Annotated in this window: 53 protein-coding genes, 2 tRNA genes and 3 pseudogenes (1 of these 58 only partly in view); 27 read left to right on the top strand and 31 right to left on the bottom strand. The window is 43.0% G+C overall.

Features of this window, described 5'->3' with window-relative positions; genetic code table 11:
• Positions 1-62 precede the first annotated feature (62 nt).
• Positions 63-1067 (bottom strand): phage shock protein operon transcriptional activator, encoded by a 1005-nt coding sequence (gene pspF / locus EKN56_RS08310; RefSeq protein ID WP_130591347.1) that lies wholly within the window; start codon positions 1065-1067, stop codon positions 63-65.
• 198 nt (positions 1068-1265) lie between these two features.
• On the opposite strand from pspF, the gene pspA reads away from it, so the two are divergent.
• From pspA to EKN56_RS08280, 6 genes are all read left to right on the top strand, one after another.
• Positions 1266-1937, top strand: a complete 672-nt coding sequence (gene pspA, locus EKN56_RS08305) for a phage shock protein PspA (RefSeq protein ID WP_130591346.1) — start codon at positions 1266-1268, stop codon at positions 1935-1937.
• A gap of 81 nt (positions 1938-2018) precedes the next feature.
• The gene (pspB, locus tag EKN56_RS08300; RefSeq protein WP_130591345.1) at positions 2019-2252 is read left to right on the top strand and encodes an envelope stress response membrane protein PspB; all 234 of its coding nucleotides are present in this window, start codon (positions 2019-2021) and stop codon (positions 2250-2252) included.
• Positions 2252-2596, top strand: a complete 345-nt coding sequence (pspC, locus tag EKN56_RS08295) for an envelope stress response membrane protein PspC (RefSeq protein WP_130591344.1) — start codon at positions 2252-2254, stop codon at positions 2594-2596. The genes pspB and pspC overlap by 1 nt, the downstream gene beginning before the upstream one ends.
• Positions 2597-2738: 142 nt before the next feature.
• Positions 2739-2969, top strand: a complete 231-nt coding sequence (locus tag EKN56_RS08290) for a phage shock protein D (protein ID WP_130591343.1) — start codon at positions 2739-2741, stop codon at positions 2967-2969.
• Positions 2950-4347: a YcjX family GTP-binding protein gene (locus tag EKN56_RS08285; protein ID WP_130591342.1), complete on the top strand. Its 1398-nt coding sequence runs from the start codon at positions 2950-2952 to the stop codon at positions 4345-4347. The genes EKN56_RS08290 and EKN56_RS08285 overlap by 20 nt, the downstream gene beginning before the upstream one ends.
• Positions 4344-5402 (top strand): YcjF family protein, encoded by a 1059-nt coding sequence (locus EKN56_RS08280; protein WP_130591341.1) that lies wholly within the window; start codon positions 4344-4346, stop codon positions 5400-5402. The genes EKN56_RS08285 and EKN56_RS08280 overlap by 4 nt, the downstream gene beginning before the upstream one ends.
• Before the next feature lie 89 nt (positions 5403-5491).
• On the opposite strand, the gene EKN56_RS08275 is transcribed toward EKN56_RS08280, so the two are convergent.
• Positions 5492-6760, bottom strand: a complete 1269-nt coding sequence (locus tag EKN56_RS08275; protein WP_130591340.1) for an O-acetylhomoserine aminocarboxypropyltransferase/cysteine synthase family protein — start codon at positions 6758-6760, stop codon at positions 5492-5494.
• Between the two features lie 301 nt (positions 6761-7061).
• Here EKN56_RS08275 and tyrR point away from each other — a divergent pair, with 301 nt between their 5' ends.
• Positions 7062-8642, top strand: a complete 1581-nt coding sequence (gene tyrR / locus EKN56_RS08270) for a transcriptional regulator TyrR (RefSeq protein ID WP_130591339.1) — start codon at positions 7062-7064, stop codon at positions 8640-8642.
• Between the two features lie 71 nt (positions 8643-8713).
• On the opposite strand, the gene tpx is transcribed toward tyrR, so the two are convergent.
• Positions 8714-9217: a thiol peroxidase gene (gene tpx, locus EKN56_RS08265; protein ID WP_130591338.1), complete on the bottom strand. Its 504-nt coding sequence runs from the start codon at positions 9215-9217 to the stop codon at positions 8714-8716.
• A 399-nt stretch (positions 9218-9616) separates the two neighbouring features.
• On the opposite strand from tpx, the pseudogene EKN56_RS08260 reads away from it, so the two are divergent.
• Positions 9617-10492 (top strand): annotated as a pseudogene (locus EKN56_RS08260) (L,D-transpeptidase family protein); the annotation flags it as partial.
• A gap of 412 nt (positions 10493-10904) precedes the next feature.
• Here EKN56_RS08260 and EKN56_RS08255 read toward each other — a convergent pair.
• The 5 genes from EKN56_RS08255 to EKN56_RS08235 form a co-directional block, all read right to left on the bottom strand.
• Complete coding sequence (locus EKN56_RS08255) at positions 10905-11117, bottom strand: LPP leucine zipper domain-containing protein (protein WP_130591336.1); 213 nt, start codon at positions 11115-11117, stop codon at positions 10905-10907.
• A 370-nt stretch (positions 11118-11487) separates the two neighbouring features.
• Positions 11488-12900 carry a pyruvate kinase PykF gene (gene pykF / locus EKN56_RS08250; RefSeq protein ID WP_130591335.1) on the bottom strand — a complete coding sequence of 471 codons (1413 nt, stop codon included), beginning with the start codon at positions 12898-12900 and terminating at the stop codon, positions 11488-11490.
• A gap of 333 nt (positions 12901-13233) precedes the next feature.
• Positions 13234-13310: transfer RNA gene (locus EKN56_RS08245), tRNA-Val, on the bottom strand.
• A 33-nt stretch (positions 13311-13343) separates the two neighbouring features.
• Positions 13344-13420: transfer RNA gene (locus EKN56_RS08240), tRNA-Val, on the bottom strand.
• Positions 13421-13587: 167 nt separating this feature from the next.
• The gene (locus EKN56_RS08235) at positions 13588-14961 is read right to left on the bottom strand and encodes an MATE family efflux transporter (RefSeq protein WP_130591334.1); all 1374 of its coding nucleotides are present in this window, start codon (positions 14959-14961) and stop codon (positions 13588-13590) included.
• 257 nt (positions 14962-15218) lie between these two features.
• Between EKN56_RS08235 and EKN56_RS08230 the strand changes: the two genes are divergently transcribed.
• On the top strand, positions 15219-15827 hold the full coding sequence (locus EKN56_RS08230) for a riboflavin synthase subunit alpha (RefSeq protein ID WP_130591333.1): 609 nt from the start codon (positions 15219-15221) through the stop codon (positions 15825-15827).
• A gap of 65 nt (positions 15828-15892) precedes the next feature.
• Here EKN56_RS08230 and aegA read toward each other — a convergent pair whose 3' ends face one another.
• Both aegA and EKN56_RS08220 read right to left on the bottom strand, forming a co-directional pair.
• Positions 15893-17896 (bottom strand): formate-dependent uric acid utilization protein AegA, encoded by a 2004-nt coding sequence (gene aegA, locus EKN56_RS08225; RefSeq protein ID WP_130591332.1) that lies wholly within the window; start codon positions 17894-17896, stop codon positions 15893-15895.
• A 313-nt stretch (positions 17897-18209) separates the two neighbouring features.
• Positions 18210-19751, bottom strand: coding sequence for a YdgA family protein (locus EKN56_RS08220; protein ID WP_130591331.1), 1542 nt, complete (start codon positions 19749-19751; stop codon positions 18210-18212).
• Positions 19752-20014: 263 nt separating this feature from the next.
• Between EKN56_RS08220 and fumC the strand changes: the two genes are divergently transcribed.
• From fumC to EKN56_RS08200, 4 genes are all read left to right on the top strand, one after another.
• Positions 20015-21412: a class II fumarate hydratase gene (gene fumC, locus EKN56_RS08215; RefSeq protein WP_130591330.1), complete on the top strand. Its 1398-nt coding sequence runs from the start codon at positions 20015-20017 to the stop codon at positions 21410-21412.
• A gap of 351 nt (positions 21413-21763) precedes the next feature.
• On the top strand, positions 21764-22900 hold the full coding sequence (locus tag EKN56_RS08210; protein ID WP_130591329.1) for a sugar diacid recognition domain-containing protein: 1137 nt from the start codon (positions 21764-21766) through the stop codon (positions 22898-22900).
• A gap of 122 nt (positions 22901-23022) precedes the next feature.
• Entirely contained in the window at positions 23023-24288 is a 1266-nt protein-coding gene (locus tag EKN56_RS08205; protein WP_130591328.1) for a GntP family permease, read from the top strand.
• Between the two features lie 7 nt (positions 24289-24295).
• Positions 24296-25444 carry a glycerate kinase gene (locus EKN56_RS08200; protein WP_130591327.1) on the top strand — a complete coding sequence of 383 codons (1149 nt, stop codon included), beginning with the start codon at positions 24296-24298 and terminating at the stop codon, positions 25442-25444.
• 54 nt (positions 25445-25498) lie between these two features.
• Here EKN56_RS08200 and EKN56_RS21470 read toward each other — a convergent pair whose 3' ends face one another.
• Both EKN56_RS21470 and EKN56_RS08190 read right to left on the bottom strand, forming a co-directional pair.
• Positions 25499-25615: a DUF2770 family protein gene (locus tag EKN56_RS21470; RefSeq protein ID WP_130593643.1), complete on the bottom strand. Its 117-nt coding sequence runs from the start codon at positions 25613-25615 to the stop codon at positions 25499-25501.
• 31 nt (positions 25616-25646) lie between these two features.
• The gene (locus EKN56_RS08190) at positions 25647-26867 is read right to left on the bottom strand and encodes an MFS transporter (RefSeq protein WP_130593642.1); all 1221 of its coding nucleotides are present in this window, start codon (positions 26865-26867) and stop codon (positions 25647-25649) included.
• A 446-nt stretch (positions 26868-27313) separates the two neighbouring features.
• Here EKN56_RS08190 and mlc point away from each other — a divergent pair, with 446 nt between their 5' ends.
• From mlc to EKN56_RS08175, 3 genes are all read left to right on the top strand, one after another.
• Positions 27314-28531, top strand: a complete 1218-nt coding sequence (gene mlc / locus EKN56_RS08185; RefSeq protein ID WP_130591326.1) for a sugar metabolism global transcriptional regulator Mlc — start codon at positions 27314-27316, stop codon at positions 28529-28531.
• Between the two features lie 260 nt (positions 28532-28791).
• The gene (bioD, locus tag EKN56_RS08180; RefSeq protein WP_130591325.1) at positions 28792-29463 is read left to right on the top strand and encodes a dethiobiotin synthase; all 672 of its coding nucleotides are present in this window, start codon (positions 28792-28794) and stop codon (positions 29461-29463) included.
• Positions 29464-29589: 126 nt separating this feature from the next.
• Complete coding sequence (locus EKN56_RS08175; protein WP_130591324.1) at positions 29590-30336, top strand: SDR family oxidoreductase; 747 nt, start codon at positions 29590-29592, stop codon at positions 30334-30336.
• A gap of 67 nt (positions 30337-30403) precedes the next feature.
• Here the strand turns inward: EKN56_RS08175 and osmV are convergent, their stop codons facing one another.
• The 8 genes from osmV to EKN56_RS08135 all read right to left on the bottom strand — a co-directional run bounded on the left by osmV (position 30404) and on the right by EKN56_RS08135 (position 37519).
• On the bottom strand, positions 30404-31543 hold the full coding sequence (gene osmV, locus EKN56_RS08170; protein ID WP_130591323.1) for an osmoprotectant ABC transporter ATP-binding protein OsmV: 1140 nt from the start codon (positions 31541-31543) through the stop codon (positions 30404-30406).
• Positions 31543-32190 carry an osmoprotectant ABC transporter permease OsmW gene (gene osmW, locus EKN56_RS08165; RefSeq protein ID WP_130593641.1) on the bottom strand — a complete coding sequence of 216 codons (648 nt, stop codon included), beginning with the start codon at positions 32188-32190 and terminating at the stop codon, positions 31543-31545. The genes osmV and osmW overlap by 1 nt, the downstream gene beginning before the upstream one ends.
• A 10-nt stretch (positions 32191-32200) precedes the next feature.
• Positions 32201-33130, bottom strand: a complete 930-nt coding sequence (locus tag EKN56_RS08160) for a glycine betaine ABC transporter substrate-binding protein (protein ID WP_130591322.1) — start codon at positions 33128-33130, stop codon at positions 32201-32203.
• Positions 33131-33163: 33 nt separating this feature from the next.
• Positions 33164-33880, bottom strand: coding sequence for an ABC transporter permease (locus tag EKN56_RS08155; RefSeq protein ID WP_130591321.1), 717 nt, complete (start codon positions 33878-33880; stop codon positions 33164-33166).
• Between the two features lie 428 nt (positions 33881-34308).
• The gene (locus EKN56_RS08150; protein ID WP_130591320.1) at positions 34309-34650 is read right to left on the bottom strand and encodes a DUF1161 domain-containing protein; all 342 of its coding nucleotides are present in this window, start codon (positions 34648-34650) and stop codon (positions 34309-34311) included.
• 180 nt (positions 34651-34830) lie between these two features.
• Entirely contained in the window at positions 34831-35196 is a 366-nt protein-coding gene (locus EKN56_RS08145) for a hypothetical protein (protein ID WP_130591319.1), read from the bottom strand.
• Between the two features lie 177 nt (positions 35197-35373).
• Positions 35374-36765, bottom strand: a complete 1392-nt coding sequence (locus tag EKN56_RS08140; protein WP_130591318.1) for an L-cystine transporter — start codon at positions 36763-36765, stop codon at positions 35374-35376.
• Positions 36766-36964: 199 nt separating this feature from the next.
• On the bottom strand, positions 36965-37519 hold the full coding sequence (locus EKN56_RS08135; RefSeq protein ID WP_130591317.1) for a hypothetical protein: 555 nt from the start codon (positions 37517-37519) through the stop codon (positions 36965-36967).
• 186 nt (positions 37520-37705) lie between these two features.
• Between EKN56_RS08135 and EKN56_RS08130 the strand changes: the two genes are divergently transcribed.
• Together EKN56_RS08130 and EKN56_RS08125 are read left to right on the top strand one after the other, a co-directional pair.
• The gene (locus EKN56_RS08130) at positions 37706-38947 is read left to right on the top strand and encodes a vWA domain-containing protein (protein ID WP_130591316.1); all 1242 of its coding nucleotides are present in this window, start codon (positions 37706-37708) and stop codon (positions 38945-38947) included.
• A 115-nt stretch (positions 38948-39062) separates the two neighbouring features.
• Positions 39063-39674, top strand: a complete 612-nt coding sequence (locus EKN56_RS08125) for a class I SAM-dependent DNA methyltransferase (RefSeq protein WP_130591315.1) — start codon at positions 39063-39065, stop codon at positions 39672-39674.
• Positions 39675-39872: 198 nt separating this feature from the next.
• On the opposite strand, the gene EKN56_RS08120 is transcribed toward EKN56_RS08125, so the two are convergent.
• The 3 genes from EKN56_RS08120 to EKN56_RS21465 all read right to left on the bottom strand — a co-directional run bounded on the left by EKN56_RS08120 (position 39873) and on the right by EKN56_RS21465 (position 42101).
• Positions 39873-40250 (bottom strand): DUF4288 domain-containing protein, encoded by a 378-nt coding sequence (locus EKN56_RS08120; protein WP_130591314.1) that lies wholly within the window; start codon positions 40248-40250, stop codon positions 39873-39875.
• A 274-nt stretch (positions 40251-40524) separates the two neighbouring features.
• Positions 40525-41439 (bottom strand): WGR domain-containing protein, encoded by a 915-nt coding sequence (locus tag EKN56_RS08115; protein WP_130591313.1) that lies wholly within the window; start codon positions 41437-41439, stop codon positions 40525-40527.
• A 452-nt stretch (positions 41440-41891) separates the two neighbouring features.
• Complete coding sequence (locus tag EKN56_RS21465; RefSeq protein WP_130591312.1) at positions 41892-42101, bottom strand: GDCCVxC domain-containing (seleno)protein; 210 nt, start codon at positions 42099-42101, stop codon at positions 41892-41894.
• Between the two features lie 134 nt (positions 42102-42235).
• On the opposite strand from EKN56_RS21465, the gene merR reads away from it, so the two are divergent.
• Together merR and EKN56_RS08100 are read left to right on the top strand one after the other, a co-directional pair.
• Entirely contained in the window at positions 42236-42649 is a 414-nt protein-coding gene (merR, locus tag EKN56_RS08105) for an Hg(II)-responsive transcriptional regulator (RefSeq protein WP_456085574.1), read from the top strand.
• 37 nt (positions 42650-42686) lie between these two features.
• A complete protein-coding gene (locus EKN56_RS08100) occupies positions 42687-43811 on the top strand; it encodes a DNA alkylation repair protein (protein WP_130591310.1) in 1125 nt (374 codons plus the stop codon).
• Positions 43812-43820: 9 nt separating this feature from the next.
• On the opposite strand, the gene EKN56_RS08095 is transcribed toward EKN56_RS08100, so the two are convergent.
• The gene (locus EKN56_RS08095; RefSeq protein ID WP_130591309.1) at positions 43821-44396 is read right to left on the bottom strand and encodes a serine acetyltransferase; all 576 of its coding nucleotides are present in this window, start codon (positions 44394-44396) and stop codon (positions 43821-43823) included.
• A 113-nt stretch (positions 44397-44509) separates the two neighbouring features.
• Complete coding sequence (locus tag EKN56_RS08090) at positions 44510-44950, bottom strand: DUF1090 domain-containing protein (RefSeq protein ID WP_130591308.1); 441 nt, start codon at positions 44948-44950, stop codon at positions 44510-44512.
• A 377-nt stretch (positions 44951-45327) separates the two neighbouring features.
• Between EKN56_RS08090 and EKN56_RS08085 the strand changes: the two genes are divergently transcribed.
• From EKN56_RS08085 to EKN56_RS08065, 6 genes and pseudogenes are all read left to right on the top strand, one after another.
• Entirely contained in the window at positions 45328-45792 is a 465-nt protein-coding gene (locus EKN56_RS08085; protein WP_130591307.1) for a MarR family winged helix-turn-helix transcriptional regulator, read from the top strand.
• 31 nt (positions 45793-45823) lie between these two features.
• Positions 45824-47200: a c-type cytochrome gene (locus tag EKN56_RS08080; RefSeq protein ID WP_130591306.1), complete on the top strand. Its 1377-nt coding sequence runs from the start codon at positions 45824-45826 to the stop codon at positions 47198-47200.
• A pseudogene (locus EKN56_RS08075) lies at positions 47197-47648 on the top strand ((2Fe-2S)-binding protein). The gene EKN56_RS08080 and the pseudogene EKN56_RS08075 overlap by 4 nt, the downstream one beginning before the upstream one ends.
• Positions 47649-47650: 2 nt before the next feature.
• Entirely contained in the window at positions 47651-48208 is a 558-nt protein-coding gene (locus tag EKN56_RS21170) for a molybdopterin-dependent oxidoreductase (protein WP_246020009.1), read from the top strand.
• Positions 48209-48321: 113 nt separating this feature from the next.
• The gene (locus tag EKN56_RS08070; protein ID WP_246020007.1) at positions 48322-49884 is read left to right on the top strand and encodes a xanthine dehydrogenase family protein molybdopterin-binding subunit; all 1563 of its coding nucleotides are present in this window, start codon (positions 48322-48324) and stop codon (positions 49882-49884) included.
• Positions 49885-50439: a nucleotidyltransferase family protein gene (locus EKN56_RS08065; protein ID WP_130591305.1), complete on the top strand. Its 555-nt coding sequence runs from the start codon at positions 49885-49887 to the stop codon at positions 50437-50439.
• Here the strand turns inward: EKN56_RS08065 and EKN56_RS08060 are convergent.
• From EKN56_RS08060 to EKN56_RS08045, 4 genes are all read right to left on the bottom strand, one after another.
• Complete coding sequence (locus EKN56_RS08060; protein ID WP_130591304.1) at positions 50411-51412, bottom strand: XdhC family protein; 1002 nt, start codon at positions 51410-51412, stop codon at positions 50411-50413. The two genes, EKN56_RS08065 and EKN56_RS08060, sit on opposite strands and share 29 nt — an antisense overlap.
• Positions 51413-51715: 303 nt before the next feature.
• Positions 51716-52336, bottom strand: coding sequence for a cytochrome P450 (locus tag EKN56_RS08055; RefSeq protein WP_168189629.1), 621 nt, complete (start codon positions 52334-52336; stop codon positions 51716-51718).
• Between the two features lie 5 nt (positions 52337-52341).
• The gene (locus EKN56_RS08050; protein ID WP_130591302.1) at positions 52342-53028 is read right to left on the bottom strand and encodes a hypothetical protein; all 687 of its coding nucleotides are present in this window, start codon (positions 53026-53028) and stop codon (positions 52342-52344) included.
• A gap of 78 nt (positions 53029-53106) precedes the next feature.
• Complete coding sequence (locus tag EKN56_RS08045; RefSeq protein ID WP_130591301.1) at positions 53107-54576, bottom strand: tryptophanase; 1470 nt, start codon at positions 54574-54576, stop codon at positions 53107-53109.
• 696 nt (positions 54577-55272) lie between these two features.
• On the opposite strand from EKN56_RS08045, the gene EKN56_RS08040 reads away from it, so the two are divergent.
• Positions 55273-56067, top strand: a complete 795-nt coding sequence (locus tag EKN56_RS08040) for a class I SAM-dependent methyltransferase (protein WP_168189628.1) — start codon at positions 55273-55275, stop codon at positions 56065-56067.
• Positions 56068-56165: 98 nt separating this feature from the next.
• On the opposite strand, the pseudogene EKN56_RS08035 reads toward EKN56_RS08040, so the two are convergent.
• Both EKN56_RS08035 and EKN56_RS08030 read right to left on the bottom strand, forming a co-directional pair.
• Positions 56166-56872: pseudogene (locus EKN56_RS08035) on the bottom strand (methyltransferase).
• A 758-nt stretch (positions 56873-57630) separates the two neighbouring features.
• Positions 57631-57671, bottom strand: the end of a protein-coding gene (locus tag EKN56_RS08030) for an MmcQ/YjbR family DNA-binding protein (RefSeq protein WP_142665318.1). 145 nt of this gene lie beyond the right edge of the window; the window shows 41 of its 186 coding nt (coding positions 146-186); its start codon lies off the right edge, out of view; the stop codon is at positions 57631-57633.

The raw sequence follows: 57671 nt of genomic DNA, 5'->3' as shown, positions 1-57671 counted from the left end.
CGATGTTTCGTTAAAACCGTATAGCAATTGTGCGAAAGCCGTCTGAAAACCGAGCGTTATTGCTATTTGGTCTGCTCATTTTTGCGCAGCATCCCTCTTAATTGATGATAACTAAGACCCAATAGTTTAGCTGCCTGACGTTGGTTATATTGCGATTGTTCCAGTGCTTTGCTTATCATTGACTGTTCCTGTTGAGATAACCACTGTTTCAGATCGAGCGGTAATGCCGGCAGTCCTGTAACTTGTTCATCGGTGTTGGTGGCTGATAATTTCTCTGAATCAATACGGGAGGTGAGACGCACAAAGGGGTCGATAATAATATTATCCAGCGGCGTTTCATTTTCCCCATGGCGATAAACCGAACGTTCCACCACATTCTTTAACTCACGAATATTTCCTGGCCAGCTGTAGTTGATTAATGTTTCGACGGCTTGAGGTGTAAAGCCGGGGAAGAAGGGATATTCCAGTTCTCTGCACATTTGGATGGCAAAATTGTCCGCCAGCAACATGATGTCCTGACGACGTTCCCGCAATGGCGGCAGGTTGATAACATCAAATGCCAAACGATCGAGCAGGTCGGCACGAAATTTACCGGCTTTCGCCATGGCAGGTAGATCTTCATTGGTGGCACAAACCAGACGCACATCAACCTGTAAGGGTTGAGTACCGCCAACCCGCTCTAACTGACCATACTCAATAACCCGCAAAAGTTTTTCCTGAACCAACATCGGCGCATTGGCCAGCTCATCCAAAAATAGCGTTCCGCCATCGGCACGTTCGAAACGTCCTAGATGCCTGCGTTGTGCACCGGTAAATGCGCCAGCTTCATGACCAAAGAGTTCTGAATCCAGAAGAGTGTCACTCAGCGCGGCGCAGTTAAGAGAGATGAAAGGGCCTTGCCAACGTTTGGAAAGATAATGCAGACGATGGGCGATCAACTCTTTCCCCGTACCGCGTTCGCCAATAATTAATACCGGCTTGGTTAGTGGGGCTACCTGAGATGCCTGTTCCAGCACTTCAATAAAGCTATTTGCTTCACCAATAATGTTATCAATAACGTCGGTCATGGTTAATTTCGCTAATAATTGGTTTTTTTCATCAAACCATTTTTCATGTGCAAATAGCAAGAAAAATAAATTTACTTTAAAATCAGTTAATTAAATTTTTCTAAAAGTTGGCACGCTTCTTGATATATCTATAGTAACTAACCTGAATGGCAATATATGCCAGTTAATTGATTAACCACTGTAGAAGAGGACATAACCATGGGTATTTTTTCTCGTTTCGCTGATATCGTAAACGCTAACATCAGCAGTTTATTAGAGAAGGCTGAAGATCCACAAAAAATGGTTCGCCTGATGATTCAGGAAATGGAAGACACACTGGTAGAGATTCGTTCAACATCAGCTCGTGCACTGGCAGAGAAAAAGCAGTTATCTCGCCGTATTGAACAAGGGGAAGCTCAGCAAGCTGAATGGCAGGAAAAAGCTGAACTGGCCTTACGTAAAGATAAAGAAGATCTGGCTCGTGCTGCACTGATTGAAAAGCAAAAAGTTGCTGATTTGGTCTCTGTGCTGCAGTCAGAGCTGGTCATCGTCAATGAAACGCTTGACCGTATGCGTAATGAAATTGGTGAACTGGAAGCGAAGCTGAGTGAAACCCGCGCTCGCCAGCAGGCACTAACCTTACGCCATCAGGCAGCCAGTTCTTCACGCGATGTTCGCCGTCAACTGGACAGTGGTAAGATTGACGCAGCAATGGCACGTTTTGAACAGTTCGAGCGTCGCATTGACCATATGGAAGCAGAAGGGCAAAGCGTTGGTTTCGGTAAGTCGAAGAGCCTGAGTCAGGAATTCACTGAGCTGAAAGTTAACGAGCAAATTGATAATGAATTAGCGGCCCTGAAAGCTAAAATGAATATGAATAAAGACGCCTAATCATAACAGGCTGATGAGGTCGCTTATTCAGAAGGTATGAATAAGCGACAATCTAAGAATTTTAGATAAGAAGGAATATCAATGAGTTGGCTACTGGGTTTACTTGCCATACCGCTGACAATATTTATCTTGTTTGTTGTCCCTATCTGGCTCTGGCTGCACTACCGTGGAAAACAGAGCGATGGTGGTCAGTTGAATCAGCAAGATATGCAACGGTTAGCAAAACTTACTGATGAAGCGCAAAGAATGCGTGACCGCATTCAGACTCTGGAAGCTATATTGGATGAAGAACATCCAAACTGGAGACAACGTTAATGAACAATAAACTGTATCGTATTCCTGATGAAGGCATGATTAGCGGCGTATGTGCGGGAATTGCGCGTTATCTGGGCATTCCGGTACTGGTGGTTAGAATTTTAGCCCTGTTAGCATTAGTGTTTGGTTTCTTCTTTGTTACCGTAGTGGTCTATTTCACCATGGTGTTTTTTCTGGAAAGTGCACCGGTCGAAGAAGCAAATTTACATAGCCGAATCCCTGCCCGTCAGCGGATGAAGCAAGTTGAACAAGAACTGGCAGCCAGTGAACAACGTCTGCGCGATCTGGAGCGTTATTTGACCTCTGAGACTTTTCAGGTGGAAAGTCGCTTTCGTCGCCTGTAATACCAGCGGCATAAATAACGGCACTCTAAGTTACCGCCATTATCTTCATACAATGCGAGCAACCCTCGGTTCAGGGAAGCTCGCATCGACATGTCATCATCTTTCGGTGAGATAGCATAACCCCAGAGATTCAGGAGCAATCATGCAAAAGTCAGCTAAACTGCAGGCTCTTATTCAACCGCTTATCACAATAATATTGTTCTTTGGGCGCTCTTATGCTCCGGCGTTAGTGCTATCATTCCTGTTAAAAAGCAAGTTATGGCGACCGGTTCGACTGCTACTGGTCATGTTTGGTGAGCCACTGTTAAGAAAAGTGTTTGGTTCCATTGCCTGGCGCTTTAAAAAGGGTTCGGATGAAACGACTGCAAAATGAAATAAATTCGTTGGTTAACCGCGGGCTGGACCGCCACTTGAGACTGGCGGTCACAGGGCTGAGCCGTAGCGGAAAAACCGCATTCATTACCGCGTTTGTTAACCAACTTTTGAATGTGAATAATGGTGCTCGTTTGCCTTTGTTTTCTGCGGTGCGGGAAGAGCGACTGTTGGGAGTGAAACGAATTCCACAGAAAGACTTTGGAATTCCACGTTTTACCTATGATGAAGGATTGGCATCGCTGTATGGTTCGCCAGCCAGTTGGCCAACGCCAACCCGTGGGGTTAGTGAAATTCAGTTAGCGCTCCGTTTTCGTTCCAATGATTCGCTGATACGCCACTTTACCAGCCATTCCACACTCTATCTGGAGATAGTCGATTATCCGGGTGAATGGCTATTGGATTTACCCATGCTGGAACAAAACTATCTGGAATGGTCTCATCAAATGAACAGCATTCGGCAGGGAGAACGTGCCGAATGGGCTAAACCCTGGCTTGAACTCTGTGCTAAATGCGATCCGTTAGGACCGGTTGATGAGAATTTATTGGCGGATATAGCTCAAGCCTATTGTGACTATTTACTGCGTTGTAAGCAGGAAGGGCTGCATTTTATTCAACCGGGTAGATTTGTGTTACCGGGTGATTTAGCCGGCGCGCCAGCATTACAGTTTTTCCCGTGGCCGGAAATTAATGCACAAAATGAATCCCGTCTGGCACAGGCCGATAAGCGAACCAACTGGGGAATGCTGAAAGCCCGTTATGATTATTATTGCCAGCATGTAGTAAAAGGTTTCTATCGGGATCACTTCATGAAGTTTGATCGTCAGATCGTATTAGTAGACTGTCTGCAACCGTTAAATAATGGCCCACAAGCGTTTAATGATATGCGTCTGGCTTTGACGCAGTTAATGCAGAGTTTCCATTATGGTCAGCGTTCTTTGCTCAGGCGCCTGTTTTCTCCCTGCATTGATAAGTTAATGTTTGCTGCCAGTAAGGCGGACCATATCACACCGGATCAGCACGCTAATTTGGTTTCTCTGTTGCAGCAACTGGTACAGGAAGCATGGCAGAACGCTGCATTTGAAGGCATCAGTATGGATTGTGTAGGCCTGGCATCGGTACAGGCAACGGAGAGCGGCATGATTGAACATCAGGGCAATCGCCTGCCGGCTTTGAAGGGATATCGTCTGGAAGATGGGCAACCGTTAACTGTCTATCCCGGAGAAGTACCGGCCCGCTTACCAGAGCCATCTTTCTGGCAACAGCAAGGTTTTCATTTTGACCAATTCAGACCTAAGCCAATGAGTGTTGATACACCATTACCCCATATTCGTTTAGATGCGGTTATGGAGTTTTTGTTAGGAGACAAGCTTAAATGAACCAGCCAATAAAAGGGCGTATCACCTTTGATGAGCCATTGTTGGATGAAAAAGAGCCTGTGTTACGCAGCAACCTGCAGTTTAACCAACAAGAAGCAGAAAATTTCTTTCCTACGGCGCCAGAACTGGAGGAAGAACAGGAAGAGGGTGAAGCCGAAGGCATCATTATGAATGCCCTTAAGCCAAAAACCAGCCTGTGGCGCAAAATGGTCACTTTCGGGCTGGGAGTGTTTGGCATAAGTGTGGTAGCTCAGGGTATCTATCGTATTTCTGATGCGATTCAGAATCACGAATGGATTACTTTAGGTGCTTATAGCGCAGGCGCAATTATCGTTGTAGCGGGTGTTGGTTCGGTAATAACCGAATGGCGTCGTTTATACCGACTAAGAGAGCGTGCGGAAGAACGCGATATCGCCAGAGAATTGTTACACAGTCACGCCTTGGGTAAAGGTCGTGAGTTCTGTGAAAAACTGGCCGATCAGGCGGGCATTGATAAAAGCCATCCGGCATTACAACGCTGGCAGGCCTCTCTGCATGAAACGCAAAACGATCGGGAAGTGGTTTCTCTGTATGCCAAACTAGTTCAACCCGTGCTGGATCAGCAGGCTCGTCGCGAAATCAGCGGTTCTGCTGCGGAATCGGCCTTGATGATTGCCGTCAGCCCGCTGGCCATTGTCGATATGGCTTTTATTGCCTGGCGTAATATTCGACTGATTAATCGTATCGCCAGTATTTATGGCATTCAGCTAGGTTACTTTAGTCGTATCCGATTGTTTAAACTGGTTATGCTCAATATTGCCTTTGCCGGGGCCACTGAATTAATTCGCGAGGTTGGAATGGACTGGATTTCTCAGGATATTACCGCCAGATTATCAACCCGTGCGGCACAGGGAATTGGCGCTGGTTTACTGACCGCCCGTCTTGGTATTAAAGCCATGGAGCTATGTCGTCCATTACCCTGGATGGATGACGACAAGCCACGCTTAGGGGATTTCCGTACCCAACTGATAGCCCAGATAAAAAGCAAACTGCCGAAAGGTGGAAGTAGTAAATAACAACAGAGTGTCCTGGAATAGTTAAGATAAGAAAGGCGGCGTCCATTTATTATGGCGCCGCCTTTTTCATTATTCTGTTTATATTAATTTCAGGCGTTCAGGGCCTGTTCCAGATCGGCCAGAATATCTTCAATGGCTTCTATACCAATGGATAAACGGATCATCTCTGGCTTAACACCGGCTTTCGCTTGTTCTTCTTCAGACATTTGTCGATGCGTCGTTGACGCCGGATGACAGGCTAAAGATTTGGCATCACCAATATTCACTAAACGTTTAAATATTTGCAGCGCATCGTAGAATTTCACTCCGGCAGAATAGCCATCTTTTAAACCGAAAGAGAGAATGGCAGAAGGTGTGCCATTCATATACTTTTGCGCTAATGGATAATGAGGATGATCTGGCAGACCGGCGTAACTGACCCAGGCAACCTTATGATGCTGTTTTAAATAGTCTGCGACTTTTCGGGCGTTTTCTACATGGCGTTCCATACGCAGTGATAAGGTTTCAAGCCCCTGCAATAACAAGAACGCATTCATTGGTGAAAGGGCTGCACCACAGTTACGTAAAGGAACGGTTCTGGCACGGGCAATAAAGGCCGCCGCACCAAAACTTTCGGTGTAGACAACACCGTGATAGGCTGCTTCCGGGGTACTGAACATCGGGAATCGCTGTTGATACTTTTCCCACGGGAAATTGCCGGAATCGATGATGGCACCGCCCAATGAATTACCATGACCACCAACATATTTAGTAATTGAATGAACAACAATATCGGCACCAAACTGTATTGGCTTACACAGTACCGGAGAGGCGACGGTATTATCCACGATCAATGGAACCCCACGATCGTGAGCAACTTTTGCCAGTCCTTCAATATCAACAATATTTCCAGCAGGGTTGCCAATGCTTTCGCAATACACCGCTTTGGTGTTGTCATCAATCAGCTCGGCGATGGCTTGTGGTGAGTCATCACGGGCAAATTTCACGTTAATACCAAAACCCGGCAGCATATGGGCAAACAGGGTATAGGTACCACCATACAGTTGTGGCGTACTGACGATATTGTCTCCTGCCTGCGCCAGGGTCTGGATAGCATAACTGATAGCCGCACTACCAGCAGAAACCACGAGTCCTGCAATGCCGCCTTCAAGGGCCGCCATGCGCTTTTCTAAAATGTCATTGGTTGGGTTCATTATTCGGGTATAGATGTTACCCGGTACCGCCAGATTGAACAGGTCAGCGCCATGCTGAGCATTATCGAACTCATAAGCAACCGTTTGATAGATGGGTACGGCGACGGACTTGGTGGTTGGATCGCTTTGAAATCCATGATGCAGAGCCAGTGTTGCGTCTTTCATTCGCTATTCTCTTTTTTCTATTTTTATAGGGGATATGTTTAAGGAAATGTTACTTAATCATTGTTTATTGTTAAATGAAACAGGCAAATGATTTTTTTAGCCGATTATTTTTTATAACTATGCTTTGAAAAGCCTGACTAAATCGTAAAACGACCTTATTGATGTAATGATTGAGTGTATCCAATGAGTTTCTGTTAAACCTGTCAACTTTTTGTGACACTCCTCTTCATCTGAACCGGCTCTACGGGTATGATAGGGGCAACAACCGTTACCGCGTGCTCGTTAAACAAGGCTATTCACAATGCGTCTTGAAGTCCTCTGCGAAGATCGTCTGGGATTAACCCGTGAACTACTTGATTTGCTGGTTGCCCGCAATCTTGATCTACGGGGCATCGAAATTGATGTCAGCGGCAAGATCTATCTTAACTTTTCCTCTATTGATTTTGATGTATTCAGTGCCTTAATGGTGAACATTCGGCGGATCACGGGCGTAACCGATGTTCGCACCGTCGCCTACATGCCTTCAGAACAGCGCTTACACGCATTGAGAGCGCTGCTGGAATCGCTGCCTGAACCGGTAATTTCTATTGATTTGAAAGGGCGGATCGACCTGGCTAACCATGCTGCACTGATGCTGTTTGGCCTTTCAGAGGAGAGAATTCTTACTCAGACCGCATCCAGTCTGTTAAGTGGCTACAACTTCCTGCGTCATCTGGAAGGGGAAAACATCGTACCCCATTCGGAACGTGCCATTATCCGTGGTCAGGATTACCTGATGGATATCACGCCTATCTATCAGAGTGATGACGATCAACAACCGAAAAATGTGACCGGGGCAGTTATTGTTCTCAAGTCCGCTGCCAGAATCGGGCGTCAGCTACAGAATAAGAACGTAGCGGATAACAATGCATTTGGTCATATCGTGGCCATCAGCAGCAAAATGAAATTATTGATAGAGCAGGCCAATAAATTGGCCATGCTGGATGTTCCTTTGCTAATTATTGGTGATACCGGAACCGGTAAAGATGTTTTAGCTCAGGCTTGCCACGTTCGCAGCGCTCGCCGGGACAAACCGTTTTTGGCGATTAACTGTGCCTCTTTACCTGATGATGTGGTGGAAAGTGAGCTGTTTGGTCATGCGGGAAGCGCGCAGGTTGAAAGCAAGAAAGGATTTTTTGAACAGGCAAATGGTGGTTCGGTTCTGCTGGATAATATCAGTGAAATGTCACCAACTATGCAGGCAAAATTATTACGTTTCCTGAATGATGGCACTTTCCGGCGGGTGGGTGAAGATCAGGAAGTGTATGTGGATGTACGTGTGATTTGCGCAACCCAAAAGAGTCTGTTTAATTTAGTCAGCCAGGGATTGTTCAGAGAGGACCTCTATTATCGACTGAACGTACTGACGCTAACGATTCCACCATTGCGGGAACGTGTTTCCGATATCATGCCTCTGGCAGAGCAATTTATTACGCTGTTCGCCGATCAGCTCGGCGTTCACCGTCCTAAACTGGCACCGGATCTGACACCGCTGTTAACTCAATACGGCTGGCCGGGCAACGTAAGACAATTGAAGAACATTCTTTATCGTAGCTTCACTCAGCTGGAAGGCAATGAGCTACAGGTTAAAGATATCGTCTTGCCTGAAGTCTCAGCGGAAATGATGCTGAATAATAATGTAATGGATGGCAGCCTGGACGAGATCTGTAAACGTTTTGAATGTTCAGTATTAACTCAACTATATAGCAGCTACCCAAGTACCCGTAAGCTGGCGAAACGTTTAGGGGTATCTCATACAGCGATAGCTAATAAACTCCGGGAATATGGCCTAAGCCAGCCATCCCGTACTGCTGAAAATGCAGAAACTATGGATAATGAGTAAAGCAAAACCCAGTAAAACAGAAGGGAGCCAGTGGCTCCCTTTTTCATACAATATATTGGATAGTCATGCGATTATTTCAGTGCAGCTAGCGCAGCATCATAGTTTGGTTCAGTAGAGATCTCTTTAACCAGTTCGCTGTAAATGACTTTATCGTTAGCATCCAGTACCACTACAGCACGGGCAGTTAAGCCTTTTAATGGACCGTCCTGAATCCCCACACCATAATCTTGTTTAAACTCTGGATTACGGAATACAGACAGGGTAACTACGTGATCTAAACCCTCAGCACCACAGAAGCGAGCTTGAGCAAAAGGCAGATCGCCAGAGATACATAACACAACCGTATTATCAACATCACCCACGCGTTGGTTAAACGTTCTGACCGATGTAGCACACACGGAAGTATCCACACTTGGGAATATATTCAGTACTTTACGTTTGCCTGCATAGGTACTTAAGGTGACATCAGAGAGATCTTTGGCTACCAGGGTAAATGCTTTTGCGCTATCGCCAGCTTTAGGTAATTGCCCGGCAACGGATACCGGATTGCCTTTCATTTGTACGGTTTGAGTCATAACTGCCTCCAGTGAATGTTACTTTAAATTAACAATTAAGTTATCTTAGTCCAACAAAATAGTTTTGGATATCTCAAAATAAATTAGTCTGGCGATGAATTGATCGTGCTATTAACTCTCATGCTACTTTTTCTTTTAAAATCAGTTCATTCTGCGACATGAGGTAAAATTTTGTTTAGTTCTATTGCTCTAATCGGCAAAAAAATTGATTATTTTTCGCCGGACAACAGGTAGCATCTCTGTATGAATGATCCGTTTTGATTCATAATAGCTGTTGATATATGTAAACTGATGGTTACCCATGTCTGTGGTCAACCAGACAAATTTAACTGATATAAAGCTGAAGTTTAGGAATTAAGAATGAACCGTGTTTTTGCAGTTTGTAAGGCTGTGCTGGCTATGTTGTTCGTTGGTCATTTTTCTGTCGCTCAGGCTATGGAATATCCGCTACCACCGTCAAATAGCCGTTTAATTGGTGAGAATAGGGTATTGATTGTTCCGAATGACGGACGCTCACTGGAACGAATCGCCTCAGATTATCAAATCGGCCTGATTGCTATGTTGGAAGCAAATCCGGACGTTGATCCACTATTGCCAAAAGCGGGTTCAGAATTAATTCTTCCGCTGCAAATGATCCTGCCGGATACTCCGCGCGATGGCATTGTTATTAACCTGTCAGAACTTCGCCTTTACTACTATCCGAAAGGAAAAAACACCGTTATCGTTTATCCAATTGGTATTGGTCAGTTAGGTCGCGATACGCCGGTAATGACAACAACCATTATCGAAAGAAAGGCCAACCCAACCTGGACGCCAACCGCAAATATTCGTAAGAATTATGCGGCTGAAGGTATCATTTTACCGGCAGTTATTCCGGCAGGCCCGGAAAACCCAATGGGTTTATTTGCGTTACGTCTGGCAGCTGCAGGTGGTACTTACCTGATTCATGGTACTAATGCTGATTTTGGTATCGGTATGCGTGTAAGCTCTGGCTGTATCCGTTTACGCCCTAACGATATTGAAGAACTGTTCAATACCGTTCCTGTAGGAACCCGAGTTCAAGTGGTTAATGAACCGATTAAAGCAACGGTAGAGCCTGATGGTTCTCGCTATGTTGAAATTCATCAGCCATTGTCTAAGTCTGAAAACGATGACCCACAGACTAAACCAATTGAGATTCACCCAAGCATTGCGACATTTATTAATAACCCGTCAACAGACTCTTCCCGAGTGAATGCTGAAATTGAGCGTCGTTCCGGATTACCGTTGCTGGTGAACCGTTAATATCGTTCGCGATAGCAACAAATAAAGCAGTGGGAAAGCTTTCCCGCTGCTTTAATAAAATTCCCCGCCATCGTATTTTCTCTCAGATATATTTTCCTGACGTAACTTAATTATTATCCTCTGTCGTTAAATCTTTTTATCATTGATATTCTATTCCAACGAATAATCGCCTGAGCGTTAATTTGAGGCGTTTTTTCTATTACTGCGTAACTATGGCTTAAATTTCTTTTAATAAGCTTAACGTGGAGGAGAGGCGCTATTATTGCCATTGAGGAGCAATTAACCCAAAATAGAAGGGTAAGATTGAACTGGTGGTGAAACGAGAAAGCGTAAAAGTAGTAACTTGCTAATACCGATAAAAAAATGGCGCACCTAAGTGCGCCATTTTCCCTTACGAGAAATATTATTTCTTGTAAGAACGAGTCATGTTGTCTAAACGTTGGTTAGCACGAGCTGCTTCATCTTTAGCAACTTGTACATCAGAACGTAAAGCAGCAACATCGCTGATCAGTTGAGTCAGCTTGCTGTTAGTTGAAGTGTCAGTGCTTTTCGCACAACCAGCTAACAGAGTAGCACCTAAAATTACAGCACCCAGTACCACTTTAGTACGGTTCATATTTACACCCTCAATTTGAGTTAACTTTTTGCATGTAGCCCGATAAGTATTACACAAACTTTTTCGGAATGAGAATAATTTTTTAACTTCTCGCAAACTATTTTGCTTGTTTGGTTAAAGAATAGTCAAAACAAATTTTTATTTGCGAAAAAAAGGATTTTACGCTACTAAAAAAAGTGAACGTGTGGTGATAAAAAATTTATCTAAAGATAAGTGGGTGAAATAAGCCTGTGTTTTTATACACCATTATCTATTTTGAGATAAAAAATATAGCACAATTAGTCAATAATTCTGACAGCAGATTTATCCTTAAAACAGACGAAAAAAAACGCCACCTGAATCAGATGGCGTTTTAATGTTACAAGAGTTGTTAAAGAATATGTACGGAAGCAGTATTTGTAGTGCCGCTGGCAACCAGTGCACCAGATACCATCACGATAACATCATTCTTTTGTGCCAGACCGCTGGTTAACGCCATTTCTTTACCAATACGGTAGAAATCATCGGTAGAGGCGATTTCTTTAACCACTTGAGCCGTTACGCCTTTGGTCAGAACTAACTGACGAGCGGTGGTTTCATTGGTGGTTAGCGCCAGAATTGGAGCAGTAGGGAAGTATTTACGGATAGCTTTAGCGGATTTACCACCCTGGGTAGCAACAACAATCAGTACTGCATCCAACTTCTCTGAAGTTTCTACTGCACCACGACATACGGCTTCGGTAATGCGTAATTTACCGGAAGAGGTCAGTTTGTCTACGCGACATGGCATTACACGATCGGTACGTTCGCAGATGGTAGCCATGATAGTCACGGATTCCAGTGGGTATTTACCTTTAGCACTCTCGCCTGACAGCATAACCGCATCAGTACCGTCCAGGATGGCGTTAGCAACGTCACCGGCTTCGGCACGGGTAGGGCGAGGGTTTTTGATCATTGAGTCCAGCATTTGAGTTGCGGTGATAACCACTTTACGAGCTTGGTTACACTTCTCGATCATCATTTTCTGAGCAAAGATAACTTCTTCAACCGGGATTTCAACGCCAAGGTCACCACGAGCGACCATGATACCGTCTGATGCTTCGAGAATTTCATCGAAGTTATTCAGGCCTTCCTGGTTTTCAATTTTGGAAATGATTTGAATGTGTTCACCGCCGTGTGCTTTTAAATGCTCACGGATGTCCAGTACGTCTGAACGTTTACGGATAAAAGAAGCAGCAACGAAATCAACATTTTGCTCACAACCAAAGACCAGATCTTTTTTGTCTTTTTCTGACAGAGCAGGCAGTTGAATGGATACGTTTGGCAGGTTGATACCTTTGTTTTCACCCAGGTCGCCACTGTTCAGCACTTTACACACAACTTCTTTGGCGCGGACTTCGATAACTTCCATACCAATCAAACCATCGTCAACCAGAACGGTATTACCCACTTTCAGGTCTTCTGCAAAACCGGTATAAGTCACAGCAACACGCTCGTTGTTACCAACAACGCTTTGGTCAGTGGTAAAGGTGAAGGTTTGACCAGCAACCAGAGGGGCATCATTACCACCTTCCAGTTTCATAGTACGGATTTCCGGACCTTTAGTATCCAGCAGAATAGCTGCTTTTTGACCTGTTCTGGCCAATACAGCACGCAGGTTAGAAATACGTTGTCCGTGCTCATTATAATCACCATGAGAAAAGTTCAAACGCATTACATTCATACCTGCATTTAGCAGCTTACCCAAAACTTCTTCTGATTCAGTTTTTGGACCGATGGTACATACAATTTTAGTCTTTTTCATGATGATAATTTTTACCGATATTTTTGTGTGAAAAGAAAACGAGAGCCAGACATTAAGGCTTCAGAAAAGAGTACACGCACAATCAGGTTACTTTCAGTATTGCGAAACATAGCCAATATCGCCAGTCTGTGGATAGAAATCATCCCTTATACCGAAGAAACTGCGGTTTGCTCATCTGCTGAAACCTTTCAACTCACTATTTTGCCTATTATAAAGGGGAAATGCACCAGAAGAAAATGGATAAATGTCGAAATAATAATGTAATAAGCAGCTAAATTTAGTGAGAACGTACAAAAAGGCCGGAAACAGGGGGATGAGAGGGAGATAAAAAAATGGTGCGCCCTAGTGAACTCGAATCACCGACCTCCACCATGTCAAGGTGGCGCTCTAACCAACTGAGCTAAGGGCGCTTTGGAATTCCAGACATCAAAATAAGAGATATCTGGTGCGTCCGAGTGGACTCGAACCACCGACCCCCACCATGTCAAGGTGGTGCTCTAACCAACTGAGCTACGGACGCATATTGTGTATCATTAATGCATGATCCATTAACGATGCGCACGAATATTAACGATGAAGTGCCTCAGAGGCAAGGAGAAAAAGTGATTTTCTTCTGCCAACATCGCTAACTGGTGACTTACTGTTCAGGCAGCCTCTTTTTTATCCAACAGGCTGCCTGAGAAGTGATTAACGCTGAGCTTTGGTCAGAATTAATTCCATGGGTTGTTTTTGTAACCAACGCATACGTAACATCATCAATACCGCGGAAGCACTTAAACCGACAATAAAACCAACCCAGAAACCGGCAGGCCCCATAGCCGGAACTAATAAATCAGTCAGCCCCAGACAGTAGCCAACCGGAAGTCCAATGATCCAATAGGCGGTAAAGGTAATATAGAAGATGGAACGAGTATCTTTATAGCCACGTAGAATACCGCTACCAATCACCTGTATGGAGTCAGAACACTGATATACAGCCGCTAATAACATCAAATGCGTCGCCATCATCACGACCGCGGGAGTATCGTTATACAGCAAGGCTATTTGATGACGGAAAACGACGGTAAACAGGGCGGTGATAGAGGCCAGACTCAACCCCATTACCAATCCGGTATAAGAAGCCACTCTGGCCTCATCAACTTTTTTCTGCCCCAGTTTAAAGCCAACCCGAATAGAGGTGGCTACACCCAACGCCAGCGGAATAACAAAAACCAGACTACTAAAGTTAAGTGCTATTTGGTGTCCGGCGACAGAAACAACACCCAATGGTGAAACCAGTAATGCCACCACGGCAAACAGAGTCACCTCAAAGAATAACGCCAGTGCTACCGGCAAACCGAGGTTGAACAAACGTTTGAGGGTCGGCATATAGGGTTTTTCAAAAGTACTGTATTGAACAATATCTTTTTGGGAGCGGGCAGAACGCACGTATAGCTTGAGACCAATAAACATTACCCAATATACCGATGCGGTAGCAATACCACAGCCCACGCCACCCATAGCGTGAAAACCTAACTTGCCGTGGATCATCACATAATTGACGGGAATATTGACTAATAAACCAATAAATCCAATTACCATGCTGGGTTTGGTTTTTGATAATCCATCGCACTGACTGCGATAAACCTGAAACAGCAAATAACCGGGAGCTCCCCACATAATGGCGCGCAGGTAGCGAATAGTGATATCCGCCAGCTTCTCATCGATATTTTGCATATGCTCGATAATGTAGTGACTGTTATACAGCAGCACGATAAGAAACAGTGAGATAAACAGCGCCATCCAAACCGATTGTGTTACCTGGTGGGCAATCTCTTTTCTGCGCCCGGCACCGTTTAATTGTGCCACTACCGGCGTCAGCGCCATTAACAACCCTTGTCCAAATAAAATGGCGGGTAACCAGATGGAAGTACCAACAGCGACTGCGGCCATATCGGTTGCACTAACGTCTCCGGCCATGATGGTATCAACCACACCCATAGCGGTTTGAGAGAATTGGGCTGCAATAACTGGAATAGCTAAAACCAGCAGATTACGCGCTTCACGGATATACTTCTGCACGTACTTACCTTTAATTTATTGAGATTAAAACAAAAAGTGTCACCGGGAGTATAAATACTGCCGTGATAACCGAAATGTGAGGGGCACGATTCTACCTGTTAAACGTCAGTAAGCAAATGAAACACACATGATTAAAATTCAGAAACAAAAATAAATCCGGAAACTGGATTTGGTTTTTATATCAATTTGCGTCAAACTTCCGCTTAGTTGATTTTGTACATGACTAAATGTCACTACTGATTATTGAGGCCGATTGAATGTTTACCGGAATTGTCCAGGGTACTGCTCCTGTTGTTGAAATCGAAGAAAAAGCTAATTTCCGCGTCCATAAAATGAAGTTTCCTGCCGAGCTGTTGCCTGGCCTGGAGACGGGAGCGTCCGTTTCACATAATGGCTGTTGTTTAACGGTAACGGAAGTGAATGGCGATATCGTCAGTTTTGACTTAATGAAAGAGACGTTACGAATAACCAATCTGGGGGCGCTCTCTGTCGGTTCGAATGTCAACCTGGAACGGGCGGCTAAGTTCGGTGATGAAATCGGTGGGCACTTGATGTCTGGTCATGTGATGTGTCAGGCAGAGATCATGAAAATTCTGATTTCAGAGAATAATCGTCAAATCTGGTTCAAAATGCCGGAAGACCTAATGAAGTATGTATTGAATAAAGGATTCATTGGAATTGATGGCATCAGCCTGACTATTGGTGAAGTGGTGAAGAGTCGCTTCTGTGTGTATCTGATACCGGAAACGCTGGAGCGTACCACCTTGGGTAAGAAACGTTTAGGTGACACAGTCAATATTGAGATTGACCCACAAACTCAGGCGGTTGTTGATACCGTTGAACGGGTTCTGGCCAGTAAAAATTAACCACGCATTGGTGGACGGAAGGACAGACAATCCCCGCCTTTATAGCGGGGATTGTTATTTATGGATCAGGATGCTTTATTCAATCGCTGTTCAGGCTGGTCACCTTCAGTTAAGAAGCTAACAATACTTTTTGCTGCTTTTCGTCCATCAGCAATGGCGGTTACCACTAAATCAGCCCCTCTGACGACATCACCACCGGCAAACACTTTCGGGTTGCTGGTTTGGCAGGCAAAGTGATTTAAATGTGGTGCCACAATAACACCATAGCTATCGAGTTCTACTCCCATTTCAGCCAGCCATGGCATAGCGTGAGGGCGGAAGCCAAAGGCTTTGATCACCGCATCAGCCGGTTGTATAAACTCAGAACCCTGAATCACCTTCGGACGGCGGCGACCTTCGGCATCCGGTTCGCCCATTTCTGTTCTGACCAGTTTTACACCGCTCACGTGACCATCTTCATCCAGTTCAAGTGATACTGGCTGTACGTTGAACATAAACTCGACGCCTTCTTCCCGGGCATTTTTCACTTCTTTCTTGGAACCTGGCATATTGGCTTCATCACGACGATAAGCACAGGTCACTTCCGTCGCGCCCTGACGAATCGAGGTACGCAAGCAGTCCATTGCGGTATCACCACCACCCAGCACCACAACACGCTTTCCGGACAGATTGATATAAGGTTCTTCTTTTAGCTCTGGCAGGTGCATCACTTTTTTGGTGTTGGCAATCAGGAACGGCAGGGCATCATAAACCCCAGGCGCATCTTCATTGTCTAATCCTGCACGCATGGATTGATAAGTACCCACGCCAACAAACACCGCATCATAGTCATTAAGCAGAGAATCAAAGGCGACATCTTTACCAATTTCGGTATTTAAATGGAACTCAATGCCCATACCGGTAAAGATTTCACGACGATGAACCATTACATCTTTATCCAGCTTAAATGAGGGGATACCAAAGGTCAGCATACCGCCAATTTCCGGATGACGATCGAATACCACAGCATCAACACCATTGCGCGCCAGAATGTCAGCACAAGCCAGACCCGCAGGACCAGCACCAACGATAGCGACTCTCTTACCTAATGGTTTCACCTGAGACAGATCAGGTTTCCAGCCCATCTCAAAGGCGGTATCCGTAATATAACGTTCAATATTGCCTACGGTGACACCACCTAAACTATGCAGAGTACAGCTGCCTTCGCACAGGCGATCTTGTGGACAAACGCGACCGCAAATTTCCGGTAAGCTACTGGTTTGATGTGAAAGCTCCGCGGCTTCAATGATACGACCTTGCTTTGCCAGAGAGATCCAGTGAGGTATACGGTTATGTAGTGGACAGGTCCACTCACAAAAAGCGTGATCGCCACAGGTAATACAGCGATCGCCCTGATTTTCAACCTGCTCAGGGGTGAAGCGTTTGTAGATCTCAACAAACTCGGTTTTTCGCAATGGCAAATCGACTTTAATGGCATCACCACGCGGGATAATAACTTTTCCAGCCAGTTTATTTACCGTGTCATTCTCCACCGGTTGAACACTTCGCGTTGCGCCCATCGGATCTTCACGCAGCGCTGCATGTCGGAGCTTTTGCTGTTGTTGTTCAAGTAAGTATTCCTGGCTGAATACCTTTAATGCTTTAGTCGGGCAATTGGCGACACAAGCAGGACTTTCTGCATCATCGGCACACAGATCACACTTATGGGCAGTAATACGGTTTGGGCCGCCATCAGCGAAGGTTACACTCTCTTCAACCATACCAATTGCACCAAACGGGCAAGCTAAAACGCAGGTTTTGCAGCCAATGCATTTTGCTTTATCCAATTGAATACAGTTATCGCCATGGGTGAGAGCCGCACTCGGACAAACCTGAACGCAGGGGGCATCTTCACAGTGTCGACAGGTGACAGCGGTTTTAATGCTGGCGGTTTTGATAACGTTAATGCGAGGGAAATAAAGCTCAGGAACCTCAGGGTGTTTGCCCTGATTATGAGTCATGACACAGGCAACTTCACAGACACGACATCCGATACAGGCTTTTGCATCGGCTATGACAAAGCGGTTCATAAATACTTCCTGTAAAGATCCGATTCAATCGGATTGCTTATAATTAGCTATATAGGGATTACCATCACTTTTATTATGGTTATGGTGTTTATCACAGGAAAGCAGGGTTAACAATAGTGAAAGTGTCGAAGAAAGTTTGTGAAATACTGGCTGAAGGTAAATGAAACTGAAATGGAATTTCATTTAATTTTTTGATTGTGAAAAGGTATTTTTACTAAAGCTGATTAAATGTTCATTTGCTGATACGTTTCCGCTAGAAACAAATTATTTCAAGCGGAAACGTTTATTTATTACCGTTCGATTATTATATGAACTATTCCATGCCAGGCATCATGAATAAATTGATGAACTGTTCTGCCGGCATTTTTTGTCCATTCAGATCAATCACACCATCAGCATAGTTAAAGCTGCTGGTAATGGTGTTGTCATCCACTTTGCTGATCATCTTTTGCGCTAATCCAAGGCTGACCATCTGCTGAACAGATTCTGTTGCCTGAGCCTGTGCTTCTTCCGCTGTCATACCATCAGATATTTCATGACTGATTTTGACTTGCTCATTCAGCATAGGGATAGAGAGTTTACTGTTGCTACTGAATGACTTAATTGAGCTTATCAGCAACTGAGACATATCTTCCATTGCCATATTTTGCGGATCGGGCTTCATCATGGTCAGAGACATATTAACCTGACTTTCCCCTTTATCATTTTTCCAGACAAAAGGCGCGATGCTGATTACCGGATTAGCATCCAGAAAAGCCATCAGGTTATTCATCATCATATTACCAGCCTGTTCGGCTGACTCTTCAGCAGGGATACCAAGGAACAGATAGGTCAGCTGGTTGGAGTTTTGATTCAGGTATTGCAGTGCTTTACCATCAAACTGATCCAGTTTGAGTTTCAGGCTACCAGAGCCAATGTTTTTACCTTCAATGCTCATTTGGCCAATGGTGGTATCAACGACCTGGTTAATAAATTTATCCGTTTCCTGCGCATTGCTGGAAATTAAAAGATTATCGATAACCAGCTTTGGCTGCTGTTTAACGGTATAGGTAACATTTTTCAGTTCAATATCACTGACACCTACGCCAAGATCGAACTTACTGATTTTGCCGTTGCTCTTAATTGTCAGACCACTCATAACCAGCTGATCCGCGTCGGTCTCTGCAATGGTGAATTTGCCAACGCTGGCAGTTGCCTGATATTCCTGAGCTTTATTTTGAGTAACATCAATCTTGGCCGCATCATATGACACGATACGACCTTCGTCGTTTAGTTCAAATGGTGAACTGGTCAGGGTAACGGCTTCTTCGCCGTTCAGTACTTTTGCGACACCATCAACGACTAATCCGCTAAATTTAAATGCGTTAGCATCTTTTCCTGTTAACGGTTCTAACACCAACTTCAGGTCAGAGCTGCCACTATAGGAGGTTAAAATATCAACGGTGAGAGGGGACTTGCCACCCGCCATGTCAAATAGCTCATTCAATGAGTCTTGTTTAACCAGTTCGGTTTTTAAATAAGCCAGTTTAGGAATCAGGCTGAATTTTGCCAGTGGAAAAGGACCGTGGCTGACTTCCTGATGGATAGTTACGCTATCTTTCTGTGGGCCTTGTTCACTGGTTTGATCTACCATTTCAAACTGATAATTAATAGTGGAAGAAAAAATACCACGTTGATAATCAGCGACAGAAAGCTTTGCCTGATATTCAGGCGCATTTTTATCAATGTAGGTCTGGGCATCAACAATGGATTTATTGACCTGATCCTGGATCATTTTCCCGGTATACCATGCACCACCAACCCAGGCGCCGCCCAGTACGACTAATACACCAACTGCAACTATCGATTTTTTCATCGTTCGTTCATCCTGTTCCTTTGTCGTTAACGACTTACAATATCAGTGCGTAACTATACATATGACTAACTAAAATAGGTGTTGATTGTCCGCTGAAAGATGGTTGATAAGCAACAATAGTTAAACAGATTTTACATATACTTTAATAATATTAATGATTCTCATCTCCATTAAACCGTGAGATGTCACATATTCATTGATGACATTATGCGATGATTGTTACTGTTTATTAACATCTTTATGACCAGAATCAGGAGAAACTCATGGTTGCAATGCGTACAGAAAAAGATTCAATGGGCCCGATTGAAGTCCCTGAAAACAGCCTGTGGGGCGCACAAACTCAGCGTTCACTGGAGCATTTCCGTATTTCTCAGGAGAAAATGCCCAAGGCGTTAATTCATGCTTTAGCCCAGGTGAAGCGCGCGGCCGCTACGGTGAATATGCAATTAGGGCTACTGGATGAGAAAAAGGGCCAGGCCATTATCAGTGCTGCCGATGAAGTGCTGGCTGATAAACATAGCAATGAGTTTCCTCTTTCTATCTGGCAAACCGGTTCCGGTACGCAAACCAATATGAACATTAACGAAGTCCTTGCCAATCGCGCCAGTGAAATATTAGGTGGCAAGCGGGGCAACGATCGTTTAGTTCATCCTAATGATGATGTGAATAAGAGCCAGAGCTCTAATGATGTATTTCCTACCGGTATGCACGTTGCGGCCGTGATTGCGGTGCGTAACCATTTATTACCAGAACTGAAAGCGTTACATAAAGTGTTGGCCGATAAATCTGACGCATTTCATGATATTGTCAAAATCGGCCGGACTCATTTGCAGGATGCCACGCCGTTAACGCTGGGGCAGGAAATTTCAGGTTGGGCAGCCATGCTGTCATATAACATCAAGCATATTGAGAACTCGGTACCCTATCTCAGCGAACTGGCTTTAGGCGGAACGGCTGTGGGTACCGGGCTGAATACCCATCCGGAATATGCCGTGCGGGTGGCAAAAGAGCTGGCTTCGCTAACCGGACAACCATTTGTGACTTCACCAAATAAATTTGAAGCACTGGCAACCTGTGATGCTTTAGTTCATTCCCATGGTGCATTAAAAGGGCTGGCGGCATCGCTTATGAAAATTGCGAATGATGTACGCTGGCTGGCTTCTGGCCCTCGTTGTGGTATTGGTGAAATCGCTATTCCGGAAAATGAACCGGGTAGTTCGATTATGCCGGGCAAAGTTAACCCAACCCAGTGTGAAGCGCTTACCATGCTGTGTGCTCAGGTGATGGGCAATGATGTAGCGATTAATATTGGTGGGGCATCCGGTAATTTTGAGCTAAACGTTTATCGTCCAATGATTATTGATAACTTCCTGCAGTCGGTTCGACTGCTGGCCGATGGCATGAACAGTTTCAATAAGCATTGTGCGATTGGTATTGAACCAAACAGAAAGCGAATCTCCCAATTGCTGAATGAATCGCTGATGCTGGTAACGGCGCTTAATACTCATATTGGTTATGACAAAGCCGCTGAAATTGCGAAAAAGGCCCATAAAGAAGATCTCACCTTGAAAGCATCTGCGCTGAAGTTAGGTTATCTGACAGAAGCACAGTTTGATGAGTGGGTTAAACCAGAAGATATGGTTGGTAGCATGAAGAAATAGTTTGACGCATTGATTTTTCAAGCGTGATTTTAAAATCCGTAATCATACTCAAGTGATTACGGATTTTTTAAGTTTTTACGCCCGAGAATAATTAGTTAAACCGTGAGCCACATCCCCCAGAACCTACCTCAAAAATAAAATGATACTTTTTCAATCAACAACAAAGGATTAGCAATCAATTGTTGATTTTATAATCATTATTTTTGTTCAAATGCACAATATATGAAGCTATTTTAAGGCTATTTTTGTTTTTTAAACCAAGACATTAATACAGGTATTCGCTAATAACAGGGATATCCCCGTCAGTGACATAACGGTTTGTTTTACCAGAATTAGTTCTGAGAGACTTAAATGCACATTATTCGATCTAATTACCTCAAAGATTCTACCGCGCGTCAGATTGTTCAACGCACGATGAGTATTATTCACTACTCCGTTAACGTTATGGATGAACATGGGGTAATCATTGCATCCGGAGAGCCAGCCAGAATTCATCAACGCCATGAAGGTGCCATACTGGCTCTGACAGAAAACCGCATTGTAGAAATTGATAATGCCACTGCCGGTCAATTGAAAGGGGTTAAGCCCGGCATTAATTTGCCCATCAGTTTTCAGGATCAATTGATTGGTGTACTGGGGATATCCGGAGAACCTTCCGAAGTCAGAGCCTATGCAGAACTGGTCAAAATGGCGGCTGAGTTAATTATTGAACAGATGGCATTGCTGGAACAAAAACAGTGGGATAAACGCTATCGGGAAGAGTTAGTTAATCAACTGATATTACAGGATGTCTACTCATCATCATTAAATTCTATGGTTTCTTATCTTGGGGTCAATTTATTACAGCCCAGGGTGGTGCTGATTGTTGAGTTACATCAGCCAGACAGCGAAATTTTGCGTAACCTGATTGATTTTTTTGAATACAGCGCGCGTGACCATTTGGTCACCTTTACCGACTTTAATGAGTTAGTGGTGTTAAAACCCGTCAATCTTAAACAGGGAGAGTGGGACCCTCAGCAAGAGCTGGCCGAGTTGCAACGCTTCAGAGGACAGATTGAATCTGCGGGGTTCTTTCGAATGACTGTGGGAGGCTATTTCGCCGGGGAAGGTGGGATCAGACGTTCTTATCAAACCGCTAAGGCGACACAGGCCATGGCCAGACGATTGAAGCTTAAAAACAAGTATGTGTTCTATTCAGATCATGCGTTACCGGCTCTGTTGGGTGGCTTAGCGGATAGCTGGCAGGCACAAGAACTGTCAAGAGTATGGCTAAAGCTCGTTGCTCAGGATAACAAAGGCATTTTACAAACTACGCTGAAACAGTATTTCGAACAGAATTGTGATCCTTCTCAAACCGCAGCAAGCCTGTACATTCATATCAATACATTGCGGTATCGGTTACAGAGAATTGAAGAGATAACCTCATTAAAGATCAACGATATGCAACAAGCCGCCTGGCTTTATATTGGCATGAAATTACAAAGCTAGTTTGTATATTTCTACAACTTCTTTAATCAAATCATCCAGCTATTTAGCTGGATGTCTCAAGATTAAATTCGGTTTCACAGACAGTATCTATTATCCCAGTACCTTACTTATGGAGAATAATAATGACAACCGTCTCTGCAATAGGGGCGATAGCGGCTTTAGTGGTTGCCATCGTTCTGATATTAAGAAAAGTTTCACCGGCTTACGGCATGATGATTGGTGCGCTGGTTGGTGGTTTAATCGGCGGCGCGGATTTGGTTCAAACGGTCACGTTAATGGTGACCGGAGCACAAGGCATTACTAACGCAGTATTACGTATTCTGGCTGCCGGCATACTGGCTGGCGTATTAATTGAATCAGGGGCGGCAAATACCATTGCAGAAACAGTCGTGCGTAAAGTTGGGGAGACCCGGGCGCTGCTGGCGTTAGCTATTGCCACCATGTTATTAACCGCAGTAGGTGTATTTATTGATGTCGCGGTGATTACCGTTGCACCGATTGCACTCTCTATTGCTCAACGGGCAGACCTGTCCAAAATGGCTATTTTGCTGGCCATGATTGGTGGTGGTAAAGCGGGTAATGTCATGTCACCCAATCCCAACTCGATTGCCGCTGCCGATGCGTTTAACGTACCACTAACCTCCGTCATGATGGCGGGCATTGTGCCGGGAATTTTCGGGCTTATTGTGGCTTACTTTTTAGCTAAACGATTAGTTAATAAGGGCAGTAAAGTTGAGCCCCATGAAGTGATCTCTCACCAGTCCGGTGCTCAACCTGGTTTTCTGGCAGCCATCAGCGCACCCGTTGTTGCTATTGCCTTGTTATCTCTACGTCCTATTGCGGGTATTTCTGTTGATCCACTGATTGCATTGCCGGTTGGTGGTTTGGTTGGTGCCTTAATGATGGGACGCATCAAACAAAGTAATGATTTTATGATAGCCGGTTTAAATCGGATGGCTCCCGTTGCCATTATGTTATTAGGAACGGGTACGCTGGCTGGCATCATTGGAAATTCAGGCTTAAAAGATGTGCTAATTGATGGGCTTACCGCTTCTGGTTTGCCTCCTTATCTGTTAGCTCCAATCTCTGGTGCCATCATGTCAATGGCAACCGCCTCAACCACTGCCGGTACCGCTGTGGCTTCTGGCGTATTTAGCCATACTTTACTGGAACTGGGCGTTAGCGCATTGGCCGGTGCCGCCATGATTCATGCCGGCGCGACCGTACTCGATCATTTACCTCACGGCAGTTTTTTCCATGCCACTGGCGGTAGTGTGAATATGCAAATCAGAGAGCGCCTTAAGTTATTGCCTTATGAAACAGTAATTGGTTTAACCATTGCCATTGTTTCTACCTTGATGTTTGGTGTGTTTGGACTGGCAGGATAGACCTGATATGAAAATTGTAATTGCACCCGACTCATTTAAAGAAAGTCTTTCTGCTATGCAGGTTGCTACCGCCATTCAGCAGGGGTTCCTCGAAATTTACCCTGATGCAGAATATATTAAAGTTCCTATGGCCGATGGTGGTGAAGGTACCGTTATTTCTATGGTTGAAGCAACGGGCGGACAATACCTTAAAAAAACGGTCACCGGACCATTAGGTCAACCGGTTGACGGCTACTGGGGATTGATGGGGGATGGTAAAACCGCGGTCATCGAAATGGCGGCAGCATCCGGACTTCATTATGTTCCACCTGAGTTACGTAATCCGTTACTGACTACCAGTCAGGGTACTGGAGAGTTAGTTCTGGCAGCACTGGAGCTTGGGGTTAAGCATATCATTCTGGGAATTGGCGGCAGCGCGACCAACGATGGTGGTGCGGGTATGATGCAGGCCCTTGGCGTATTGTTTAAAGATGCGCAGGGTAACTCACTGCCCGTTGGCGGCGGAGCCCTCAGCAATTTAACTGACATTGATGTAAGCGGATTAGATCCTCGTTTAGCTAATGTTTCGATTATTGTAGCCTGCGATGTGAATAATCCACTGTGCGGGCCATCTGGCGCATCGGCAATATTTGGCCCACAAAAAGGCGCTACGCCAGAAATGGTTAAAACCCTTGATGCGGCACTGTTTTCTTATGGTTCACTGATTGAAAAAGTAACAGGCAATCCGGTATTGAATGCCGCGGGAGCCGGTGCCGCAGGTGGAATGGGGGCTGCATTACTGGGATTATTAAATGCAGAACTCAAGCCGGGAATAGATATCGTTATAACGGCATTAAATCTGGACAATCTGGTAGAAAATGCCGATCTGGTCATTACCGGTGAAGGTCGCATTGATAGTCAGAGCATTCATGGTAAAACGCCAATTGGCGTGGCCCGTTCCGCTAAACGTTTTAATAAACCGGTAATTGCACTGGCAGGAGGGTTAACTGCCGATCATCAGGTTGTACACGATCATGGTCTGGATGCCGTCTTCTCAGTACTTACTCGAGTTGGTTCGTTACCTGAAGCTTTGCTGGAAGCAGAAGATAACCTGAGAGTTACCGCAAGGAACGTTGCCAGTATCTGGAAAATGGCTCAAATATCCCCAAAAAATTAACCGTGATATGCGTAATAAAGGAGCCTGTTGGCTCCTTTATTTTAATAAAATCAATTACTCATAAAACCAGACGTAATAAATATCCAGCAACAGAACAATGATCCAAATAACAATATAAATCATCATATGTTCCCGAATATTATTCATTATTGTGTCAATAATGCGCGACATCAGATCTTTCTTTTCTTTCACCTTAACCTCTTTAACGGCTTTTCGGCTTTGCTGATGCTTCCGGCAAACGAGCAAGATAACGCCCAATAAACAGGGCACAAAGTAACATTCCGGCGAGAAATATAACTAATCCAGTCCAGCCATAGTTATGCCAGAAAAATCCACCTAAGGTTCCGGCGATGCTGGAACCGACATAATAGAAAAACAGATACAGCGCTGATGCCTGACCTTTAGCTCGTTTAGCCCGATGTCCAATCCAACTGCTGGCGATGGAGTGCGCGGCAAAAAAACCGGGCGTAAAGATCAACATACCAATAAAGATAAGCCAGATTGATGAAAACAGGCTAATGCATAGCCCTAATAACATCAGTGCGACAGAACAAATAAATACCGGGCCACGACCATATTTCACGCTTAGTGAACCCGCTTTAGGTGAGCTAAGGGTACCCGTCAGGTAAACCAGAGACAACAAACCAATAAATGCCTGGCTAATATAGTAAGGTGGCTCCATCAGGCGATAGCCGATGTAGTTAAATAGCGTAACAAAGGATCCCATTAATAAGAAGCCTTCGGCAAATAGCAATGGCAGGCCTCGATCGTGCCAGTGCAGGCGAAAGTTTATTAATAAGGTCCGGGGGCGCAGAGAAGAAGCACGAAAATGACCTGATGGGGGCAAGATGCGCCAAAAAACAATCGCGGCAATTAGGGCAATACAGCCTATACTTCCCAGAGTAATGCGCCATGAGAACAGATCGGTCATCACGCCACTGATAAGCCGTCCGCTCATACCCCCAATGGAGTTACCACTGATATATAAACCCATGGCGAAGGCGACAAATATTGGGTCAATTTCTTCGCTTAGATAGGTCATCGCAACGGCTGCCACACCGCTTAGCGCCAGACCGACCAGCGCCCGCATGATCAAAATGCCGTGCCAACTGGTAGTTAATGAGCTGGCAATGGTTAATGTAGCGGCTAACATTAATGCAACAACCATCACCGGCTTACGGCCCACCGCATCAGAAATAGGGCCGGTAAACAGTAAACCTACCGCTAACATAGCTGTTGAGACAGACAGCGACAGACTGCTGCTGGCCGGTGAAATACCAAAATCTTGCGAAAGAATAGGCAAGATAGGTTGAACACAATAAAGCAGGGCAAAGGTAGCCAAACCAGCGGAAAACATGGCTGCTGTTACCTTCATAAAATCAGTGGTTCCCCTGACGATAAAAGGAGAACGGGAACGTGACATTTTTGCTTTAGTGACGGGGCTGGAAACCGGCAAGGTGTTCAAGTCAGGTTCGGGGGCTGCCTCATCGGCAGACGTTTCTGCCAGATTTGTCGGTTCGGGCTTATGCTGTGCCACGATAATTCCTCAGCCATAACTGGCAATAATCAGGAAATTAGAACTATACATTGGTGACAAATATTGTCAGGTAAACGATAATCGAAATCCATCCAGGATATTAGCCGGAAAATGCCAATTTTATTGCTATCATCATCGCAGGTTGAATAAATAAGAACCAGTCAGTAACGAACAATGACTTAAATGATAGAAATAAAAACGGATCCTGTTAATCTGCCTGACGTCGTCGGTTAAATCGTATTGATTTAATTATATATTGCAAAACATATAAATGCCGATAACAGGGTAATATATTCCAAAAGATTTAATCAGCTGTATTCAGAGGCAACAACGTGAATAGAGAAGGGCAACCGGGCCATATTGACCACATCAAGCAGACCAACACTGGCGCGGTATACCGACTTATTGACCAGTATGGTCCGGTATCACGTATTGATTTGTCTAAACTCTCTCATCTGGCGCCAGCCAGTATCACAAAAATCGTTCGTGAACTGTATGATGCTCATTTGGTTAAAGAGACTGAATTCAGTGAAGCGGGAAGCCGGGGGCGTCCTGCGGTGGGTGTCGAACTGGATACACAGGCATGGCACTATTTAAGCGGTCGCGTTCATTATGGTTATCTGACGCTGGCCTTAAGAGATTTAAGCAATCAGCTGATTATTGAAGAACAGATTGATTTTCCCATCGATAAAACCAATTCCTGGCTGGAACGTTTTATTTACCAAATAGAATCCTTTTTTACCCGCCATCAGAAACTGCTGGAGCGTCTGACTGCTATTGCCATCACTATGCCGGGCATCATTGATGCTACCGCAGGTGTGGTACACAAAATGCCATTCTACGATGAAGAGAATGTCCCTTTAGGACCCATGCTGAGTAAAAGAACCGGCTTACCGGTGTATGTTCAGCAGGATGTCTCAGCCTGGGCTATCAGTGAAGCGCTGTATGGTGCGGCCTTTGGCTGTCAGAATGTCATTCAAATCGTTATTGATGATGTGGTGGGGGCTTCGGTTATTACCGATGGACGAATTCTTCATGCAGACTCCAGTCGCCGAATTGAGATAGGGCATACTCAGGTTGATCCTAAGGGAAAAGCTTGTTATTGCGGCAATCATGGCTGTCTGGAAACGATAGCCAGTATGAGCAATATACTGGAAAGAACAAGGCAGTTGCTGCCTTCTAACCCTGAATCCATGCTTCATTTCTCGCCGATCACCATCGAGAATTTGTGTGATGCTGCCAATAAGGGCGATAAGCTAGCCAGAGAGATCATCTGCTATGTTGGGGAAAGTATCGGACATATCGCTGCGGTGATGGTTAACATTTTCAATCCGGAAAAGATTATCATTGGTTCACCGTTAAATGCCTCTTCCGGCACGCTCTATCCGGCTATTGAGCAGTGCATTCATCAACAATCCTTACCCCAATACCGCGCAGATATACGCATTGCGCCAACTCACTTTGTGAACGTAGGAACCATGCCAGGCGCGGCTCTGGTGAAGATGGCCCTATACAATGGCTCTCTGCTAGTTAAGCTTCTTCAGGGATAATCTACTTAAAATACCTCAACTTCCGCTATTTACCTCTAAATAAGTATAACGCTTTGTTTTCTAAAAAAGATATCAGCTGTTTTAGCAAATCTTGAGCTAACGCAATCTATTCAATCTGGCCTTAGCCTAGACTTTTGATCCTGAGATGAATATCACTGCTTATGAATTCAATTAAAAATTTGTTGCTTATTTCGTTTTAGCGACCCGGCATCTGATACAAATCAATCATTTATTTAAAAGGTTTCGGAGCAATAACTTTTATGCCGAATCGATTTTTTGTAACCGGTACTTGTACTGAAGTGGGCAAAACCGTTATTTCACGGGCCCTGTTACAATCGTTCATTAAACAGGGCAAGCGTGCAGTGGGCTATAAACCTATCGCGATTGCTTCACACGTTACCGATGAAGGGATCAGGAATCATGATGCAATGATCCTCCAATCTTCTTCATCCATTAGTGTTTCTTATGATGAGGTTAACCCGGTGATCATTGAAGATCATGCGGCGTTAACCTATAGCGATAGCCCTATGGATTATGCGCGTCTTTCCCGTGGGTTAACTCATCTTCAATCGCAGTCTGATGCCGTGATTGTTGAAGGCACTGGCGGCTGGCGTTTTCTGCTAAACGGTATGCGTCCTATTTCTGACTGGGTGATAGAAGAAAAGCTTCCAGTGATTTTGGTGGTAGGCATTCAACTTGGCTGTATTAATCATGCCATTCTGACGGCTGAAGCCATCGCTCATGATGGATTGAAAATTGCCGGTTGGGTGGCAAACCGGATAAATCCGGGTTTAGCCTATTACGCAGAAACCATTGAAGCACTCAAACAGAATATTCCTGCACCACTGATTGGCGAATTGCCATATCTCTCCCGGCCAGAAGAACGAGATTTAACCAGTTATATCGATCTTAGCCGCATAAAAAACAGCTGATATTGCATTGCCGTCATCTCATTAATCAACGATGATGGAAATGTGAGACAGAAATCGAGTCCTCTCCTTTTGGCTGACGATGAGCCAAAAGGTTTTCTTATATACAAACAGGCAAGGGGAAATGTAATGGTTGTTTTTGTTACCGGAGCATCCGCAGGATTTGGTCAGGCGATTGTCAGAAAATTTGTTACTCAGGGTCATTATGTTATTGGGGTAGCCCGTCGTGCAGAACGTCTTCAACAGCTAAAAAATGAACTGGGTGAAAAATTTCTTCCCATCGAATTAGACGTTTGCGATCGTGAAAAATTACTGGCTACCTTAAAAACGCTACCGGCTGCGTTTAAAGATATTGATCTGTTGGTGAACAATGCAGGTTTAGCATTAGGGTTAGAACCGGCTAATAAAGCGGATTTCAGCGACTGGACCACCATGATTAACACTAACGTGACAGCACTGGCATCAGTAACCCATGCAATCCTACCGCAAATGGTTGAACAGAACCGTGGCCACGTTATTAATATTGGTTCCATTGCTGGAACATACCCGTACCCTGGCGGGAACGTCTACGGTGCAACCAAAGCTTTTGTGAAGCAGTTTAGCCTTAACCTGAGAGCCGATCTGGCAGGTACCGCCATTCGCGTGACGGATGTGGAGCCAGGACTTTGCGGCACCACTGAATTCTCCAATGTGCGTTTTAAAGGGGATGATGCTAAAGCCGCCGGTCTGTATGAGAATGTCCAGCCACTAACCGCTACCGATATCGCCGAAACGGTATTCTGGATTGCCACTCAGCCAGCCCATGTAAACGTTAACCGTATTGAGTTAATGCCAGTGGCACAAAGCTTCTCGCCGCTGAAAGTTACGAAAGATTAATCAGTTAATCAGAATAAAAAAGCGCCTGCCCGGCGCTTTTAATATTCATTATAAGTGACGATGTCACTTAAGCAGCAGAAATCTTCCGTTTGGTACGTCCGGAACTCAGATAACTGGCAATATAATCCTGAGAGATCTCACCACTGTAGCGTCCTTCCTCATCCACAATCGGCATCCACACCAGGTTATGCTCATAAAGTTTTGACAATACTACCCGCAGGTTATCTTCCGCTCTGGCAGTAATGGTGATCGGGTGAGTTAACTCACCGCACAGACCTTCAGCCCCTCGAGCTTCACGGCGTTTAATAAAGCCCAGTGGTTTTTCATCATCATTGACCACAATGATAGAGCGCATATCATTGTCATCCATAATGGTGAATGCTTCACTGAGAGGCGTAGAGCGACGAACAGTTAAGGTTTCTTGCATATCGGTAACGTCACCGGCCTGAACTAATAGCAGACGTTTCAAGGTACGGTCCTGACCAACGAATGAACCAACAAACTCATCAGAAGGTTTAGCCAGTAATTCATCCGGAGTAGCACACTGAACAATTTTTCCCTGACGGAAGATAGCAATACGGTCGCCAAGCTTCAGTGCTTCATCGATATCATGACTTACCAGAATAACGGTTTTCTTCAGCTTACGCTGCATCTCCTGGAATTCGTTTTGGATTGACTCACGGTTGATGGGGTCAACAGCACCAAAAGGCTCATCCATCAGCAACACCGGAGGATCCGCAGCCAGAGCACGAATAACACCGATACGCTGCTGCTGGCCACCCGACATCTCTTTAGGGTAGCGCTTCAGGAAACGATTTGGATCAAGCGCGACCATATCCATCAGTTCACGGGCTCGTTCTTTACAAGCTTTTTTATCCCAACCCAACATGCGCGGTACGATAGTAATGTTTTCTTCAATGGTCATATTAGGGAACAGACCAATTTGTTGGATTACATAACCAATTTTACGGCGTAGGGTAACGGTATCCAGACCTGAAGTATCTTCGCCGTTAATCAGAATACGGCCACTGCTAGGGGTAATCAGGCGATTGATCATTTTCAGTGTAGTGGTTTTACCACAACCGGATGGTCCTAACAGAACGCACATTTCACCGGCAGGGACATGCAAATTGATGTTATCAACGGCATTAAACGCCTTACCACTTTTTTGTTTAAACTGTTTTGTCAGATTTTCTAATTTAATCATTATCGAATTCCTTTAGGCGTCAGGGCAATTTGTAAACGGTGTAATAACCAGTCCATCGCGATCGCCAACAGGCTGATCATAACCGCCCCGGCAATTAATAAACGCGGATCGCTTCGACTGATGCCATGCAATAACAGCAGGCCTAATCCACCGGCACCAATAACGGCTGCAATAGCCATAACACCGATATTCATTACAACTGCGGTGCGTACACCACCAAAAATCACCGGCAAAGACATCGGGATTTCAACCCAACGCAAACGCTGCCAGAATGTCATACCAATCCCACGACCTGCTTCTCTCAGCCCACCGGGTAAATTACTCAGCGCAATATGGGTATTACGCACTATGGGTAACAGAGAGTATAAAAATACCGCGGTTACCGCAGGGACAAAGCCAATCCCCTGACCAATGATAGAGAAGATAGGGATCATCAGGCCGAACAAGGCGATAGAAGGGATGGTTAATACCACCGTCGCCAGGCTCAGTACCGGTGTTGCCAGCCATTTATGACGCACAATCAGAATGCCCAGGGGGACACCGATAACAATTGCCAGACCTACGGCAATACTTACCAGAAGCATATGTTGTGCGGTTAAGCCGGCGATATAACCAGCGTCTTGCCACATATAGGAAAGGGTTTCCATCATTGCCTCCTTAAAGCAAACCGTTGTCTTTTAAGAATTGAGTGGCAACCCGTTCAGCAGATTGGTGTTCAATATCCACTTTGGCGTTCAGGGCCGAGATGACATCATTATCTAACAGTCGGGAGAGGGTATTTAGCGCCTCCGCCAGCTCTGGCTTAGCATTTAGTACCTCTGCCCGAACGGTAGGCGTGACAGCGTAACTTGGAAAGAAACCTTTATCATCTTCAAGCACTTTCAGATCAAAGCCATTGACTCGTCCGTCAGTGGTATAAATCAGGCCAGCGTCAACAAAGCCATCACGAATGGCGTTATATACCAATCCTGGGTCCATTTGGCGGATTTGTGGGCGTTCCAGATTCAACTGGTAAGTATCCTGCATGGGTTTCAGACCATCAGAACGGTTAACAAACTCAGGATCGAAAGCCACCATCCAGTTATGCTTAGCATCAGTTTTTTGGATTTGAGTAATGCGATCAACCAGCTGTGAAAGGGTGCTGATATTCTCTTTTTCCGCTCTGGTACGCTGCATGGCAAAGGCATAGGTATTATTCATTTTTGCTGGTTCCAGCCAGACAATACCCTGTTTAGCATCTAGTTTTTTTACTGTGTTATAGGTTTCTTCTGAAGACATCGATTCGTGAATGTGGTTATACACAATCAGTGAAGTACCGGTATATTCCCAGGCAATATCCACCTGCTTATTAAGCATGGCGTTACGAATAATCGTAGAGGCGAGGTCAGTTTTAGGGGTGACGTCAATACCTTTAGTTGCCAGGTATTGAACAGTAATAGCAGAAAGAATGTGCTGTTCAGTAAAGTTTTTACTTGCCAGCACCAAAGGGGCTGCATGAACGGTAACGCTGGTTAATAACAGTGCACTTAATACACTGAACTTCACCGTTCGTCCCCATTGTTGGTATCGTTGTTTTAATTTAATCATAATTATCCAAGTCTGTTGTGATATGTATCTGACTTATTTCACCAGTTGTGGACTCAGCACATAGCTAAGACCCGCAAGAAGGGTATCCAGAGCTAAGGCAATAATGGCGGTTGCTGCCGCACCAAGAATGAGCAATGGGAAGTTATTCAGATATATTCCGGGAAAAATCAGTTCACCAAAACTACTGGCGCCAATCAGGAAGGTTAGCGGTACGGTACCCACATTGATGGCGGCAGAAACGCGAACCCCGGACATAATCACAGGTAAAGCATTGGGTAATTCCACTTTCATTAAGCGCTGCATGGGTGTCATGCCGATACTGTTGGCTGCTTCAATTAATGAAGGTGGAATCGAACGAAGTCCTGAATAGGTGTTACGAACAATCGGTAACAGTGACGCCAGAAAAAGAGCAAAGATAGCGGGTTTATCACCAATCCCCACCACAACCATGGCCAGCGCCAGTACGGCTAATGGTGGCAATGTATTACCTACATTAAATACCTGCATAGCCGATTCAGCCCAACGATGAGCAAAAGGACGGCTTAACAACACGCCGCTCGGCAAGCCAACAATCAGCGCCAGAAACATAGAACATCCGACAAGAAACATATGTTGCTTACCGAGATAGGTCAGATCTTCTGCGTGAAGTTTCAGTGTATCCATACCAATGCCGTAAATCAGTAGGGCAAGCACAGCGATAAACAGCAGGCCTCCTATCATGATGCGTTTTAGTAACGCGGATTTATGCATATATTTTATCCCCCAGGATAGAGTTAACTATGAGTGAACAATTCTTCAGGCAACAAAAAAATCGTCACTAATGGGTATTAGCTAAACGAAAATAGAGAAAACATTGAATATTTCGGAAGTGTTCAGCAAAAAATATTAATTTATAGATGAGCGGCAGCATTTCCTCAACTCATCGTACCTTTAAAGGTATAACATCATGTTTGAGCCAATGCCAAATTATCAGGTGAATTAATTCAGATGAAATTAATAGTATTCTTCGCTACAGCCCTTGTTATCACTGCGTTAGAAGAAATTTAACTTTTTTTACAAAAAATAAGTTACACCGTAACAAATAAATTTATTTGTTTATCAATAGATAGCATACAAATAATGGGGATATTAGATAAAAGCCCTCAAAAAGAGGGCTAAAACAAGGGAAGAAAACAGTGCTATGGTTGGGTTTGAGGCTGAAGATCCGGATGCTCAGTATCTTCTACCACAGGCGTTTTTTCTGAAATATTACTATCAGATGCTGAAGGGGCCGCTTCTGATGCCTGATGTTTCGCATAAATAATCTTCTGTTTACCGTGTTCACAATTACCGACTACTGTTTCACCGGCCTGTTCTGTTTGCTCAACAGGAACTACGTTCAGTTGGAATCCGGATTCAGGTACGCCATTGTTAATAATTTTCTGAGCTATCTCAGCTTTAATCTCATCACAGGTTGCAGCGAACGTTGTTAATGGAGCTAACAGCATGGTAGCCGTCAATAGCAGTAGAGATTTTTTCATCGAGCGTTCCTCTGGTTGCGTATAACGCATGGGTTATTCGATAGATAGATGACAATGACTTAATCATTCTAGCAGAAATTATCTTTTTAAATTTCTAGCTTCTTCAGGTTATGTAAGATAGTAAAAATATAACCCACTTGTTAGGTAAAGTGGGTTAATACCGTTCAGACAGATAACAAGTTAGTTTTTTGGATTCGACTTAAACAGCGAGTAGTTGCGTACAAAAATAACGATACCAAAAACAATGAATCCCGCTCCCATGATAAATGGAAGATTCGTCATACTGCCGTCTTTATAGCCAAAGTAGGCAAATACCAATCCCATAAAAAGATAAAAAATGGGGGCGATCAAAATATTTTTAGGTGCTGCCGAATAGACTTTGGCATTTCTTTGAATAATCGTATTGTAAGTTTCAACAACGTCTTCATGTTTACCTGCGCAAGCTAAACCATGGCCCATATCGTTTGCACAATCAGGGCATAACCCTTTGTGACATGCTTTACAAGTACCAATAGCCTCAACATCCTGATGATTAAAACAACGCATCCTTTATCCCTATAAAAACATAATATTTTTGTAATACCGGTACCTTACCATCAGGTTAAATCAGTGAAAAGAAGATGGCTGTAATAGGTGGGAAAATTTGTATCTTGAGGTAATTAAGGGGCTGGAAATAATAATGCAGCCCGCAGGCTGCACTATTTTACTCTGATAAGTTTCAGATTAACGGTGAGCTAATTCGCCATCTTCTTCTGATTCAAAAACGCTTTTATCCGTTTCTTTCAGAATTTGACTGGTGATAGTACCGGCAGTCATTGCACCATTAACGTTCAGTGCAGTACGGCCCATATCGATCAACGGCTCAACTGAAATCAGCAGGGCAACCAGCGTAACCGGCAGGCCCATGGTTGGTAACACAATCAGTGCAGCGAAGGTAGCGCCACCGCCCACACCGGCAACGCCAGCTGAGCTAACGGTAACGATAGCAACCAGAGTCGCGATCCACATAGGGTCAAATGGGTTAATACCGACGGTTGGCGCAACCATAACGGCTAACATCGCCGGGTAAATACCCGCACAACCATTTTGACCAATAGTGGCACCAAATGATGCAGAGAAGCTGGCGATAGTTTCTGGCACGCCTAAACGACGAGTTTGGGCTTCAACGTTCATCGGGATACTGGCAGCACTGGAACGGCTGGTAAACGCAAAGGTTAATACTGGCAGTACTTTCTTAAAGAATTTAATCGGATTAATACCGCTGAAGGTCAACAGAATACCATGTACCACAAACATCAGCGCTAGCGCGATGTAGGATGCCACGATAAAGCTACCTAGTTTAATTAGATCCTGAATGTTAGAACCGGCAACCACTTTAGTCATCAACGCCAGAACACCATAAGGAGTTAGTTTAATCACTAAACGAACCAGCTTCATTACCCATGATTGCAGCGTATCAATTGCCGTCAGAACGCGTTGACCTTTAACTTCATCATCTTTTAACAGCTGTAATGAAGCAACACCCAGGAAAGCAGCGAAAATAACCACGCTGATAATTGAGGTTGGGCTGGCACCGGTCAGATCGGCAAACGGGTTTTTAGGAATGAAAGAAAGAATCAGCTGAGGCGTTGTCAGATCGGCAACTTTGCCCATATAGTTAGATTCAATCGCTCCCAGACGTGCAGTTTCCTGAGCGCCCTGAACCAAACCTTCCGCTGAGAGGCCAAACAGCAGAGTAATCATAATACCGATAAATGCGGCGATCATGGTGGTAAACAGCAGGATACCAATAGTCAGGAAACTGATTTTTCCTAATGAAGATGCGTTATGTAGTTTCGCTACTGCACTCAAAATAGAGACGAAAACTAACGGCATAACAATCATCTGTAACAACTGAACGTAACCATTACCGACAATATTAAACCAGGAGATGGATTCTTTCAGGATAGGGCTATTCGCACCATAAACCAGCTGTAATCCTAAACCAAAAATAACGCCGACAATCAGGCCGATCAGCACTTTTTTCGCCAGACTCCAATTGGTATGACGTGTTTGCGCCAGAAGAAATAGCAACGCTATAAAAACCAGCACATTTATAATTAACGGTATGTTCATTCCCGACCTCAGTCAAAATTATTATTCTGTTCAGATAGTAAGCAATAGATATTGCGTGGAAGTATTGTAACAGTTAAGCAATATTACTACTTATAGCAAAATAGTATTGTTTATGCTGTTTAATTGTATATAAAAAAGTATCTTAATGATTAATATGGCATTTATTTATGATAGTCATCACCGTTGAGAGCGATAGCTGCTATGAATGGTCTAAAGGACGTAGGTAGCGAACAATATAATAGCTGGATAATTGATGATTAAACTCACCAACGATCTCTGCTGATAACCCTTTAGTATGTGCATTTAGTGAATGTAGATTATCCTGATTAATAAAAGCAAAACCCGTTTGGTATTGGGCTGGGGATAAATATTGCCACATATATTGATACAAACCTTTAAATATCCCCAATCCTGCCGCCTGTCTCGATATGCAAACAGGGCCAAATATAAAAGGTTTATCCAGAAGCTCTGATTGGAGAGTATGGATTAATGTTTTCAGCATTGAATCAACAACCGGAGAAGGTGAACCGTCAGAAAAGGGCGACAAACCCAAAAATCCCAGAATCTGTTGTTTATTATCTTCAGCTATCAATAATCCTAATCGTTGATTAATTGATGACAACATGGCCGTAGTGAAGCGCTTATCCAGAAAACCTTGGGAACGATCGCCGCCTTTAGTATCAGGATAAAAGGGCTCAGCGACTTCCAGAATATCCGGGTAATTATCTGGAGTAGCACGTTGATATCGAATCATGTTCGCTATTCCTTATATCGATAGCTAAGTATTGCTCACAGTTTGAAAAGCATAGAATAGCTGATTATAAAACGCTATGAATTTAATTTTATTAAGTTTATTGCATTAGAGGTGAATAATACTGAAACTTACCCATCAGGATAATAAATCCGTTAAATGAACAATGAATCATTAAAGGACTAAAATATGGAACTGCAGTCAGGACAAAATATTCAGTTAAGTACAACATCTTTATGCCTGACGCTTAGCTATCCAAAGCGTCAGGGATTTCAGAGCGAAGTTGATCCATCCGCTTTTATGTTAAATGCGGATAATAAGGTTAGAGGAGATAACGATTTCATTTTTTTTAATCAACCATCAACTCCGAATCAAAGCCTGACATTGCAGACATCCAATGAGAGCAGCCAGTTTCTCGTTGATCTGAATAAGATCGATACTGATATTAATAAAATTGCGATTACGTTAGTCATTGATGGCCCGGACTCGGTGGCCAGTTTAAATAGTCTGAGACTCAATATACAAGGCATCGCATCTTTTGAAATGCCTCTTCAGTTAAGACAAGAAAAGGCGCTTATCATAGGCGAGATATATCGACACAAGGGCGACTGGAAATTTCGGGCACAAGGGCAGGGATTTAATGGCGGTTTGGAACCTCTGGCCATTAATTATGGTGTTGATGTTTCACCCAACGAGACTAAACCCGTTCAGCCAACAATCAATCTGGAAAAGAAAATTCAGGATAAAGCACCTCGTCTGGTCAGTTTAGCTAAAAAAGTTACCGTGAGTCTGGAAAAGCATAATCTTCAATCCATTCGAGCCAGGGTCGCTTTTGTACTGGATGCCTCCGGTTCGATGACGGGAGAATTCAGAAGGGGTAATGTGCAGGCGGTTCTTGACCGGATTGCGGTTTTAGCCGTTCAGTTTGATGATGATGGCAGTATGGATATCTGGGGATTTGCAGCGAAACACAGTAAATATCCGGATGTAACCCTGGATAATTTAGATGGATATATTGATTCCATTCAGAATGCAAAAAAACGTTCCGCATGGGAAATTCTGCCTGGTTTAGGTGGCACTAACAATGAGCCGCCCGTTATGGAAGAGATTGTCGACTACTTTAAGAACAGCGATATGCCGGTATATATCGTGTTTATAACTGATGGTGGAATCAGTAAAACCCGTGCGATTAAAGATGCCATCCGCCGTTCTGCAAATTATCCGATTTTCTGGAAGTTTGTTGGTCTGGGTGGTTCCAACTATGGCATTTTGGAAAAACTGGATAACTTTACCGACAGGCTGCTTGATAATACCAATTTCTTTTCTATTGATAATTTTGCCTCAATGACGGATGAATCGATATACGACTTATTGCTGGAAGAGTTTAGCGACTGGCATCAGATCGCTAAAGAGAAAGGGATTATTTCTTAATTTATGATTTAAAATCAATAGAATAGATAAAAAGAAAACGCCAGTAACGGTCATATCAATCATTTTAAGCTAAATGATTGATAGTGACATTGTCACATAATTAACGGTAATTTGTATGACGCATCCTGCAGCCGATAAGATTATTGAGCTTTACCAAACCCATGCGAAAGAGTGGGACTCATTGCGAGGGAAGTCCCTGAATGAAAAGGCATGGCTGGATAAATTGATATCCATCTTACCGGATTCAAATAACGCCACAGTATTAGATATCGGCTGTGGCTCCGGAGAACCGATAGCTCAATACCTGATTGAACAACAGATAGCATTAACAGGAATCGATAGCTCATCTTCAATGATAGAGATTTGTCAGAGAAGATTCCCGGATAGTCAGTGGCGAGTTGCAGATATGCGAACGTTATCGTTAAATCAAAAATTTGACGGTCTGATCGCCTGGGACAGTTTTTTTCATCTTAACCATGAAGACCAACGAGAAATGTTCCAGATATTTAGTGCACATGCAAAATCTGGCAGTGCATTAATGTTTACCAGTGGACCGGAACATGGTGAAGCGATTGGCAGATTTTGTGGCAAGCAACTTTATCATTCGAGTTTGTCTGAAGATGAATACAGACATTTGCTAAACCTTAATGGGTTTGATGTTATTGACCACATTGTTGAAGATCCCGAATGTGGTCATCATACAATTTGGTTGGCCAGACATAGATAAACTGACGGCTTGAAATGGTGAAAGGCAATCAATACAGAGAGGAATTACAGCGGCTAAAGTGTCAGAAATCACTTAAATCGTTATCGGTGCGTATAATGTATATTATGTTAAATAAAATATCTGAATGTATTATGCGTATTATCCCTTCACTCCTCATTGTTCTAAGCCCTTATTGCATAGGATTCAGTCAAGCTATGATTATTCAACATATCTTAATTTTACAGGCCTCCCTTGAACTAAATTCTTCATCTGTGTTCTGTTTTTTACTAAATACTCAGAATATGTCAGTTCTGTTCCATTTATCGGTGGCATAGAATCAGAATCAATACTAACTGGATTACTAATGGTTATAAGTTTTCGGATTCCTTCAAAAACCATGTATGCAGCTTTATCATCGAGAAATAGTCCATCACTCGATATATTTGCTTCTCGCTCAGCGATTTCTTGTGCTTTTTTAATTGCATATTCTTCTGATTCTCCTTCAATTAGCAAAAAATTTTCATATACGGGAATGTTTTTCTGCTTCTCCTTTCTCTTACGAACACTCATGATTGTGCTAGCTACATACCAAGTCATAAATTAACTCTTTATTTTTTTGTAATTTACATATGACACCCTGAATCAATTCATCATCATCGTCAAACTCACTTAATAATGAAGCCGGGTGTAATGAACCAGCCGGTGTTGATGGTCCCAAGCGTAGTGGTGAACCTCACTGTTATTTAACTTGTGGGTCTTCTCCGCCAGATTTCCGTAGCGGTCATAGTGGTAACGGTAAGTGTCGTCTTCGGTAATACGGTTACCCATTCGACTGAGAGTATGATTTTCATTGGTATCGACAAAAACGTAATTACCAATTTTTTATACCATATTTTTCTTTTATTTTAGGCAGTTTTGCGTTTGGTTTTGTTTTGCCTATAATATATCTAAAACTATTAAGTATGGTTGTTTTGTTACTACTATCATTATCATAAGTTAAGATCAGATCTAAAAAGGTTAAAATATCATCTTCATACTGTTCACCAAAGCAAGCTAAAGCACCTGCCACATAGATACCGTAATACTCTTTATTTTTTCGCCATGATACTGAATAAAAAATGCCTCGTTGCTGATAAGCTTCGGTTAATAATTTAATATATTGGTAAGTCGGTTGTTCTAACTCTTGTTTATATTGGTTAGAATAGAGTAATTGACCACCTAGATTTGCTTCTATTATTTTATCAACATATTTTTTTAGTATTGGATGGAGCTGTTTAAACTCAATCGCCGCTTTTAAGAAGGTCTCTTCTGAGGATGAAAGATCATCGCTAAAACAAACATATTCGCCATTTGAATTTAAATAGCCATATTCGTGATCATATTTTTGAACCAGATCTTTAAACTCATCAAAATTATCAATTTGATAGTTTAAAACCGCAGAGATTGAATCAGGATTAGTAATATCTACAATAAAGCTGGCAGGTTGTGCATTATCGCCTTCCATTAGAATTTTAAAGGTTGTGCTGTTTTTGGTTTTGCCGTTATTAGTTGACGCTGAATCAGTCGATTGTGAACCATCTAGTTGTTCAACATAACCTTTTTTAAGCTTTTCTTTGATTAACTTATCAGCCTGTTTTTGACACCCGGCTGCATTATCAAATGTTTTAGTTTGGTTTTGCCCTTCTGTATTAAGTTTGCCGAAATTGACTCTAAACGAATTAGAGTCGATATCAATAGTCCAAAATTTAGCTGATTTATCATCATTATAGATAAAAGTACGTTTCATGTTATTCCCTTAATTTTTAAAGTTCGCTCATCCCTGTCCCACTGCGCTGATAATCGTGGATATGGCTCAATTAAATCATAGAAACGTAATAGTGTCTCAGATAAGATTTTCATAAATCCATTCCTTTATTTAGAAAACTTTAAATCTTTTAAAATACCGGTTTCCTGCGCCAGAACTTCTTCAAATGACGTTCTAATCCATTCAACGTGATTATTAAAATCAGCCGGAAATACCGTAATCTTCTCATCATTAAAGGTCACATTATTTAAGGGACAAGATTGCCAAATATCGAACAATGTGTCGGTTCAGTTTCGCTTATCGGTGGCATAAAATCAGAATCAATACTAACTGATTACTAATGGCTATAAGCTTTCGGATTCCTTCAAAAACCATGCATGCAGATTTATCATCAATTAAGATGCGACTTTATGCCAGTTCGGGATTTTAAAACTCTACCCGCAACACCCACTCTGCTGAATCGGTGGACATGCCACTGACCCAAACGAACAGAACACGCAACAGTCACCGGGCTTAGGACGTAGCATAACTTTGCAATTCAGGCATTCATAGTAAAACAGGCAAGCATCTGTCGGCATCGTTTCCTTTCTGCTAAAGCCGCAATGCGGACAGGTCAATGTTGATTCAAGAATGACAGTGTTCATTGTGTCCTCACGTATTCACAATAGACGGCCAATCCGCCCATGATTAACCAACTTTTTCAGCTGAGTTATAACATCCTCTTTTTCTTGAACATGTTTACTCAAGTGTTAGTATAAATCCCGTACTCAAGTCCGGAATCAAGGAAAATTTGATGGCGTCAGAACTGACTATTGGTAAGCTGGCCGAATCTGCCGGGGTAAATATCGAAACGATCCGCTACTACCAGCGGCGAGGCTTGTTGGTTGAGCCAATCAAACCGCCGGGCAGTCACCGGCGCTATTCGGCGGATGAAGTCAAACGGGTGCGCTTCATCAAACGAGCGCAGGCACTTGGTTTCACGTTGGATGAGATAAATGCACTCCTGACTCTGGACGCTGCCTGTGGGTGTAACGAGACGCGAACGATGGCCTTGCGCAAATTGAGTTTAATCGAGAAGAAAATGGCCGATCTGGACGTAATGAGGCAGGCTTTAGCCGGGCTGGTGCAGCAGTGTGATACGGGCAATGGTCAGACAATTTGCCCTATTATCGATATGTTAGCTCGGGAATAGTTTAGTGATTATTTCCTGATTTAATTGGAGTTTTAATATGAGTAATATTTCGGATGATAAAAATGAAAACGCCTTTAAACATGCATTTGATGGCGCACTCTTACAACAAATCGCCAATTCAATTAGCCGGTACTTTCCTTCTTTTAGATCTGAACAATTTCTAAAAATTGAATCTGAACTAACCAATTTGGAAATGAAATCCAGAGTTAAGTTGATCCGTGATGCTCTGGCAAATGAGTTACCACAAGAGTATCCCAAAGCATTAAAAATTCTTGTCTCGGTCCTTAATGAGAATCAGCTCAGCGGCTTTTCTGTATGGCCGATAGCTGAATACATCCAAACTTATGGCCTCAATAATCTTGATGTATCGTTGAATGCGCTAAAACTTGTCACTACGCGTTTTACTTCTGAATGGGCAGTCAGACCATTCATCAAGAAATATCCTGATGAAACCATGAATTTTCTGCTTCAATGTGCAAAAGATGAGGATGTTAATATCCGCAGATGGGCCTCTGAAGGTACTCGCCCACGTGTACCATGGGGAGAACAACTGCAAGAGTTCATCAAAAATCCATCTGCAACAAAAGATATTTTAGAGGTTTTAAAATTTGATCCTGAGCTTTTTGTCAGAAAAAGCGTAGCTAACCACCTTAATGACATTTCTAAAGACCATCCTGCTTATGTCATTCAATTACTAAAGAACTGGCAACAACAAGCTAAAGGAGAAGATGAGAAAAAAGTTGTATGGATTATCAAACACGCCCTTCGCACCTTAATTAAAGACGGAAATCCAGGTGCACTGGCACTGATTGGGGTTCAGTATGGCGCGCAGGTAACAATCGATGAATTCTCTGTTAAACAACAAAATATCAAACTTGGTGAACACCTTGAATTTGACGTACTCATTCGCTCCACCAGTAATGCGCCCCAAAAAATTGTTATCGATTACATTATCCACTTTATGAAAGCGAATAAAAAAACAATGCCAAAAGTATTTAAACTTCGTGCTTTTGAGCTTCCTGCAAATGGATTAGTCACCATCGGGAAAAAACATATCATTAAGAAAATCACCACCCGGGAATACTATGAAGGTATTCAGCAAATTGAAATTCAGGTCAACGGAAAAGCTATGGGTAAAAAGGATTGGAGACTTGAACTATAGAGATGAAGGTCATTCATCTGCTACGTATGCTATAGCTACAATTCTTATTTTTGGTGTGACCACATTGGTATAGACGGCATTGTCCGGGATGTTTTTATTCACAAATGACATTGCCCCAATGGTTACATTATCACCAATGATAAGGCTGTCCGCTATAATGCAAGAGTGACACCCAATATTGACGTTATTTCCGATACGGATATAACCCGTAGTATCACCCCGGATAACGCCTATCGTTGTATTTTGCCGGATACGAAAATTCCTACCAATTATGCAACGACCGGATACTATAATACCGGTAGTATGTGGAATGCAAAATCCTTCGTCGATTATGGCTCCTAAACCTATTTCAGGGCCATATTTTCGGCGAATATTGTACTCAATACGTTTCGCTAATTTGCGTTTATATTTCGAATCAGAGTGGTAGAGATAGTTGGCAATACGCCACCAAAATATAAAACGACGATCCGGGCAACACAATACTCGATGAATCAATCTACGCCATGAAAATGATAGTTCTAATCCAATAATCTCAGTATGCAAGCATCGTTTAAGTTTTAAAAAATGCTTTTTATGGGAGTCCATTAATATATCCAGCCGCACCATCAATTTAGATTTGAATCGAAAATTGCTCAAACTATCGCTAAAAGAAGAATCACAAAATGGCACCATCGGTGCCCTTTTATGTTGATACTTTTCTAACTTTTCAACGCCGCTAATTCCGCTTGCACCAGGTTAAGTTCATTAGTGATATCTTTAATATCTGCATTTTTTTCTGCAATCTTGCGTTCATATTTAGCGATTTTATCTGTTTTTCCACGGCTCTGGGCTTCGGTAAGATCGGCTTGTAACTCTTGAACATCAGCTTGCTTTTCACGGATCTTTTTCTCAAGTTTAGACACTTTCTTCTGTGCCTTTTCCACTAAACCTGAATTCGTACAATGAGCATTTAATTCCGACAGCGCCTTTTGAAGTCCGGCAAGCTCATGAGTATTACCATGTTGCTGAGCAATTGTGATTTGGTTTTCAATTGTTACTCGTTTGGCATTGCAATCGTTTCCAGCCGCAGATGCCATCGAAGCAAAACCAACGCCAAGGGTAAGTGTTAAAGGCAATACTAATAATTTGATTTTCTTCATTTAATTATCCTCAAGTTAACTATTTAAATATGGATAACCGCAATATCATCCATAAGTTGACATAATAGTTATGCAAAAACGTAGTTTATATAGTTAGAGGGATTAAGGAGTCTGTAGGAATGAACCATTCTGGTGTAGGACGTTAATAGATATCTAAATATTTGTACTCTTAACCTTCACGTAATACGTATTAACTCAAGTTTAATATGTATCTTCCCTATTTGTTTTTTACTCCATTCTCACACTGTTGCTTATCAAGCAAGAAGTTATGCGGTGTTTAACACAAAAGTTTCATAAACAATAAATCGGTTTAACAACTTGCAGATTGGTTATAAAAGTGCCATATTGTTTGCAAATGCAAGTAATATGGACAATATATGAAACCAACTTCTCCTCGCCCTTACCCACTTGGTATTTATCTCGATATTACAAATCGTCAGTGGCAACTGGCGATGGAAAAATCGCTATTTCCCATTCAAATAAACAAACCACAGTGGCTGGTTCTTAGCGCGATGGATGAGCTGGGTAATGGTTGTAATCTGACTCAGATTGCCGATTTTCTGGCAATGGAGATATCAACATGTTCGCGGGCCATTTCATGGCTGAATCACAAAAAATATATAGAAAGAGTTGAAGACCAAAATGATAAGCGGGCAAAAGTTCTGCATATCACTAAGCAAGGCAATGAAATGCTGTATCAACTGGATGAAGCCGCTCAGGAAGTGCGTAAAAAAATGCTGGTTAACATTACGCCAGAGCAGTACGCACTATTTCAGCAGGTACTGGATGCCATAAAAACACAGGCCACTGAGATATTGTCGCAGAATGATCCCTTAGATTAATTGCATATTAAAAGCACTTTCGGTGAACATAATGAGCACAAAAAAATACAATTTGACGCGAGTTTTATTGATCGGTGCTTTAGGACTGATCCCCTTATCTTCTCAATCAAGTACCTCCCCTGATGATCATGCATTGCTTGCCAGAGGCGCTTATCTGGCGCAGGCTGCGGATTGTAATGCCTGCCACCGGGGAGTCGCTCCCGGTTCAGCTGACTACAGCGGTGGTCTGGTTATATCAACACCAATGGGTAATATTGTGGCGACTAATATTACTCCTTCCGAAAAGTACGGAATTGGTAGTTATTCCGAAGAACAGTTTAAACGAGCAGTGACAGAAGGAATTCGTGCTGATGGAACGCACCTTTATCCTGCAATGCCTTACAGCACATACAAAGGGATTACAGATGCTGATATTCATGCCCTTTATACCTGGTTTCAGCAAAGTGTCCCAGCCTCGGATAATTTATCACCTGAAACATCACTGAATTTTCCCTGGTCAGTTAGAGGGCTAATGGCTATCTGGAATCCTCTGAATGCCAATCTTCCCGAGTCAGTAATTTCACAAAATACCCCTCAGATAGAGCGGGGTTACTACCTCACTGAAGTGCTTGGTCACTGCTCCGCTTGTCATAGTCCACGTAATATTATGATGGGTGAAGATATGGGGCAGCGCTTTTCCGGTGGAGACATTGGGGGTTGGCACGCACCGAATATTACTGCCGATCCGATCAGCGGTATTGGTGGATGGAGTGATTCGGAGCTGTTTCATTATTTGAAAACCGGCAATTTACCCGGTAAGAACTCCGCTGCAGGTGGTATGGGTGAAGCGATTGACCACAGTCTGAGTTACCTTTCTGATACAGATATCAACGCCATGATCGTTTATCTGCGTCAGATACCTGCTATACGCAACACTGCCGAGCAAATTCCTGCATGGCAACATACCCAGCAATCTCGTACTGCGGAAGGCACCTCTCATGAAGGTGAACAGCTTTATCAACAAGCCTGTGCTGCCTGTCATCGCAGTGATGGTGAAGGAGCTTATAACAATACTTTTCCTTCACTGACTGCTAATACAACTACGGGAAGCTCACTTCCTAATAATCTGGTGAAAGTCATTCTTGATGGCGTTCAGAGGGAAGGCACGAAAGGCAGCGTTAATATGCCCGCATTTGGAGAAGTATTAACTGACCAGCAAGTTGCCGTACTCACCAATTATGTCACTCAGCGTTTTGGTAACCCCTCCAGCCAGGTGAGTACCAGCGATGTTACAACTCTGAGAGCTGGAGGCGAAAAACCGCTGATTGTCAGATTGTTACCGGTGTTCTATGGCGTTGCTGTTGCTGTATTTGCCTTATTAATTACTCTGTTTATCCGCCGTTTTCGTCGTAAAGGAGCCTCAAAATGAAATTCATACTAAATGGAAAACCTGTTACGTTTGATGGCGAACCTGACACTCCTTTGTTATGGGTTCTGCGCGAAGATCAGCAGCTGACAGGGACAAAATTTGGCTGCGGGGTTGGTGCTTGTGGAGCCTGCACCGTACACGTAGATGGTGAAGCTGTACGCTCTTGCTGCTATCCATTGTTATTGGTTGAAGGACGAAGCGTTACTACGATTGAAGGGCTTAGCCCTGATCGTTCACACCCTGTTCAGAAAGCCTGGATAAAAGAAGAAGTTCCACAGTGCGGATATTGTCAGTCCGGCATGATTATGGCCGTTTCTGCTGTCATGGCACGTAAGCCTTTGCCCCTGAACCTCAAGTGTATAAAGAGATCACCAATATCTGTCGTTGTGCAACCTATCACCGCATTCGCCTGGCCATTCATCGGCTGTATCGGGAACAAGGAGAATAATCATGACACTGTCACGTCGTCGTTTTTTACAAAGTGCAGCAATCGTCTCACTGGTTATTCCTCTGATGCCCGGAGCCAAAGCGGCATTAATTTATAATTCCCTTGAGCTTCCGCCTGATAATTGGTCAATGAATGATTGGCTGTGGATTGGGGCCGATAACCAGATCGTTATAGGCGTATCGCAATGTGAAGTTGGTCAGGGTATCTATACCGGATTAGCTACCGTATTGGCCAGTGAGATGGATGCCGATTGGGATAAAGTTAAAGTCAAATTCGTTATCGGCCGTGATGCCTATCGTCAGGAATCAGGTGGTGAAGCAAGGTCGCAGTTTGTGGCTGCGTCAACTTCGATGACAAATTTTTATCAAAGGATGCGCGTTGCCGGCGCCCAGGCCAGATGCTTCTTTATCGCTGCCGCAGCACGCGAATGGAATGTTGATGCTAAACAGCTACGCACTGATAATAGCTTTGTTATTGACGATCGTCGGGGTAAAAAATCGCCTACTCCGACCTCATATACTGGTCACAAGATATTCCTCTGGAAGAGAATCCTCCACTAAAAACACCCGAACAAGAAAAAGGCAGTCTCATTGGTCGTAACCTGCCCCGCATCGACGCTGGAGAAAAGGTTGATGGTAGTGCGGAATTTGGTATCGATGTACAAGTACCGGACATGCATATTGGTGTGCCGTGGATGGGCCCCTCCCTTAATGGCAAGCTGGGAGCCATTCGTAACGAACAACAGATTCTTTCATTGCCTGGTGTCATTGCTCTGGTTCGCACTCGTCACTGGTCGACGCTAAATATGGCGCAACTGGATCCGGATATGGCTCCGAATACGATTATTGTGGTAGCAAAAACTTACTGGCAGGCGAAAAAAGCGGCTGACCGGCTGGATGTGGAGTGGATATTCAGCGATAAGGATAATTTTTCCAGTGAAACTATTGATCGTGATAATCAGGCTGCGCTGGAAAGTGATGAATTAATCACTGCAACAAATATTGGTGACGCTCAAGGGCTCATTAGTAAGGCACGAAATAGCTCTCAATTTCATGAAGCACGGTACAAAGCTCCCTACATTACCCATGCTACGATGGAACCCTGTAATGGCACATGTTATGTAGAAAAAGACAGAGTCACCGCCTGGGGACCTTTTCAGGGACAGGATTTAACCCAAATGCTGATATCAAAATTTGCCGGGGTTCCCGCTGAAAATGTCACTATTCATAACACTCTTCTTGGTGGTAGCTACGGACGAAAATATATTCCCGATCCGGCCATGCCTGCCTGCCTGGCATCGAAGGCTACCGGTAAACCGGTCAAAGTGATTTATCCTCGCGAGGTTGATATTCAACATGCCTATTATCGACCGGGAAACACCAGTCATTATCAGGCATTGCTGGATGATGAAGGTTATCCTTCAGCCTTATGGGCCAGATATGCGGGTCAGGGATTATTCTGGCAATTGCACCGTTCTCGTGTAACAAAAAACGGTGGCTGGGATGAAACTATTGTTGAATGTGTGTACAACACCCGATATGACCTCCCTGCTCTTAAAGTAGAGTCTGTAACGGTTGAACAAAATATCTCCCTGAGTTTTCTTCGGGGCGTAGGTAGCGTTGCCAGCATATTTTTTCTGGAAAGTTTCATCAGTGAACTGGCAATAAAAGCCAATAAAGACCAGCTCGAATATCGGATGCGGCTGTTAAAAAATGAACCAGAGATGCAGCGGGTATTAAAAGCAACGGCGGATGCCGCGGGCTGGGGTAATCCTTTGGCTGATAATCATTATCAGGGAATGGCCGTCAATATCTGGGTAGCCCGGGATGAGGCTTTTATCAGTTATGTTGCGTTGGTTGCTGAAATCGAAGTTAAAGGCAGCGAATGGCGGGTTATACGAATGGTATGTGGTGTGGAGTGCGGTAAAGTGATCAATCCTGGTCTCATTAAGGCAAATATCGAAGGCGGGATTGGTTTTGCACTGAGTGGAGCCTTACATAGTCAGCTTCACTTCGAACATGGGAGCGTAGTGGAAAGCAACTACAATAATTATGGTGTGCTTCACCTGTCAGAGCAGCCAGAAATTGAAGTGGTTATCCTGGATAGTGAACGCGATCCACAAGGCTGTGGGGAGGTTTCAACTGCCGTCGTTGCACCTGCTATTGCCAGCGCATTGCAGGTTGCCACAGGCAAAACATATTCTGAAATCCCCTTCCCGGCTACCTTAGAGCGTTAAATGCCAGGAATATTACTCATCGCCGCAGGCAAAGGTGAACGTTATCGGGCGGCTGGCGGACAAGGAGAGAAACTAATGGCTCCTATTTACAGCCATCAGGGCCGCCCACTTTTCTGTGTAGTGCTGGAAACAGCGATCGCCAGCCAGCTACCGATACATATCGTTACCCGCCCGGACAATATCGCCATCATACAACTGGCGGCTGATTATAATCTTACAGTAACCGTGCTAAACAGTAACAGTATGGGAGAAAGTATTGCAGCAGGCGTGAAAGCAACATATGACTGGGATAGCTGGTTAATACAACCCGCTGATATGCCGGAAATCACTGTTAGTGATTATCATCGCATTGCACAAGCCCTGCAACAGCATACGCAGGTCAGACTTAGTTGGCAGAATCAACCCGGTCATCCGGTAGGATTCTCTCGCCAATGGCGAGAGGCGTTATGTCGGCTATGCGATGAAAACGGAGCCAAAAGCGTGATTGCTCCTTCTCTGCTTATGCTCAACGCTCATCCTGGCGTGATTATCGATCGGGATTTTCCTGAAAAGTAGCGCCCAGATTTTTATGTTTCACTATATCCGCCATTACTGATAGTGCAATTTCTGAGGGTGTTTTACTGCCAATATCAAGGCCTACGGGAGCATGAACTCGTTCTAATTCTGCTTCTGTCAATCCTCCCGTTTGTGCCAGTCTCTTTAGCCGATTTTCGCTGTTTTTAGCTGAACCCATCACACCAATATAAAAAGCCGGTGTATTCACCGCTTCCATAATAGTTAAATCATCCATGCGCGGATCATGCGTTAGTGCCACTATCGCAGTTTGAGGATGGCAACTTTCAGTCTCCAGATACACCGCAGGAAATTGCTCTACTACATAAATCGGCGAATTAGCTAATGGAAGTAATTGTGTCAGAAACTCCGCACGTGGTTCACAGACGATGACTTCAAATCCCAGAGTATAAGCAAAGGAAACACAGTACTCAGCTACGCTGGACCAGCCAGCCACAATCAATCGTGGGGCCGCACCATGCCAGATGGTTACCAGCCCTGTTGATATATCGACTACCGGAGCGCTTCCCCGGCTGACTTCATTCAGATCATGACAGGCATCAGGCAATATAAGCTGCTTTTGCAATGGTTGACGGCCATCTACGGCGGCAAGCATTCTGTTTAAATAACTTAATGTATCGTCACCTGGGTGCAGAAACTCAACTAACACATCCAGTTTCCCGCCACAAGGCAGTCGGGTATCAGGTTCAAGTCCACCATCACCATAGGTCACAATCTGACTGGACTGACGCCACTGCCCGGCTTTGATCTGGCGAAGAAAACTTTGTTCTACACAACCACCGGACAGAGACCCATACCAGTTTCCCGCAGCATTGACGACCATCAATGCTCCCGGAGAACGCGGTGAAGAGCCCCAGGTTTTTAATACGGTACATAGCCAAATCGGCTGAACGCTAGCCCAATCAATGGCCTGAAGGATAACGCGCTGGTCACTTGGAAGTGTTGAGGTAACCATAAGTCCCCCGAATAGACATTGCAAATATCGATTAAATTAGTTGTATCATTATTTGCATTTGCAAGCAATTACTTTGATATTGTTGCGGAGCGTTGCCAGAGCTCAGTGTTTGACGAGTTGTCGATGCATTTCATTGCTACTTCAATGTGTGGTACGCCCGTGCATCAATGAGACTGACGGGCTATACCTTCATCCCAGCTTTTTATGATTACTCTGGGTCGAATTCAGTACCTCTACACGTGATGAATCTGTCCTACGGTGTAACTTTATTAGTAGGCATGTTTTGTATACTCAAATATCCGACTATAGGCTGGGCATATCCTGAGCTTCAGTCTTGACTAACTTAGTTAAAAAATCGGTTTTGTTTACTATCTCACAATTTTTTATCACTTTTCTGGAATAACATCGTTGAACTAATGCCTCTTTAAATGAAATCATAGGTAACATTAACCTACGCTTTATACGTTGTTTGATACCTTGATTATCTGAGAAGAAATAGACTAATCCACCACCGGTTAATGGTCGATCGTGTTCAATTGAACTGATAAACCAATAGTTCTTTATCATATCAGTGACTAAAGTAGCCGTAATATTATAAGCAAACTTTTTTGCGGGACACATTCTTGGACCTGCGCCAAAAGGCATATAACAGTTATCAGGTTGTTTAGGTTGTATCCATCTATCCGGATCGAAAACGTTTGGATTAATGATCCCTTCTGCATGGCAGGCAACAAAATCAAAAACGATGTTCATCCCCTCAGGTATAACTTGCCCATTACGCATTTGATAATCTTGATCTGCTATCCTGTTTGTAATTCCAAATAAGGGATATATTCTTAGCGATTCATCAAGTATCCTTTGCAGGAGTTGATTGTCAGCTAAGTTATTTTTTAATCTTGCCTGAATGTCTATATTCTGTGACAAGGCCACTATTGTATGAGCAACAAACTCTGAGATTTGTATGACTCCGGTATGAAAAAAACGCCCATAATTAACTTGGCAATAGTTTCATCACTAATTTCAATCGATACTTTTGATCTTAATTCAGCAAGGATTTCTGAACTACATTGTGAAAGTATATAGTCTAAAACCGCTTGTCTTATCTTCATATCTGGAAACGATATAAAAGATATGCTTTCTTTAAATAAAATGACATTGTTACTTAAAAGATCTAATGCATTTTTTGTACATGGCTTACCAAAAATTCGAATGTGAAAAAACTCCACAACAATAGGGATTATTTCATTTCTGATTATTGCCAGGCCTGATTTCTCATTATTAAAAAATGTATATCCTCTCTTGTTAAAGATATCATTTAATAAACTATCCGTTTCTTCCTTAGTAATAATTAACATTGGATAAACTATTTTTATAAGCTCTTTATATAACTCTCCATTTGCCATATTTTCTATATGACAATCAACGGGTGCATGGAAATACTCTATCAACTTCCGTGTGACATTTTTACCTTTATACTGATTATCTTTAAGCAATGACTTAACGTCTTGTCCCTTGATATTTTCATTAGGTAAAAGTATGAAATCTTCAGCTCCCATAAAGATTTTTTCCCTTTCTACTTTTGCAGCTAATTTTACCTTTTTATAAATCCACCTCATACGGAATCCTCTCAATGTAGAAACGAGAACTTTTTTAAGAGATTAGCGATATTTTGCAGCTAATTTTGTCTTAGCTAATTAAGGAAGCGGTGTAACAGGCTCATAGTCATCAAAAAATGTATGCAAGCCTATTTCACTCAATTCCAATGGTGGCCGATCATCAATAATTGGTTTAAATGCAGGCAGTTTGTTCCCCCACTCCATTGCTCTTAAAAGACATTCCGCAGCCCAGTCATAATGGGGTTCATAATAAGTTCGGCGAGGAATTGCACAGCGGATCAGTTCATAAGGGGCTTTTATACGCTTACTGGTATCCAGTGGATTATTCACATCAATGCGACCCCGCTGTAAAGAATCCATAGCAGTGGAGGCAAATCCCCCTTCAATATAAGCTTGTGCGGACAGGCAAGTAGCTGGCCCCTGAGTGTGATCTAAATGGGGAACACATTTTCCAGCGTCAATATAAACCGCAAAACAGCTGGCTGGTTCTATAATATGTATCCCTCTTTTGCGACAGGCATTGGCAAAATAATCAACCTGCCTTTGCCGATCCTGTAGATAGTAGTCATTAACCCCCTCCATCAGACCAACCGCCAGTGATTCTAAATCACGACCCGCCAGGCCACCGTAAGTAATATACCCATCGGTGCGGATTACTTTTGGATGCATTTTTTGCCAATAATGCTTATTTCTGAGGGCAATAAAACCGCCCATATTGACCAGTCCACCTTTTTTAGCGCTCATATGGCATCCGTCAGCATAGGAGAGCATTTCATTCACAATCTCCAGACAGCTTTTATCCTGATATCCTGGTTCATGGGTTTTGATTATCCAGGCATTTTCGGAAATTCTTGCGACATCTAAACAGAAGATCACCTCTCTTTTGTGGTATTTATCGATGATTTGACGGACTTCGCGAATATTAGCCATTGAGACCGGCTGTCCGGCACATAAATTGTTTGGAACAACCAGTTCAACCAAACCAATCCGATCGCCCTGTTCTATAAATAGTTTCTTTAATTTTTCCGTATCAATATTCCCTTTAAACCAAGAAGGATCATTTTCGTCGTAATATTCAGGACAGGTAATATCGACAGGTTCAGCTTGCTGGTAATAACAGTGCGCTCTGGTTGTCGTAAAATGGCAATTGGATGGAACCAAATCGCCTTCCTTTACAAAAGTTTCATAAATAATGGCTTCGCCTGACCGGCCCTGATGACAAGGCATCACATACGCCATTCCAGTAAATTTTTGCAATACATCCTGAAGCGGATCCCAGCTTTTGGAATTGAAATAGGACTCATCTCCCAACCACATAGCCCCCCACTGCCGGTCACTCATAGCACTGGTGCCGGAATCAGTACACATATTGACATAGACATATTCGGCAGGAAGATTAGGCGCTGACCAGTTATGTTTTTTTATCAATTCTCTTCTTTGAGAACGAGTGGTTGGCGTGGTGTACTCCACCACTTTCACCCGATAAGGTGGTACTTTGTCAAAAGGTAGGTCCGTTGGGGCCATCATTTCTTCGTTGGAAATTCTCATATTTATACCTCCTTTAATTACAAGGAAATTCTATTGTTTAATCAGGGATTAATTACTTTAAATATATGAATTATAATTTCAAAAAAACAATGCATACGTCTAAATGCGATGAGTTAGCATATTATTAAAAATTAATTCCAAATTATAAAATGTCAAAAATCAAATTAAGATCATTTTGTAAGCACTTGTAAGAATCACTTTCTATCCTAGTTTGTTTTTTTGAGATACGAGTCTTTTCATTTTGTTTTCTAAATTTTTGTAAATTTGAATTTACAATTCATAGTGAATAAAATTAAATTTTGATAAAGAAAAAATTATTGCTAATGATTATTTATGTGCTATTGAACATTAAGAAATGTAGCTAATTCATTGTATGAAGTGTTAAATAATATTACTTTTTTAATGTTCTTTAATATAAATCTGATTGTTTAAAAATTATTATTAACGGAGAATTAAGGCGTTATGAATTATATTCTTAAAGTCATTTAATCTAATACCCCTTATTTTTAGCTCGGAATAGATAAAATTTTCAACAATGACATAGGCTGAAGATCTTTAGCAGTGAATGACACTATTAGTTTTCATCAAAACTAGGTTTAGGTATGGCATTAGAGACACCATAAATTTTTAAACCGGACTATAAGTGTGGGAGCAACATGAGATCTTTTTATAAAAATCGGTATGAGAGGCATTAATATGAACACGAAGCTAAATGAAAATTATGGAGATAAGATATTCTGTCAGGAGATGGTCGATGAAATGTATCGTCTGGAGCTTGTTTCAAAAACCTATGATTTTATTAGCCAACGTCAAATATCTTCACTTATTACCCAACCGAATACACGTTGTCTGGACATTGGCTCAGGTAGTGGCAGTATGGCCGAGTGGTTATCAAAACAACCAAACGTAAAGGAAGTTACAGCACTCGATCGTTTTGTTCATTTATTAGAATCAAAGTTGTCAGTTTCAGAAAAATTAAAAATTGTTCAACACGATTTGAATGATGATGATTATTCTGGAGAATTTGACCTTATTAATATTCGTTTTGTACTAATGCATTTAAGAGACAGGCATAATTTACTCAAAAAAATATCAAAATGGCTAAAACCTGGAGGATGGTTAATTGTCTCTGATATTATTGATATATCGCCAGAAGCGGTGGACGATCCGCTTTACCGAAAAGTTATGTCTACTATGTGGCAGGTTCTTATTAATTCTATCGGCACCGATAAAAACTGGTCTAATCAATTAAACTCAGAATTTCAATCTCTTGGTTTTAGAAATATAACCAATGAAGTCTATCTGCCACCAATCAGTAAAGATTCACCAATGGCTGAGTTTTGGAGCCTTACCTGGCAAGCAATGCACGATCGTTTATTAGAAATGAGCGATCTGGATGATCAAACTTTAACTGATGCCGAAAATCGATTAATTCGGGGAAACATGGTGGCTTTGTCACCAGGTATGATGACGTGTATCGGGCAAAAATAAAGTTCTTCCGTAGTCAGGGGATTAAAAAATATTCAATCGATATAGCACGCCAGAGGCGTGCTATATTCAATTTATTCATATGGTAATCAATATAATCATTAGTTTTTTATTGCCGTGACAATACTGTGATAACCAAAGGATGGAATAACTGTAACTTCCTGGAATCCAGCCTGAGTCAATAGAAAACTAAATTCTTTTCCGGAATATTGTTGCCCTTCTGTCCAGCCTAGCATCACTAAACTGGAAGCAGCTGCTGCAAGTGGGCCTGGTCCAACGTCATTGTACAGTATCTCATGAATAATAATTCGCCCCCCTTTCGGTAGTGAATCGTAACTTTTCTTTGCAAGGAAAAGATTTTTTTCAGTCGGCCAGTCATGAAGGACATTTGAGTAGAGATGCAGGTCTGCACTGGGGAAGTCATCTTCCCACATATTACCACCGCAAGTTTTTATTCGATCGCCTAATCCATATTGCTGAATATAATCAGCCGCCAGAGAACAGACTTCGGCAGATCAAAAACGGTACTGTTTAGGTTCGGCCAACTTGCAACCATACCAATTGAATGGGCACCTGAGCCTCCACCAATATCCAGAGCTTTGTGATGTTGAGAGAGAGGAATTTGAGAGGGCCAAAAGCTGGCAGAACTCATACTGACACTGTGCATCGATTGTGTGAATTTACGTACTTTTTCAACATCGTAAGTATGCGTGTTAAACAAATCTTCTTCTTCATAAACCTGCGATTTGTTTTTCTTGATAGCAGATTCCAGATTTTTCAATGAGAAAGTTTCGCTATTGTCATACATCATGTCCCAAAAATAGCCAAAATAATTAGGGCTTTCCTTTAAGAGATACTCCTGCGTTTCTGCAGTAAGATTAAAAAAGCCTGCTTCAAAATAGACTAAGTTAGAGGCATACAACGTAGCCATAATAGCCTCTACCGGTCGCTTTTCTAAGTGTAACTCTGCGCAGATATCTTCGATGTTTCTAGGACGAAGTGCAATAAACTCAAATATACCAAGACGATGTGCAATAATAATCGAAGGGTAAGTGTACAAATTCATTGTAATATCATAAATATTTCTAGCATCACATACCGGTGGTTTTATACTCATAGCTACCCCTTTAAATAACGATTTATACTATTTTAAAAAATGTAGGCTATTAATTTTATTTTGACAAAGAGGCTGGATGAATAGTCGTTTTAATAGGCAGAGCTCATTCCCTAATGACCGTCTTGAATGATCACGTCTCACATAATCACATCATTCAAATATCTAATTGAAAACATTGATTAATTTTAAACCAAATAACATTATGTATGCAATGTGTTGTCTTACTTTCTTTAACTTTACTTACATTAATAATTACATTTTCTTTATATTCTTAATAAATATCAGCGTCTCTACAATCCTAATTAAATATGATTGATAATAAAATCAAGACAACGTTGTATTACTGTAATTATAAAATATATTATTTACATCCAATATAGGTTAACTCTATGAATATAATGTGAGTAATAATATCTCTCACTGTTAGTACCTATCTTGTGTAGCCCACGTTACTTTACCGCAAGTTCAAAACTATTATCTATTCGCATAA

The sequence above is a fragment of the Limnobaculum zhutongyuii genome (genome assembly GCF_004295645.1).
Classification (GTDB): Bacteria; Pseudomonadota; Gammaproteobacteria; order Enterobacterales; family Enterobacteriaceae; genus Limnobaculum; species Limnobaculum zhutongyuii.
This window is presented reverse-complemented; position numbering and strand designations above follow the sequence as displayed.

Bases quoted from the DNA above. Each gene is read 5' to 3' on its own strand.
- pspF (WP_130591347.1), bottom strand. From the start codon at position 1,067: ATGACCGACGTTATTGATAACATTATTGGTGAAGCAAATAGCTTTATT.
- pspA (WP_130591346.1), top strand. From the start codon at position 1,266: ATGGGTATTTTTTCTCGTTTCGCTGATATCGTAAACGCTAACATCAGC.
- pspB (WP_130591345.1), top strand. From the start codon at position 2,019: ATGAGTTGGCTACTGGGTTTACTTGCCATACCGCTGACAATATTTATC.
- pspC (WP_130591344.1), top strand. From the start codon at position 2,252: ATGAACAATAAACTGTATCGTATTCCTGATGAAGGCATGATTAGCGGC.
- EKN56_RS08290 (WP_130591343.1), top strand. From the start codon at position 2,739: ATGCAAAAGTCAGCTAAACTGCAGGCTCTTATTCAACCGCTTATCACA.
- EKN56_RS08285 (WP_130591342.1), top strand. From the start codon at position 2,950: ATGAAACGACTGCAAAATGAAATAAATTCGTTGGTTAACCGCGGGCTG.
- EKN56_RS08280 (WP_130591341.1), top strand. From the start codon at position 4,344: ATGAACCAGCCAATAAAAGGGCGTATCACCTTTGATGAGCCATTGTTG.
- EKN56_RS08275 (WP_130591340.1), bottom strand. From the start codon at position 6,760: ATGAAAGACGCAACACTGGCTCTGCATCATGGATTTCAAAGCGATCCA.
- tyrR (WP_130591339.1), top strand. From the start codon at position 7,062: ATGCGTCTTGAAGTCCTCTGCGAAGATCGTCTGGGATTAACCCGTGAA.
- tpx (WP_130591338.1), bottom strand. From the start codon at position 9,217: ATGACTCAAACCGTACAAATGAAAGGCAATCCGGTATCCGTTGCCGGG.
- EKN56_RS08255 (WP_130591336.1), bottom strand. From the start codon at position 11,117: ATGAACCGTACTAAAGTGGTACTGGGTGCTGTAATTTTAGGTGCTACT.
- pykF (WP_130591335.1), bottom strand. From the start codon at position 12,900: ATGAAAAAGACTAAAATTGTATGTACCATCGGTCCAAAAACTGAATCA.
- EKN56_RS08230 (WP_130591333.1), top strand. From the start codon at position 15,219: ATGTTTACCGGAATTGTCCAGGGTACTGCTCCTGTTGTTGAAATCGAA.
- aegA (WP_130591332.1), bottom strand. From the start codon at position 17,896: ATGAACCGCTTTGTCATAGCCGATGCAAAAGCCTGTATCGGATGTCGT.
- EKN56_RS08220 (WP_130591331.1), bottom strand. From the start codon at position 19,751: ATGAAAAAATCGATAGTTGCAGTTGGTGTATTAGTCGTACTGGGCGGC.
- fumC (WP_130591330.1), top strand. From the start codon at position 20,015: ATGGTTGCAATGCGTACAGAAAAAGATTCAATGGGCCCGATTGAAGTC.
- EKN56_RS08210 (WP_130591329.1), top strand. From the start codon at position 21,764: ATGCACATTATTCGATCTAATTACCTCAAAGATTCTACCGCGCGTCAG.
- EKN56_RS08205 (WP_130591328.1), top strand. From the start codon at position 23,023: ATGACAACCGTCTCTGCAATAGGGGCGATAGCGGCTTTAGTGGTTGCC.
- EKN56_RS08200 (WP_130591327.1), top strand. From the start codon at position 24,296: ATGAAAATTGTAATTGCACCCGACTCATTTAAAGAAAGTCTTTCTGCT.
- EKN56_RS21470 (WP_130593643.1), bottom strand. From the start codon at position 25,615: ATGTCGCGCATTATTGACACAATAATGAATAATATTCGGGAACATATG.
- EKN56_RS08190 (WP_130593642.1), bottom strand. From the start codon at position 26,867: ATGTCACGTTCCCGTTCTCCTTTTATCGTCAGGGGAACCACTGATTTT.
- bioD (WP_130591325.1), top strand. From the start codon at position 28,792: ATGCCGAATCGATTTTTTGTAACCGGTACTTGTACTGAAGTGGGCAAA.
- EKN56_RS08175 (WP_130591324.1), top strand. From the start codon at position 29,590: ATGGTTGTTTTTGTTACCGGAGCATCCGCAGGATTTGGTCAGGCGATT.
- osmV (WP_130591323.1), bottom strand. From the start codon at position 31,543: ATGATTAAATTAGAAAATCTGACAAAACAGTTTAAACAAAAAAGTGGT.
- osmW (WP_130593641.1), bottom strand. From the start codon at position 32,190: ATGGAAACCCTTTCCTATATGTGGCAAGACGCTGGTTATATCGCCGGC.
- EKN56_RS08160 (WP_130591322.1), bottom strand. From the start codon at position 33,130: ATGATTAAATTAAAACAACGATACCAACAATGGGGACGAACGGTGAAG.
- EKN56_RS08155 (WP_130591321.1), bottom strand. From the start codon at position 33,880: ATGCATAAATCCGCGTTACTAAAACGCATCATGATAGGAGGCCTGCTG.
- EKN56_RS08150 (WP_130591320.1), bottom strand. From the start codon at position 34,650: ATGAAAAAATCTCTACTGCTATTGACGGCTACCATGCTGTTAGCTCCA.
- EKN56_RS08145 (WP_130591319.1), bottom strand. From the start codon at position 35,196: ATGCGTTGTTTTAATCATCAGGATGTTGAGGCTATTGGTACTTGTAAA.
- EKN56_RS08140 (WP_130591318.1), bottom strand. From the start codon at position 36,765: ATGAACATACCGTTAATTATAAATGTGCTGGTTTTTATAGCGTTGCTA.
- EKN56_RS08135 (WP_130591317.1), bottom strand. From the start codon at position 37,519: ATGATTCGATATCAACGTGCTACTCCAGATAATTACCCGGATATTCTG.
- EKN56_RS08130 (WP_130591316.1), top strand. From the start codon at position 37,706: ATGGAACTGCAGTCAGGACAAAATATTCAGTTAAGTACAACATCTTTA.
- EKN56_RS08125 (WP_130591315.1), top strand. From the start codon at position 39,063: ATGACGCATCCTGCAGCCGATAAGATTATTGAGCTTTACCAAACCCAT.
- EKN56_RS08120 (WP_130591314.1), bottom strand. From the start codon at position 40,250: ATGACTTGGTATGTAGCTAGCACAATCATGAGTGTTCGTAAGAGAAAG.
- EKN56_RS08115 (WP_130591313.1), bottom strand. From the start codon at position 41,439: ATGAAACGTACTTTTATCTATAATGATGATAAATCAGCTAAATTTTGG.
- EKN56_RS21465 (WP_130591312.1), bottom strand. From the start codon at position 42,101: ATGAACACTGTCATTCTTGAATCAACATTGACCTGTCCGCATTGCGGC.
- EKN56_RS08100 (WP_130591310.1), top strand. From the start codon at position 42,687: ATGAGTAATATTTCGGATGATAAAAATGAAAACGCCTTTAAACATGCA.
- EKN56_RS08095 (WP_130591309.1), bottom strand. From the start codon at position 44,396: ATGGACTCCCATAAAAAGCATTTTTTAAAACTTAAACGATGCTTGCAT.
- EKN56_RS08090 (WP_130591308.1), bottom strand. From the start codon at position 44,950: ATGAAGAAAATCAAATTATTAGTATTGCCTTTAACACTTACCCTTGGC.
- EKN56_RS08085 (WP_130591307.1), top strand. From the start codon at position 45,328: ATGAAACCAACTTCTCCTCGCCCTTACCCACTTGGTATTTATCTCGAT.
- EKN56_RS08080 (WP_130591306.1), top strand. From the start codon at position 45,824: ATGAGCACAAAAAAATACAATTTGACGCGAGTTTTATTGATCGGTGCT.
- EKN56_RS21170 (WP_246020009.1), top strand. From the start codon at position 47,651: ATGACACTGTCACGTCGTCGTTTTTTACAAAGTGCAGCAATCGTCTCA.
- EKN56_RS08070 (WP_246020007.1), top strand. From the start codon at position 48,322: ATGCATATTGGTGTGCCGTGGATGGGCCCCTCCCTTAATGGCAAGCTG.
- EKN56_RS08065 (WP_130591305.1), top strand. From the start codon at position 49,885: ATGCCAGGAATATTACTCATCGCCGCAGGCAAAGGTGAACGTTATCGG.
- EKN56_RS08060 (WP_130591304.1), bottom strand. From the start codon at position 51,412: ATGGTTACCTCAACACTTCCAAGTGACCAGCGCGTTATCCTTCAGGCC.
- EKN56_RS08050 (WP_130591302.1), bottom strand. From the start codon at position 53,028: ATGAGGTGGATTTATAAAAAGGTAAAATTAGCTGCAAAAGTAGAAAGG.
- EKN56_RS08045 (WP_130591301.1), bottom strand. From the start codon at position 54,576: ATGAGAATTTCCAACGAAGAAATGATGGCCCCAACGGACCTACCTTTT.
- EKN56_RS08040 (WP_168189628.1), top strand. From the start codon at position 55,273: ATGAACACGAAGCTAAATGAAAATTATGGAGATAAGATATTCTGTCAG.